Below are 53,412 nucleotides of genomic sequence, written 5' to 3'. Positions count from 1 at the left end.
AAAGTATGAGCCGTAAAGGCGAGTGCTGGGACAATGCCCCGATGGAGCGTTTCTTTGGTAGTTTGAAGTCCGAGTGGGTGCCTGAAACGGGCTACAAACTGGAGCATGAGGCCCGGGCAGATGTGCAGCGCTATGTCTCGCGCTACAACATCAGTAGGCCTCACAGCTATAACGACTACAGATCGCCGGTCGTGAAGGAAAGGTTGGCGGCGTGAACCGTAATCAGTGTCCAAGATTACTTGACCAGTTCAGCTTGCTCCCGATAGCGGGGCATCAGTCACAAATAAGCTGACTGACAGGCCGCCATCGGGAGCAAGCCCCCTCCCACAAAGTTGTGTGCAGGCAAGCCAACCCTCATTCCACTTGTGCCGCATGAGTGACCTGCATTATCAAGCGCTGGCGCCCTGCACATCGCATAACCCTGTGGGAGGGGGCTCGCTCCCGATAGCGGGGCATCAGTCACAAATAAGCTGACTGACAGGCCGCCATCGGGAGCAAGCACCACAAGTCTGGACGTTCTGTTATAAACACCCCCTCAAATCACGGACGACGACCATGCAGATACGCGAGATGACTCACGATGACTTACCCGGCGCCAGCGCCCTGTGCCTGGAGGCGTTCATGCTCGCGGTTGCGCCCTCGCTGTCGGCGCAGGGCGTGGAAACCTTCGTCAAGGTGGCCGCACAGCAGGCGTTTGCCGAACGAATGGTGGGTGACAACCTGATGCTGGTTTGTGTCGCAGAGGGACGCTTGACCGGGCTGATCGAGCTCAAGGAAGGGCGACATGTGACGATGCTGTTCGTTACACCGGGCTTGCAGCGCCGTGGCGTTGGCAGGCGCCTCGTGAACGCGGCGCTGGAGCAGGCCAGGACCAATGTGGTGACGGTGAGGGCGTCGTTGTCCTCGGTGGCCGCTTATGAACGTTACGGTTTTACGTTGGCGGGGGACGTAGGCGAGTTTGCCGGGCTGGTCTATCAGCCGATGGAAAAGCAGCTGACTGCTTGAGAGCCTGCTTTCAGTACCAGTAGCTGCCGCTCACTACCCAAAAAGGGACGGATTTATTTTCCGCCTCAGCGTTGCGAAGCCTTGGCTCGACGACGCCAATGCCGCACTACCGCCGTGAGGGCGACGAGTGCCAACACCCCGAGAAAGATCGGCAGGCGATACGGTTTCAGATCACCCAGCAAATGCTGTAACGCCTCACCGGCCCAATATCCGGCGCCAACGAACAGGGTTGCCCAGATCGCCGCACTCAGCACATTGATCAGCGCGAAGCGCCAGGGGGCCAGACCGCTTGCGCCTATCACCATGGGGCCTACTAGGCGCATTCCGTAGAGAAAGCGTACGGCGAATACAGACGTCATGGGGTGGCGGTGGATCAGGCCCTCGACCCGTTCGATTGCAGAGCGATGTCGCTTGAGTTTCGGCAGCAAGCGCTCACCGGAATAACGCCCGGTCCAGAACAGCAACTGATCACCCAATAGGCCGCCCAGCGTGGCCCAACCGATCACATGCAGCGTTTGCAAGGTGCCCTGATGGGCAGCCATTCCACCGAGGATCAGAACGGTTTCGCCTTCCAGCAGGCAGCCGATAAAAATGACCCAGTAGCCGTAGACGGCTATCAGCGCATTGAGGTCTAGATGTTCGAGCATGCGATCTCTCTTGCGGAATGCGAGCACGTCCGGTTGTTCATGAATATCCAGCTACGTTAGTTCGGTGGCAATCACAGCAAGTTCCGTTACCTGCAGTTGAAACGATTTCTGCATCGCGCGCGCCCCAGGGATCTGGCTGGTGGTGCGCGCCGACGCCAGTCCCCGCTCCTGAGTAGGTTCGTATGAGGTTCGATGAGACTTCAGATTTGCGACAAACCACCGTCGACCATCAACTCCACGCCGTTCACGTATCTGGCGTCGTCGGAGGCCAAAAACAGTGCCGCACTGGCGATTTCTTCAGGTTGCGCCATGTAGCCCAATGGTGTGATTTGTTCGACGTACTGGCGCAGTGCAGCGATGTCGATGTCGCTCATTTTCAGTCCGTTGTCCATCAGCGGTGTACGGGTAAAGCCGGGGCTCAACACATTCGCACGGATTTTGCGGTGCTTGAGTTCATTGGCCCATGTGCGTGCAAACGATCGCACCGCGGCCTTGGAAGCGTTGTACAGGCTCAGCCCTTCCATGCCGTTGCTGGAACAGATCGAAGCGGTCAAGACGATGGACGAAGCGTCTTTCATTAACGGAAGAAGCGTTTGAACACTGAAAAAAACGCCTTTGACGTTCACGTCGAACAGTGCGTAGTAAGCGGCCTCACTGGTCTCTCCGAGCGGATTTTTCTCACAGATCCCGGCATTTGCGAACACGGCGTCCAGCCGGTCATCCCGTGTTTCAATTGTCGTCTTGAGTGCATCCAGATCCGGCTGGCGCGAGACGTCGGAAACCACCGCGACAGCTTTGTCGCCGAGTCTGGCAACCGCCGCCTCCAGCGTGTCCGCTGTCCGTCCAGTGATGTAAACGCGCTTGGCGCCCTCGGCGATCAAGGCTTGCGCAATGGAAAATCCGATCCCCGTGGACCCGCCGGTCACGACGGCAACCTGCTCTCTGAATTTACCTGACATGTCTGACTCCTGCGTCATTGATAACGAAGTCGCGTGAAACGACCTTGTCTATGGTGAGGCTCGTCGCAGCAAAGCGGCACTGACACGAATGAACAATGGCCGTGCAGTTTTGTAAGGCGAAAGCCCCAGAGTGATCGCCTAAATTGGCATCCATCGGCTCGGCGCGAGCGGGCGAGAAACCTGCGCGCACCGAGCCCGGCGTTTTACTCATCGTCAAACCTGAGTTTCCACACAGGATGCCTGTCATGTCCCCAATCGAAATCCAAGTGCCCGAGCCGCGGCGCTGGTTGATGTTCGCTATCTTGCTCGTCGGTGCGTTTTTGCCACCGCTGGATTTTTTTATCGTTAACGTCGCACTGCCCTCGATACAGGAGGACCTGGGTACAGGGTCTTCCGCCGAGCAACTGGTGATCTCTTCCTATGCGACGCTCTATGCCGTGACGCTGATTACCGGCGGGCGGCTCGGCGACTTGTACGGTCGCGGGCGGATGTTCTTCCTCGGCCTGCTGGGCTTCGCCGCCGCGTCGCTGATGTGCGGCCTGGCAGCTTCGCCCTGGCTCCTGATCCTTGGGCGAGCCTTGCAGGGCGTGACCGCTGCCGTGATGGCGCCTCAGGCGCTCGCATCGGTGCAGGCGATTTTCCCGGCGTCACAAAGACCCTTGGCATTGAGTCTGTATGGGGCCGTGTTCGGTCTGGCGTCGGTCATCGGTCAGGCGCTGGGCGGCGTCTTGATTGCGGTCGACCTGTGGGGCATGGGGTGGCGTGCGATATTCCTGGTCAACCTGCCGATCGCGTTGCTGGTCATTGCATTCGGCATGCCGGTGCTCAAAGAAACCCGAGCGCTGCACGCGAGCAAGCTGGACCTGGTAGGCACGGCGTTGTCGATGCTGACCCTGACCGCCCTGGTCGTGCCCTTGATTGAAGGCCGCGAAGCGGGATGGCCGTTGTGGGCCTGGCTGTCGCTCGTCGCTTGCGCAGTGCTGGCGGTGTTGTTCTGGCGATACGAGACCCGCTTGCACCTCGCTGGCGGGAACCCCATCCTCGCGCCCGCCGCACTCAAGGCGCCGGGCCTGGGCCGCGCCTTACTGGTCGCGTTGTGCTTCTACTCAATCGGTGTATTTTTCCTGATGTTTTCGATGTACCTGCAAGGCGCATTGCAAATGAGCGCACTGCATGCCGGCCTGATCTTCCTGCCGTTCGGCGCAGGCTTCCTGCTCGGCCCCCTGTCGGTGCCGCTACTCAGGCGCGTACTCGGCGACTATGTGAACCCCGTAGGCATGGGCCTGGAAGTATTCGGACTACTATGGCTGGGCTGGCTCATGTCAGTGACGCCGATCACCCTCGCCCCGCCCTTCACGTCCCTGGCGGCCATCCTGTTCTTGATCGGCCTGGGCCAAGGGCTGGCCCTGCCGACGTTGATGCGCATGGTCACCGGCCGGGTCGCGCCGGTGTATGCCGGGATGATTGCCGGCATCACCAGTGCCACGTTGCAAATCAGTACATCGCTGAGCGTCGCCCTGATCGGCGGCATTTTTTATACCTTGCTGGGGGAACCGGCAACGGCGGCCAGCATCACCCACGCCTTCACGGTCTCGGTGCTGTGCATCGCCGCCTGCCTGGCCGTGGGGGCTGCGCTGAGCCTGACGTTGGCACGCCAGCCAGCGCAGAGCCCGCAGGCGTCGGCTGTTGGTTCGAGCTGAGACGCTTCGGCGCTAGCCCGCGCCGATCATGCTGGACGCCAGGTCGGCCAGCGCGCGTAGCCGGTCCATCTGGCGCATGTCCTGGTGATACCCCATCCAGATGTCCCGCCCCGGCGGTGGCTGGTCTTCGTCCAGCAGGCGCAGCCCCGGCACCGAATCGCCGAGCACGCGGGGCAATACGGCAACGCCAAGCCCGCTGGCGCACATCTGCGCCTGAACCGTGCGGCTGCTGCTGGTGAACACGGTGTGAGCCAGCGGATAGCGTTGCTGCAGCCATTGCACGTCCGGGTAATGGGCCTGGGCGACGTTCATAAGGATCAGGCCCAGGCCCTCGCCGTCCGGATGCGGCGCCGGGGCCTGCAAGGCGGCATAAAGCCCGTACGGCAAGGTTGTCAGCTTGCGATGGACGATGTCGGGTTCGGTGAAGGGCACGATCCGGAAGGCAATGTCGGCATCCCGGCGGGCAAGGTCGAACAGCCGATGCCCGGCGATCACTTCGGGAACGATCAACGGATACCGCTGCACCAGTTCGCTCAGGACCGGCGACAACACATGGCAGGCGAACCAGTCGGCGGAGGATATGCGCAACAAGCCTTCCGGTTGATCGCCCTGCCCCGCCAGCCGACGCTCGATCGCCAGGGCGCTGTGCTCCATGTCCTGGGCCAGACTGAGGATCTTCTCGCCACTGTCCGTCAGCACCAGCCCTTGGGCCGTGCGCAGGAAAAGCGCTTGCCCACAAGTTTGCTCAAGCACCTGCAAGCGCCGCCCGACCGTCGGGTGACTGACCCCCAACTGCCTGGCGGCGCCACCCAGCGAGCCGCTGCGGGCAATCGCCAGGAAGATCCGCAGGTCACTCCAGTCCATGTCTCACCCCCACACTAAAATGAACGATGAGGTTGCAACAATGGCTATCTCGCGGCAATCCCCCGGGCCTCAAACCTTGAAGCCATTAACCGCAGCAGGGGCTTGAACATGCACCTCGGTTTTTTCAATCCTATGCAGAGGGCCTGCGCTAACGCTCCAGCGCAATGGCATCAGCTCCAGCAGCAATGCGCATCGGTGAGGTGGGGTCGTTCGCTGCACGCCATATCGCTTCGGCGACGTCTTGGGCCTCAGTGACGACAGTGGATTGCGACCACTCGGTAAACACCCGCTGCGCCAGATCGGAGTAAGCCTCTGGGATGCTTCCTTGCATTCGTGGTTGCGCATTTTTACCGAAGTCTGTCGTAGGAGCCCGCCCCGGCAGCACCAGGCTCATCCGAACATTGAACGGTTCAAGCTCCAGCGCGAGAGACTCGGTGAAGGCATTCACCGCAGCCTTGCTGGCGGTATACACGCTTAGCAGGGGTAACGACTTCATCGTGACGCTTGAGGTGACATTGACCACAACCCCGGACTTACGCTGGCGAAACTGCGGTAGCACTGCTTGAGTCATCGCCATGGTGCCAAAGGTGTTGGTTTCAAAAATGCCACGAATCGCTTGCATCGAGATGCCTTCAAGGGCCCCGAGCAAACCGATGCCGGCATTGTTGACCAGCACATCGATGGGGCCGGCAGCCTCTACGACCTGTTGAATGCTGTCGGGGTCTGTGACGTCCAGGGGCAGCACGCGCAAATGCTCGGAGGCCTTCAAGAGTTTTTCGTTCGGGTTGCGCATCGTCGCAATGACCTTCCAGTCACGCTCGAGAAAATATTGCGCGGTGGCCAGACCAAAGCCGGAGGAGCAGCCGGTAATCAGCACAGTCTTCATGGAAGTTTCCATTCGTTGATTGACAGGACTGCAACGATAGGCTGTCGTGGTCGGACTTAATATCATCGCCAGTCCGCGAATCTTTCGCAGGAGTCCGAGATGTTCGACCCGCTCACCGAAGTCGTCACCCTGCTGCAACCCGGTGCCTCGCTATCCAAGGTCGTCACCGGTGCCGGCGCCTGGCGCGTTCGACGCTCGGTGTACGGGCAACCCTTTTACTGCGCGATTCTCGAAGGGGGTTGCAGGCTTTCAGTGGCCGGGAATCCGCCCCTGAGTTTGCAAGCCGGTGACTTTGTGCTGATCCCGGCCGCCTACGACTTCACGATGATGAGTGTCGAGCCGCTGGCCGCCGAAGACGCCGATACCGTGCCTGTAGAGTTGCGGCCGCGGCACATCCTGGTGGGTACACCCGATATTGCGGCCGACGTTCAATTACTGGTAGGCCACTGCACCTTCGGCTCGCCGGACGCTGAGTTACTGATAACCCTGCTGCCCCAACTGATCCATGTTCGCGGCGAACGCCGACTGACCGTGCTGGTGGAACTGCTCACCGAGGAAGCGCGTGGGCAGCGCCCGGGGCGGGATGCCATCCTGGCACACCTGCTTGAAGTGCTGTTCATCGAAGCCCTGCGCTCTACCGCCACCGAAACCGCACCCGCCGGCCTGTTGCGCGGGCTCGCAGACGAACGTCTGGCGGTGGCAATACGCCAAATTCATGAGCGCCCGAACCAGCCATGGACAGTGGTGCAACTGGCCCGAGAAGCGGCCCTCTCCCGCTCCACCTTCTTCGAGCGCTTCAAACAAGCGATGGGCATGGCCCCCATGACCTATCTGCTGACATGGCGAATGGCCCTGGCCAAAAACCTGCTGCGTACACGAGACGACAGCATTGCCGAAATCGCGCAACGGGTCGGCTACAGCTCCGTGAGCGCCTTCAGTGTTGCCTTTACACGCTATACGGGCATTACGCCTGGACGCTATTGGCAAGCAGTCATCGCTGAATGATCCCCGGAAACAATAGTGGCCTGGCAGCTGTTTCTCGTCACGCTAAGGACAAGGGGGATCGGCTTACGCAATTTCGGACTTTCACAAAAATTTTGCTCAACTACGCTATGTTCATCTGAATCCGTTTTTCCCATGGATGGCCTCAATATGCACCTTGATAGGCCGATAGGATTGGTATCACTCAAGAGGCGGTTTCCCATGTTCAACAACAAGTTCAAGAAGCAGCTTGAAGCGCAGGCAAGCGAGCTGTCGGAGCTGCGCCAACTGCGCGATGGTTTGAACCGTGAAATGCTGAGGCTAAGTATCGATTCCACCTTCAAAATTACGGCCTGCAACGAAAATTTTGCCAATGCGTTGGGCTATACCCCGGACCGGCTGACAGGCCGCCCCATGGCCGAGATCGTGCCGCAGTACGTTTCCAAGCTGCCATGCTTTCATAACTTTCGCGCGGCAGTGGCCGCAGGCAAGTCCATCACCGATGAGTACCGGTACCTGCATGCCGATGGCTCGTTAGTGTGGATTCATGCCCATTGGCAGCCCATCACGGATGAGAGCGGCCAGTTGAGCCACATCACGTGCTACGCCACGAACATTACCTCCCGCGTAGAAAAAGCCTCGGAAAACGCCTCTTTCATTGAGGCATTGCTTCGCTCGACGGCGGTGATCGAGTTCGATCTTTCCGGGCATGTGCTGACGGCCAATGAGCGGTTTCTACAGGCGATGGGCTACAGCCTGGCACAAGCAAAAGGCAGCCATCATCGTATTTTCTGTAAACCAGAGGAAACTTCGTCCCAGGCCTACAAGGATTTCTGGTCAACGTTGAACCGGGGTGAATTTGTGGCCGGCCGGTTTGAACGTTTAGACAGTCACGGCCAAACCGTATGGTTGGAAGCCACCTACAACCCGGTTTACGACACCGAAGGCAACCTTTGCAAAGTGGTGAAATTTGCCACGGTGGTGACCGATCAGGTTGCCCGTGAAGAGGAAGTCAGTGGAGCGGCCCAGACTGCATTTGAAATATCTCAGCAAACGGATGTCAGCGCTCAACGCGGCGCCGTCGTGGTCAACGACACGATGCACACCATGCGTAAAATCGCCGTTGATATGCAGGCTGCGTCCGGGGGAGTCGAAGCGCTTGGCAAACAGTCACTGTTGATCAGCTCGATTATCCAGACGATCAGCAGCATCGCCCAGCAAACCAATCTTCTGGCGTTGAATGCTGCGATTGAAGCGGCTCGCGCAGGTGAGCAAGGGCGAGGTTTTGCGGTAGTGGCAGATGAAGTTCGCCAACTGGCTGGACGCACCAGCACGGCCACGGAAGAAATCGCCTCGGTCGTCTTGCAAAACCAGAAGCTGGTGGATGAGACCGTCGCGGAGATGGCAAACAGCAAGAACCAGGCTGAGCAAGGTCTTGAACTGGCCACACAGGCAGGCCAGGTGATTGTTGAAATTCAGGACGGAGCCAAGCAAGTGGTCGATGCGGTGGGCCGGTTTGCGACGCAGTTGGCTTAGCGAGCGAGGTGGGCCGCAGGCGACCTCGCTCAGGCAGGGACGGCCCTTGGCCCACGAGGCCGGGTCGCCTCAGTCGAACTTGAGCAAGTCCTTGAAAATCAGCTGGCCCCAGCTATTTCCAAGCGCCTGCACGAGTAGCCCACCTTCCGATAGCCCGCCAAGCTTGATCGGCGAGAAACCAAGGTTTTGCGCAAGCGCGGCGACTTCGGCCAAACCCTGCTCATCGTCGCTCGCCAGGAACACGACGCGCCTGCCGCCCTGTATGGCCGGGTCTTGACCTAGGACGCCGGCAGCCAAATGGTTGAAGCCCTTGACCAGTCTGGCTCCGGTGAAGGCTTGAGCGACAACTTTGGAAGAAGGCTGCCCTCCCAGCTCTTCGGGTGGTACGCCGTAGGCGTTGGTCACATCGATGACGGTCTTGCCTTGCCAGCTCGGCAGTGCCTTCGCGACCCCCGGGTGAGACTCAAAACGCACGGCCAAAAAGACCCAGTCCGCCTGGAGGGCTTGCGCCAACGTCGCAGGAATGCCCCCTGGCCCGATCGCGGCCGCCAGTGTCAGCCTGGCTGAGGCGATTGTGCCGCTGTGCACTTGGGGAACTGAGAATGCGGCGCAAATGGCGCGTATTTTTGCCAAGCGTGATGCGGTGGTTTAGCGGGCGCGGGAGAGACACTCAATTGAAAGAACAAATACCTACGCGATGATCGAGAACGTTAACAAGACGGTGCCAAGGAGGGCATATGCGTAATCTTTCAACTTCGAAGCTTGTGCAGGAAATTGCTGGCGATGCTTTTTATCGGAGGTGGATGGTTTGGCTTCCATTATTGTTCACGTCTGTAATAGTTTTTGGAGGGTACAGTGAGGACATTTTGGGGGTTCAATGGGTAGCGGAGTTCGCCGCGCTCGCCGGAGCCAATATCTCATCGATAAACGTTTGGGCCGAAAAATCGTCATTCCCTCAGGCGACACAATTAATATTTTTACTGGCTTGGATATTTAGTTTTTATTACGCCTTTCTTATCGCACGATGGAAACCCTATAGGAAAATGTATGTCGACTCGCTTACCGGGTGGCGGCGGAACCTGAAAGCATTACCGGGATTGGTGATGATTTGCGTTGGACTATTTTTCTTTAATATTACGTTTCCGGCAGAGCCGAATTGCACGAAACTCTGCATCTATGAGTCAAAACTCATTCAAGTGATCTATTCCTCCGGGATGTCTATGCTTTTGGGTTATGGGCTTGCGCTGACTTACTGGTGCCTGGCTAATTTCTCAAGAGCTTATTTCTGTAGGGAAAAAAGTTAGTACACAGGAAATTATCCTCCAGCCGGGCACCTTGTATTGTGGACCCAGATTTTCTTAGACCACAAATAATGGTGCTCTGCCCCCCGTTTATACTGACGCAACCCTGGCCGTCGGCGCAGGGTGACGCGACGTCATCAAGCCGATAAAAGAAATCGCCAGGGCCAAGCCAATGGTGGTGGTGACTTCGGTACGGTGCTCCGGGGTGAACATCATCACCGCCAGCGCTGCGCAGATGAATACAATGACCAGCCACGTCAGCCATGGAAACAGCCACATGCGGAACGTCAGCTCGACATTGCGCTGACGTAATAGACGGCGCATACGCAACTGCGAGACCGCAATCGCCAGGTATACCAGCAAGGCAATCGCGCCGGAACTGGCCAGCAGGAACTCGAACAGTCCGGCAGGCATGAAGTAGCTCCACACGGTGATCGACGCACCGAGCACGGTGCTGGCAATCACCGCTGCACGCGGCACGCCTGCCGCAGAAGTCGCCTTCAGGACCTTGGGCGCATCACCGCGACGCCCCAGCGAGTACAACATGCGCGAGGCGATGTAGATCGAGGAGTTCATGCAACTGGCCACGGCAATCAGCACGACGACGTCGACTATGAACTTGGCATGGGGGATGTTCATGATTTCCAGGGCGCGCTGATAAGAACCTACCGAGTCCAGCAGCGGGTCATTCCAGGGCACTACGGAGATGACCACAAAGATCGAGAGCAGGTAAAACACGCCGATACGCCAGATCACCGAGCGCGTGGCCTTGGCGATATTCTGCGCCGGGTTATTCGATTCGGCTGCCGCGATGGTCACCGCTTCTGTGCCGATAAAGCTGAACATGATGGTGATGAAAGCGCCGACCACCGCCGACAGGCCATTGGGCGCGAACCCGCCGTGCTCGGCCATCAGGCCGCTCAGCCCACTGACCTCATGATCGGGCACCCAGCCCATCAACACCGCAAAACCGACACCGATAAACCCGATGATCGCCACCACCTTGGCCATGGCGAACCAGAACTCGAACTCACCATACTTGGACACGCTGAACAGGTTGGTCACCACCAGCGCTATGATCGACCCCAACGCGAACAGCCAGGCATCGACCTGCGCAAACCATTGGTTCAACACATGCCCGGCCGCCAACGCTTCGATAGGAATCACCAGAACCCAGAACCACCAGTAAAGCCAGCCAATGGTGAAACCGGCCCAGCGCCCGATGGCTTGGTCGGCATAGGTCGAAAACGAGCCGGTGTCCGGATTGGCCACCGCCATTTCGCCGAGCATGCGCATGACCAGCACCACGAGCAGCCCCGAGAAGAGATAAGCCAGCAGCACCGCCGGGCCCGCCGCCGCAATAGCATGGCCGGAGCCCACGAACAAACCGGCGCCGATGATTCCGGCGATGGACAACATGGTGACATGACGAGGCTTGAAGCCCTGCGCCAATTGGCTACTCGAATCCATTGAGTTCGGGCTGATCATTGGTTTTTTTATTCTCTGCTGATCGACATTTGGCGAGTGGAGTCAGTTAACGATGACTATCGCTGCCTGGTGAGCTTCCCGAAAGAGGCCCGTACAACCGCCGCAGTTCTTATCAGACCCATCGTCATGATGTGGTCGTTTGGGTGGAAAGACACTTCACAGTACTTGGCCCGTGCGCTGACTGAGTAGCCTGATTGCGTCGTGGTCATGTCTGATATCGACACGTCAGGAGGGTGTTCACGGTTGGAACCATTGGGTCACAAGAGGACTGAGGATAATTATCGTGGTTTGTTGAGTGTTCTTTTAATGAGGCTGTTCACTGAGAATGCGCTATTTAGCGATTTCAGCTTCGTAATGGCTGGGAAGGGTTGGTCAAAAGCGTAGGCTCATGAACGGCCACTTCCGGCCAAAAGCAGTCACTTGCTGCTGGCAGAGTAAGCCCTGGGACTCCTCGCCAGCATTAATATCATGCGTGCACCCGGTTAGTTAATTTATTGAAATGGGCAATAATTTTTCCTAAAGATCCAGCTGCATGCCGTCCTTATTTACTAGCTCGTAGGTATTGAGAAAGTTTTAGGCTTGTGATCTTCAGATTGAAGCCAGCGGCGTCTTTCTGGATCAAAAAAATACTTTGCTACAGTTACTACCGTAAGGTTATTGTCAGGCTGCTGCCTGACACTTAAGCGATTGTATTGCAGAGGTTGTGAGGCTCGCTCGCTGTTTACCACACCTGTGCTTCCACAACCGACTATGAGCAATTTATTGCCGCCATCACCATTTTGATCAATCAGTTCTTCGTGGGCGAAGTGCCTATGCCCGTGCAGGGCAATGCTGAACCCATTTTCAATTAGCGAGTGCTTTATATAGGCTGCATCCCTGAGTACTTCGTCAGGTTTCTTAAGGTTCGTTTCAAGCGAACTAACGGGTAATAAATGGTGATGTAGCAAGGCGATTTTTAATGGCTTTCTTTCGGAGCAAAGTGCGTTAATTTCTTGCATTGCATTTTTAAATTGCGTTTCCCCAATGTAACCTCTGTGATCATCTGGCCCCTCTAGGACTGCCGAGTTAAAGCCCACGATCACGATGTTCCATTTTTCAATCAGGTCATGTATTTCGTACAGCCGTTCTGGCTCTACTTGATTGTCAATATGCAAGCCGAAGCTGCTACGAAATCGAATGTAAGGTGAAAACCCTAAGTATCGGGCTTTAGGGTCGGCCTGTTGGATGCTCCAGTTGACATCGTGATTTCCCGGGATTATTGCTATGTTTTTTCCTGAATGACGAACCCCATCGTTTAGTGCATTCCCAATTGCGGTTATGCATTTTGCAGCTGATTCAAACTCATCAGTGAGTGCCATTTGTGTTACGTCACCAGTAACGGCAAGAAAGTCTCCGCGATTTGAGGTGGCGCTTAGCGATTCAATAAAGTATTTTTCCAAGCTAGGCCTGTCTGACATTGGAATGTTGTCATTGGCAATAGGGATGCTAGAGAAGTAATGCTTCGATCCGAAGTGGATATCGGAAATTTGAATTAGCATGAAATTTTTCTCATGCTCTTCTTTTGTGGCGTTAAGTCCGATTGCAGTGTTGGCTAGACGAGGGGGGGTCGCAGATACGTAGGCTCTAAATAATGGGTCTTGAATCCTGTAGTATTGCTCAGCAACTTTAACCAACTCAAATCCTGAAGACTCTTTTTGCAGATCCGCTACCCAGTATGATGGATTGGATATACCCTGCGTTTCTGCAAGAGGATAAGCAATGGTTGTATGCACAACATCTTCACCTACAGAGGCAAAAATACGCAATACCGTCTCTCGTTGGTGTGAATTACCTATCGCTTTTAAATACCTATCTTCTAGAGATCTGTCGGCTCGGCTGCTAGCTATATGCTGGAGAGCCTCCTCTAGAGTACCTTTGTCAATAAGATTTTTTTTGTTTTTAAAAGCCAGGGACAGCGCATGCTTCCCAACAAGGTGTAACAGGTAGGGGTGACCATTTACAATCTGAACCAAATGATCTACAGCTGTTTTTTCAAACACAATCTCGCTGGAGATATATTCTTGCGCCTTAGCTACAATTAGCCGAAGTTCATCCTCGCTCATGTTGGGGACTTCTAGCTTTCCTGTGTCTAGCTGACGCTCTATTGACTTATGGTCTCTTACGAGCTCTTTTTCCGTTTGACCGATTCCGGTGACAATAAACACACAATTTCCGGGGTTTGCCTTGATCAATGAGGCAAAGCCAGCGTGGTTATCTATTAGCTCAAATTCATCTATAAATACAGCAACGCCATTACTAGAAAGAGTCGCGCATTTCGCAACTCGCCCCCAGAAGTCAGAAACAAGCTTCGGGTTCAAAGTATCTCCCAAGTCATATGTCCCGACTTCCCTAAGATCAAGCAATTCATTCCACTGTGCCAGCGCATTTTCATCAATCAGCAATCTGTATAATAATTGATTGATGTTCGTGATTGACGAGTCTCTGGTTAAAAAACAGATAACATAATCGAAGTTCTCATCTGCCAGCTCTGAACCTATCGATCGAAGTAACTCATTATTCCCGGAGGCTATTAAGGAAAGCTGGCGCGCCAATGAGGACTTTCCAATACCTCTGTTGCCATGAATAAATATATTGTCATTAGATAGTAAAAGTTCCGCTCCTTTCTCAACTTGGCTTTTTCGGCCAGAAAATCGATTTGGGTCAGATATTTCTTTTGCTGGCTGAAAGGCCTCGAGAATATTTTTATATAGAATTGCCACAGTTAGCCAAATCCTTTATTAAAATTATATAACCTCTACTTGAATTTAATCAGGAGGAGATATTGCGAACTGCTCCAGTGCCAAGGAGCCTCATTTTTGCATAATACACGAATGATGGCATGTTGATGTCATTTCTATGCGTGATTTGGTGATAGAGGGCGATATTTTTAGGGATAAGCGGGGGTAATAGGGTTGGTCGCATCTCTCAAATAATTTTGGTTTCCAGAGAAGGTTCGAATTAGTGTTTCATCCCAGATCGTGCGGGGATGGGCGAGGGACGTCCAGTTCCCAATGGCCTTTTTTGGCCGAAAACGGCCTATCGAAACCTGCTACTGCAACCTCAGCAGCCCTCATGTCGCGCAGCGCTCGAATGATCCATGCCAAGCAGCAAATATTAGTGCTGACCACGTTTGCAGGCAAACTGCCATCAAAAGATATGCATAATGAAGCCATTGCCTAGTCCCTCGGATCAGTCGGTGCCCGATGATTGCCCTGTTCGTCCTGCTCGCCGCCCTACCCTCCCTGACCCTACTGCGGGCACTGCACCGCCAACGCCAGGAACACTGCACGCTGCTGGCGGATTTGGACGTGGGCGTAGTGCAACTGGCCCGCAATGGCCGAGTGCGTTGGCATAACCCGGCCGCCGCCGAATTGCTCGGTTGTGCCCGTACTCCGCTGCTGGGCCTGCGCCTACGAGAACGCTTGCCTCCGTTGACCGCGCCCGCCGGCACGCTGCAGGTCACGGGTGACGATGGTCAACCACGCGCGTTGCACATCAGCCAGCAAAGCACGACCCATGCAACGCAATGGCTGTTGATCCGTCCGGTGCTGGTCGAGGCCGAACGCTTTCAGCGCAGCCAGTATTTCGCCTGTATCGGCACCTGGGACTGGGACATCGACACCAACCGCCTGTACTGGTCCGACGCCATTTTCGGCATGTTCGGCTATTCGGTCGATGAAGTGACGCCCAGCTACGAGTTGTTCTGCAACGCGGTTCACCCGGACGATCGGGCCGGTGTGCGCGCCGGCGAATTGCGCTGCATCGAAACCGGCGAGAACCACGACGAGGAGTATCGGGTGGTCTGGCCGGACGGTACGCTGCGCTGGCTGCGCGAGACCGGAAACGTGATCAAGGATGCACTTGGCACGCCCATCAAGATGATGGGCGTGGTGCGTGATATCACCGAGGAGAAAGCATGGGCCCATCAATTGCACCGGCTAGCCCACCATGACCCGCTGACCGGCCTGCCCAACCGTTTAGCGTTCGAGGAACGCCTGGAAAGTGCCCTGGCTTTGGCCCGGCACAACCACAACCGGGTTGCACTGGTGTTCATCGACCTCAACGGGTTCAAGGCGATCAACGACAACCTTGGCCACGCGGCCGGCGATCAGGTCTTGAAGACCACCGCGACCCGCCTGCACGAAACGCTGCGCAACTCGGACAGTGTGGCGCGGCTGGGCGGCGACGAGTTTGTCACCGTGTTCGAAGGTCTATCGGCCGAACGTTCCCCCGAAGACGAGGCCGGGATGATCGCGCAGAGGTTGCTGGCCTCGCTGGACGCTCCCATCAGTCTGGGTAATACGCAGCAGTTGGTCGGAGTCAGCCTGGGCATCGCCCTCTTCCCCGATCACGCGCAGACGCGCGACCAACTGATTCATGTCGCCGATCTGGCGATGTACGAGGCCAAGCGCAGCGGCGACAACCAGTACCGCCTGGGCCAGGCGCAGACTCAGGTGCTGCGCGCCCGCAACGGCTGACTCAGATACCCACGCAAAGCGCAGAGACTTGTAGTCGAATTACCCCCTCGCAACGACCGGTGCATGCTCGGCCATCAACTCTATGACCCAGTCGATAAACACCCGCACCTTGGTGCTGACATGACGGTTGGGCGGGAATGCCAGATACATCGGCATCGGTTCCATCTGCCATTCCTCGAACAGCGGCAGCAGCTCGCCGCTGGCAAGGTGCGGTTTGGCCATGTACTGCGGTAGCCAAAGCACGCCCAGGCCCGCCAGCCCTGCGGCAAGGTAGGCATTGCCATCGTCGGTGATCAACAACGGGCGGCCTTGGACCTCGATGATCTCTTCGCCGCGCTGCAGGGTGTAGGGCAAGGCTTTGCCGGTACGCGACCACAGAAAGCCGACCGTACTGTGCCGGCCATCCTCCAGCTCACGTGGATGCGCCGGCTTGCCGAAACGCTGCAGGTAGTCTGGCGTGGCATAGATGCCGAGCTTGAGGTCCCCCACATGCCGTGCCACCAGGGATTGATCGGTGATCTCGCCGCCACGCACTACGCAGTCGATGTTCTCGCCAATGATGTCGATGATGCGGTCGCTCACGCCCATGGTCAGCTGGATTTCCGGGTAGCGTGCATAGAAGCCTGGCAAGGCGGGGATCAGTACCATGCGCGCCAGCGGGCTGGGCACGTCCACCCGCAATCGGCCGCGGGGTGCGGTCGATGCGCTGGACAAGCTGGTCTCGGCATCGTCCATATCGGCCAGCAGCCGGATCACGCGTTCATAGTAGGCCGCGCCATCGGCGGTGATGTTGACCTTGCGTGTGGTGCGGTTGAGCAGACGCACGCGCAGCCTCGCCTCCAGTTGCTGGACGAGTTGCGTCACGCTGGTCTTGCTCATGTGCAGGGTGGCTGCCGCCTTGGTGAAACTGCCGGTTTCCACCACTCGGACGAAGGCCTGCATCGCATCGAAACGGTCCATTTCACGCCTCAATAGGTCGGGATAGTTTGGATTCTACAAACAATCATGACCAGAGTTGCTGGTTTATCCAGGCCGGTGGCCTTTTTACAGTGGCTCCCTCTTGAACAGCGGGCCGCGATGGCCCTGAAGGAGCTAGGCCATGACCCCTAAACGTGATGCCGTTTTCCCGCCTGACCGCCATGCACTCTACGAACTGCACCGCTATTCGCCGGCGATTCGTTCCAATGGCTTTCTGTTCGTATCCGGCCAGGTCGGCAGCCGCAAGGATGGTTCGGCCGAACCGGACCTCGCGGCACAGGTGCGCCTGGCCTTCACCAACCTCAACGCGATCCTGGCAGAGGCCGGCAGTAGCTTCGACGATGTGGTCGACACGACCATCTTCATGCTCGACCCCGACTCGAAGTTCGAAACGATCTGGGAAGTAGCGGCTGAGTACTGGGGCGAAGCGCCCTACTCCACAGCGACCGCCATCGGCGTGACCTGGCTGGCCGGCTTCGACTTCGAGATCAAGGTGATCGCCAAACTACCGGAGGTCCGCTAGCACGAGCGTTTCCATCAGCAAGAGGGCGTCAGCAAGAGGCTCTGGGCTCGGTTGCAAAATGCCCACTTGATCATGAGCGCGACTAATACTTTATTGAAATCAATTCGTTTTTGTTCATACAGCACCCCCCATAAAATACCGGCAGCTCTTCACTGAGGCGCCCTGAAGGCTGCCACGGGAGAAAACAGACTATTGGCCAGAACTGAAAGGCAATCAGCCCATTCAGTTCTGGCAGGTAAAAACGGGGTGCAAGGCACGATGAACGAAGAACTCACATTTTCTATCAAAAGCGTTTGCTTTGATGAGCATTACACGCCTTCAGACAACACCCGAATCACGACCAACTTCGCCAATCTGGCCAGGGGTGAGAGCCGTGAAGAGAATTTGCGCAACACCTTGAAGATGATTGATAACCGCTTCAATGCGCTGGCGCACTGGGATAACCCCACGGGTGATCGTTACAAGGTCGAGCTGGAGATCATCTCCGCCGCAATGAGTATCGACGCGCAAAGCCGAGACAATGCGGTCCCGTTGATTGAAGTGTTGAAAACTACGATTGTCGATCGACAAACCGGTGAGCGCATCAACGGCATCGTGGGTAACAACTTCTCCTCTTACGTACGCGACTATGATTTCAGTGTGCGGTTGTTGGAGCACAACAAAAACCAGTCCGGTTTCAGTACGCCAGAAGACTTTGGCGATTTGCATGGCAAGCTGTTCAAGTGCTTCGTCAATTCAACGACGTACAAGCAGCACTTTGACAAACCGCCGGTTATTTGCCTGAGCATTTCCAGCGCCAGAACCTACCATCGAACCGAGAATCAGCACCCAGTGCTGGGCTTTGAGTACGTGCAGGATGAGTACTCATTGACGGATGAATATTTCAAGAAGATGGGCTTGAAGGTTCGCTATTTCATGCCGCCGAACAGCGCTGCGCCGCTGGCGTTTTATTTCTCGGGCGATCTGCTGGGCGATTACACCAACCTTGAGTTGATTGGCACCATCAGCACGATGGATACCTTCCAGAAGATCTATCGGCCGGAGATCTATAACGCTAACTCAGCGGCCGGAAAATCCTATCAGCCGAGCCTGAAGAACCAGGACTACTCCTTGACTCGGATCGTGTACGACCGAGAAGAACGCAGTCGGCTGGCGATCGAGCAAGGAAAGTTTGCCCAAGAACAATTTATCAAGCCCTATCAAGCCGTACTTGAGCAGTGGTCTGTCAGTTGCGCTCTTTGATTAATTGAAAGCCAAGGTCATTTTTCATGAAAAAACTGTTACCCACTTCTACCGCAGGCAGCTTGCCCAAGCCTTCCTGGCTTGCTCAACCCGAGACGCTCTGGTCACCGTGGAAATTACAAGGTGATGAACTGGTTGAGGGCAAGCAAGATGCGCTGCGCCTGTCGCTGCATGAACAACAGTTGGCCGGAATCGATATCGTCAGCGACGGTGAGCAGACTCGTCAGCATTTCGTAACGACCTTCATCGAGCACCTCGACGGCGTTGATTTCGAAAACCGCGAGACGGTCAGGATTCGTGATCGTTACGATGCGAGCGTGCCGACCGTCGTGGGCGCCGTCGCTCGGAAAAAGCCGGTCTTTGTTGAAGACGCCAAGTTCTTGCGCCAGCAAACCGGGCAGCCTATCAAGTGGGCCCTGCCAGGCCCGATGACGATGATCGATACCCTCTACGATGCTCATTACAAGAGCCGTGAAAAGCTGGCCTGGGAATTCGCCAAGATTCTCAACCAGGAGGCCAAGGAGCTGGAAGCTGCCGGGGTCGACATCATTCAATTCGACGAGCCGGCATTCAACGTGTTTTTCGATGAAGTCAACGACTGGGGTGTCGCCACGCTGGAAAGGGCGATTGAAGGGCTTAAATGCGAAACCGCCGTGCATATCTGCTACGGCTATGGCATCAAAGCCAACACCGATTGGAAGAAGACACTGGGCTCGGAGTGGCGACAGTACGAGGAAGCCTTTCCCAAGCTGCAAAAATCCAGCATCGATATCGTTTCGCTGGAGTGTCACAACTCCCATGTCCCCATGGAGCTGATCGAACTCATTCGAGGCAAGAAGGTGATGGTCGGCGCCATTGACGTGGCCAACCATGCCATTGAAACGCCCGAGGAAGTGGCCAATACCCTGCGCAAAGCACTTCAATTCGTCGATGCCGACAAGCTCTACCCCTGCACCAACTGTGGTATGGCGCCCCTGCCGCGTCGCGTCGCCAGGGGCAAATTGAACGCGTTGAGTGCTGGCGCAGAGATCGTTCGCAGAGAGCTTCTGAACGCACGCTGAGCACGGTCATCTCGTCACACGTCGATGGCGAACCGATTGGTTTCACCTGCCAGTCGTTTTATAGCGTATCGATGAGCCCGCCACTGGTGTCGCGCGGCATCAACATTCATCTGCAAACCCGTCTATATTTCGACGACGAACCTGAGGCCAATGCACTGGACCCGGTACTGAACCTGATCGAGCAGCCCCATCGTCGCGCCCCCTTGATCGCCAAGCGCTGTACCGTGGATGGCCAGTTGGCCTACTGCTTCGATATTCATGTCCAAGGCGCAGCAGAAACCGTGCTTTTCGATTTCTGACGCCCAAGCAACACCTTGGTGCCTGAACCGTTCAACCGAGCACAGGCATACAAGACCTCGGGTCCGGTTTCACACGATAGTGCGCTGAGCCACTTGCCCCCATCCGAGGAGTTTTACATGAGTACATTCGTAGCCAAAGACGGTACACAGATCTATTTCAAAGATTGGGGCAGCGGTAAGCCCGTGTTGTTCAGCCACGGCTGGCCGCTGGATGCCGACATGTGGGAATACCAGATGGAATACCTGAGCAGCCGCGGTTTTCGCACCATCGCGTTTGACCGCCGGGGTTTCGGCCGCTCGGATCAACCGTGGACCGGTAACGATTACGACACCTTCGCCGATGATATTGCCCAGTTGATCAACCACCTGGACCTCAAGGAGGTGACCCTGGTGGGCTTCTCCATGGGCGGCGGCGATGTATCCCGCTACATCGCACGCCATGGCACCGCCCGCGTAGCCGGCCTGGTGCTGCTGGGGGCGGTGACACCGCTGTTCGGCCAGAAACCGGATTACCCGCAGGGCGTGCCGACCGAGGTGTTCGATGGCATCAAAGTCGGTCTGCTCAAGGATCGTGCGCAGTTCATCGCCGACTTCAATGCGCCGTTCTTCGGCCTCAACAAGGGCCAGAAAGTCTCGGACGGCGTCCTCACCCAGACCCTGCAGATCGCCCTGCAAGCTTCGCTCAAGTCCACCGTGGATTGCGTCACCGCCTTCTCGCAGACCGACTTCCGCCCGGACATGGCCAAGATCGACGTACCAACCCTGGTGATCCACGGCGACGGTGACCAGATCGTACCGTTCGAGACCACTGGCAAGGTCGCCGCCCAGATGATCAAAGGGGCCGAGCTCAAGGTGTACAAGGACGCACCCCACGGGTTCGCCGTGACGCATGCCCAGGCATTGAATGAAGATCTGCTGGCGTTCCTGAACCGCTGAAACACCGTCTCCTCATTTGGTCGGGCTTGCCCAGATGCCACGGACGATGAATAACTTGTGGGAGGGGGCTTGCTCCCGATGAGGGTGTGTCAGTCAGCAGTTTATCGACTGACTCACCGCTATCGGGAGCAAGCCCCCTCCCACAGTGACAGCGTTAAGCCTTAACTGACTGGCATTAGGGTTATGCACGCCCAGGCATTGAATGAAGATCTGCTGGCGTTCCTGAACCGTTGAAACACCGTCTCCTTATTTGGCCGGGCTTACCCTGATACCAGTCAGTCAAGCGATAGAACGGACGATGAATAACTTGTGGGAGGGGGCTTGCTCCCGATGAGGGTGTGCCAGTCAGCAATTTATCGACTGACTCACCGCTATCGGGAGCAAGCCCCCTCCCACAGTGACAGCGTTAAGCCTTGACTGACTGGCATTAGGGCTTGCTCGGCCCTTTTTTATTCAGGACCTTTTTATTCAGGCCCAATGCCGGCCCAATGCCAAAGGGCCCGGCCCACTGATCAGCACGCTGGTGAAGATGATCAGCAGCAACCAGCCGAACTGCCCTTCGAACAGCGTCCACTCAGGATGCACCACCAACATCGCAATCAGCAGCACAGCCAGGATCGGCAAGCACGCCAGGCGGGTCAGCACCCCGGCGATGATCAGCAACGGGCACAGCACCTCGGCGAAGATCGCCAACAGCAAGGTGAGATTGGCGCCCAAGTGAAAAGGATCCTCGATCAATTTCAGCTGCGCGCTGTAGTCCAGCAACTTCGGCAAACCATGGACCCACAGCAGGAACAACGCCCCGCTGACGCGCAAAAACAGCAGCCCGATATCCTGATGTCTTGATTCGTTCATACGCACCTCGTGTCTAGGGAAACCAAGACGATTGTCTTGCAGCCACCGCCCATTGGCTTGCAGCCATGTGCTCACATGAAAGGGTTCCGATTGAATCAACGGCCGCGTAAGGTAGTCCCACTTCATAGGTCCACGACTACAGGAATCGCACGATGTCCCTGCCTCAAGACATGACGTTGATTGAAATCACCAGCCCTGGCGCCCCCGAGGTGCTCAAGCCACGTTCGGCACCGGTGCCCGCCCCGGCCGCCGGCGAAATCCTGATCCGCGTGCATGCCGCCGGGGTCAACCGCCCCGACGCCCTGCAACGCGCCGGCAAGTACCCGATGAAACCTGGCATGAGCCCGATTCCTGGGCTTGAAGTGGCGGGTGAAGTGGTGGCGCTGGGCGACGGCGTGACGACCTACGCCCTGGGCGACAAGGTGTGCGCGCTGACCAATGGCGGCGGCTACGCACAATATTGCAGCGTGCCTGCCAGCCAGGCGTTGCCGGTTCCCGACAGCATGGATTGGATTCATGCCGCCGCCATCCCGGAAACCTTCTTCACGGTGTGGGCCAACCTGTTCGGCTTGGGCGGTGCGCACAAGGGCCAGCGCGCCTTGATCCACGGCGGCACCAGTGGCATCGGCACCACCGCGTTGATGCTGTGTCGCGAATTCGGCATCCAGGCCTTTGCCACCGCCGGCAGCGACGACAAATGCGCCGCCATCACCCAGTTGGGGGCCGAGGCGATCAATTATCGCGAGCAGGATTTCGCTCAGGTCATCGCCGAAAAAACCGGCGGCCAAGGGGTGAATGTGGTGCTCGACATCATGGGCGCCTCTTACCTCAACAACAACCTCAAGGCCCTGGCGATGGACGGCCGCCTGGTGATGCTGGGCTTCCTCGGCGGCGGCAAGGCCAATGACGTCGACCTGCTAACCATCCTGGCTAAGCGCGCCAACATCACCGGTTCACTGCTGCGCCCGCGCACCCGCGAAGAGAAAGCCGCGATTGCCGAGCAGTTGCGCGAACACGTCTGGCCGGCGCTGTCAGCGGGACGTTGCGTGCCGATGATCGACCAGGTGTTCGATTACACCGAGGCCGCCCAAGCCCATGCGCGGATGGAAGGTGGCGACCATATTGGCAAGATCGTGTTGCGGGTCGCCTGACTATTCGGCGTAGGCCGGGTAATCGGTGTACCCCGCCTGCGTCCCGCCATACAAGCCTTCAGCCCGCAGCGGATTCAGCGGCCAGCCGTTGAAGAGCCGCTGCGGCAGGTCCGGGTTGGCAATGAACGGACGTCCGAACGCGATCAGGTCCGCCAGGCCCGCTTCGACCAGCCGTGCACCGCGTCCAGCGGTGTAGCGGCCGGCGTAAATGATGCGGCCGCTGAAGGCGCTGCGCACCGCTTCACGGAAGGTGTCGGGCAGGTCCGGCGCGTTGTCCCAGTCCGCCTCGGCGATCGACACATAGGCAACCCCCGACGCCTCCAGCACCTTGATCGCTTCGATGTAGGTGTGATGCGGATCGTCTTCCACCAGGCCGATATACACCCGCTCCTGCTGCGTGCCACTGAACAGCGGCGAGAAACGCACACCGAGGCGCTGCGGCCCGACCACGGCACTCACGGCCTCGACGATTTCCCGCAGGAAACGCAAGCGATTGTGCAGCGAGCCACCGTACTCGTCGTCACGCTGGTTGGCATGCGCGGAGATAAACTGATTGACCAGGTAACCATTGGCGGCGTGGATTTCCACACCGTCGAAGCCCGCATCCAGGGCATTGCGGGCGGCTTGGGCGTAATGCCCCACCAGTTCTTCGATTTCCAACACGCTCAACGCGCGCGGTACCGGCGGTTGCACCAGCTCACCCGTGCCCGGCCCGGTGGCAATAAAGGCTTTCGCTTGTTGGGCAGCAATGGCAGACGGCGCAACCGGAGCGGCGCCATCCGGTTGCAGCGCGTTATGCGAGACACGGCCGACGTGCCACAACTGCGCAAAGATCACCGCGCCTTCGGCATGGACCGCGTCGGTGACGGTGCGCCAGCCGTCGATCTGCGCCGGGGTGTAGATACCCGGCGTCCACGCGTAGCCCTGGCCTCGGGGCTCGATCTGCGTGCCCTCGCTGATCATGAAACCGGCGCTGGCGCGCTGGCGGTAATACTCGGCCATCAGCGCGGTGGCGATGTCGCCGGGTTGTGCGCTGCGTTGGCGCGTCAAGGGTGGCAGCACGATGCGGTTGTTCAAGGTGTGGTTGCCCAACTTGATCGGGGCATTTAAAACACTGTGGATCATCAGCAAGATTCCAGATTCAGCACGAACGAAAGCCTTGGCGACCCTTGAGGGTCGCCAATTCAATAGAGAGGTTGAGTGAGTTAAGCGGTGAGTTTCAGCAGGGCCTTGGCCGCATCACTGGAGCTGGCCGGGTTCTGCCCGGTGACCAGCAAACCGTCCTGGAGCACGAAAGACTGCCAGTCGGCGCCTTTTTCATAGTGGCCGCCGAGGGCCTTGAAATCATCTTCAACCAGAAACGGCACCACGTCGGTCAGGCCCACGGCCGCCTCTTCCGAATTGGAGAAGCCGGTCACTCGGCGGCCCTTGACCAGCGGCTCGCCGTTCACCGCCTTGACGTGGCGCAGCGCGCCCGGCGCGTGGCAGACAAAACCGATGGGCTTGCCGGCGCGTTCGAACGACTCGATCAGTGCGATGGACGTCGGCGACTCAGCCAGATCCCACAGCGGGCCATGGCCGCCGGGGTAGAACACCGTGTCGAAGTCTGCGGCCTTGACCGTGTCCAGGCGTAGGGTGCTGGCCAGGGCTTGTTGCGCTGCCGGGTCCGCCGCAAAACGTCGCGTCTGCTCGGTTTGCGCATCCGGTTGATCGCTCACCGGGTCCAGCGGCGGCTGGCCACCGGCCGGGGATGCCAGTACCACCTCGGCACCGGCGTCTTTGAATACGTAATAGGGTGCAGCAAACTCTTCAAGCCAGAAGCCGGTTTTCTTGCCGGTATCGCCAAGCTGGTCGTGAGAGGTCAGTACCATCAATACTTTCATCGTTCAGTGCCTCGGGATGTCTGTGGGTTGAAGCTTATGAGCCGGGTGGTTGCCGCACAACGTCATATCCGCAAGGTTTTCGGACATGCCACAGTGGCAGTTGCCGTTTGCCCGCCATCCACCGACAATCCCTCGCCCCTGCCCCTGGAGAAACACGATGCATAGCGTCGCGCTGCTGGTTTACCCGAACTTCCAATCCCTGAGCCTCAGCCTGGCCTCGGTGTTCGAGTGTGCAAACCTGCTCCAGGGCGAGCCGGTCTATGAGTTCCACCTGGTGTCGGAGCATGGCGGTGCCGTGATGACGTCCCAGGGCTTTTCGGTCAATACCACGCCGATGCGGCCTGAGGGCTATGACACGTTGATCGTCAGCGGTTACCTGGAGTTCCAATTACCCGAGGCCAACTTGCCGGCCCTGGTCAAGAGCGCCTCCACGCAGTCGCGACGGATCGCTTCGCTGTGCATGGGCATCTTCGTGCTGGCCGAAGCCGGGCTGCTCGACGACAAGCGCGCCGCCACCCATTGGATTCACGCCCCGGCCTTCCGCAAGCGCTACCCCCACATCCACCTGGAAGAAGACAAGCTGTTTGTCGTCGATGGTCAAGTGTGGACCGGCGCCGGCATGAGTGCCGGCGTGGACCTGGCGCTGGCCATGGTCGAAAACGACCTGGGCAGCGACCTGGCCCGGCGTATCGCACGCAAACTGGTGATCGCCCAGCGCCGTGGCAGCGAGCAGTCGCAATTGTCGGCACTGCTGGAACTGGACCCCAAGTCCGACCGCGTGCAACTGGCCCTGGCCTATGCCCGCGAGAACCTGACCCATGACTTGTCCGTGGAAGCCCTGGCCGACGTGGCGCGGCTCAGCCCACGCCAGTTCAGCCGGGTGTTTCGTGAAGAAACCGGGCAAACCCCGGCCAAGGCCATCGAGTCCCTGCGGGTGGAGGCGGCCCGGGCCTTGATGGAAACCAGCCGTCATCCGGTCGAAGTGGTGGCCCGCGAAACCGGCTTCGGGGATCGCGAGCGCATGCGCCAGGCGTTCCTGCGCGCGTTCGGGCAACCGCCGCAGGCGATGCAGCAGCTGCTGTTCGCGACACACTCGGGCAGCACCCGCGCCTGATCGCCGGGCATCTCGACGCTCAACCCTGCTGTCAGTGCAGCGCTGCCCGTGTGATCAGGTAACTCACCAACTGCGGTTCATCGTCCAGCTCGAGGGTTTGCACCGGGCGCGGCAGGTTATCCAGCACATTGCGCCAAAACGCCTGCGCCACTTCGTCCTGGTCATAGAAACGCAACAGCCAATTGGCCTCGCCGCTGCACAGCACCTGGGTGGCGATGGCGCGGCCGATGCCTTTGCGGCGATAGCGCTTGAGGATGAACAGGTCGGCCAGTTCCAGCGCGTCGATGCCCGGCAACTCGCTGCCTTCGATCAGCAGGAAGCCGGCGATGTAGCCATCGACCAACAACAGGTTGGCGCTCCACTGCGGGTCTTGCCAGTAACGGGCCAGGTGTTCGTCGTGGATGTAGAAACGGCCGTCCGCTTCGACATCTTCCTGCTCCCAGTCCGAGGACTCGTAGGCGTAGTACTGGTAGAGATTGCGGATCAGCTCGGCTTCGTCGGGGCCGGTCTGGATCAGTTCGACGGTGGTTTCAGGCATGGGGCTCTCAGTGAAAAAACACAGGGCGCCATTGTTCACAAAACCCGCAGGCAGGCCAATACATTGTCCAACCTTTCTGTTGGCTGAACCGATTGCGTATTTATCCAGCCCCGGCCAAAATCCTGAAACATTTAGAATAAACTTTGCCAATTACCCCGCCCTTTATTCAAGGACACCTATCTTGACAAACGTTTGTACCGCTGGCCTTGACGTAGGTTTTGCCTCCCTGGACTACCTGCAGATCTTCATCCTGGGCGTGATCCAGGGCATTACCGAACTCTTGCCGGTGTCGTCCACCGCCCACATGCGTGTAGTGCCGGCACTGCTCGGCTGGCAAGACCCCGGCTCGGCGTTTTCCGCTGCGATGCAGTTGGCGGCCCTGGCGGCGGTGGTCAGTTACTTCTGGCGCGATGTACGCCAGGTCACCACCGGCAGCATCAGCGCGGTGCGCCGGGGTGACTACAACGACCGCTGGTTCAAGTTGGCCGTGGCGATTGTGCTGGCAACCATCCCTATCGGCATCGCCGGCCTGGCGCTGTCTTCCACCCTGAACGCCTGCAACTCGCCGTTGCGTGGCTTGATGGTGATCGGCATTTCCTGCGTGGTCATGGCCGTGTTGCTGGCGGTGGCCGAGGTGCGGGCTCGCCATACCCGGGAAGTGAGCGAAATGCGCCTGCGTGACGCCTTGATCGTGGGTATTGCGCAGATCGGCGCATTGATCCCAGGCGTATCGCGTTCGGGCTCGACCCTGACCGCCGCGCTGTTTCTCAACTTCAAGCGTGAAGAAGCCGCACGCTTTTCCTTCCTGCTGGGCCTGCCGGCCATTGCGTTGGCCGGTTTGAAGGAACTGTGGGTGCTGCTGCACGCCGAGATGCCGGCCCATGCCTGGTCGCACTTGCTCTTCGGGCTGGTGGTTGCCAGCGTATCGGCGTTCTTTGCGATCTGGGGCCTGATGAAGTTCCTGGAGCGGTTCTCCACCTGGCCGTTCGTGATCTACCGCGCGCTGTTGGGGGTTTTCCTGATTGTGGCGGTCAGCACGGGGTTGTTGGGCTAAGACCGGGTTCGCGGTCGGCCAGCTCCTCGAGCAGGTCGGCCGACGGCACAAAAAACAGGCTCCCGGTGACCGCCGTGCTGAAGTCCAGCAAGCGGTCATAGTTGCCGACCGGACGGCCGACGAACATGTTTTCCAGCATCTGCTCCAGCGGCTGCGGCGAACGCGCATAGCCGATGAAGTAGGTGCCGAACTCCCCGGCGCCGGGGCGGCCGAAAGGCATGTTGTCGCGCAGGATTTTCACTTCTTCGCCGTTTTCGTCGGTGATCACCGTCAACGCGCTGTGGGAGTTGGTCGGCTTGGTCTCGTCATCCAACTCAATGTCCGCCAACTTGGTGCGCCCGATCACCTTTTCCTGGGCTTCCACCGTCAGGCCGTTCCAGGCCGTCATATTGTGCAGGTATTTCTGCACCAGCACGTAGCTGCCACCGCTGAAACCCGGGTCTTCGTCGCCGACGAGGGCGAACGCCTCGGCTTTGCGCCCCACCGGGTTCTCGGTGCCGTCGACAAACCCGATGATGCTGCGCATATCGAAGTAACGGAACCCCTGGACCTCATCCACGACTTTCACGCTGTCGCCCAAGGCCGCCATCAACTGGGTGGCCAGCTCGAAGCACAGGTCCATCTGATCGGCGCGGATGTGCAGGAGAATATCCCCTGGCGTGGCCACCGCCTTGCGCCCTTCTACACCGAACTCGCGAAACGGATGCAATGCCGCCGGGCGCGGCGCGCCGAACAGTCGGTCCCACGCCTGGGAGCCAAACCCGCACACACAGGTGAGATTGCCCGACGGTACGCGCTTGCCCACCGAACGCACCAGGCCGGCGATATCGGCGCACCAGGCGCGCACGCTGTCGACGTTACCGGGTGCGAGGGTGGCGACCATGAAAATCGCGCTGCTGGTGATCGGGTGGCAAACAGACTGCGGCTCCAGGGGCGGCCGTACCGGACAGGTTTTCATGATGAGGTTCCACAGGCTAAAGGAGGTTTGAATTCGCGCAGATTAGCAGTTCATATCCGACAGATCAGTCAAGATCACTCGCCGCATGCCGTTCAAGCACACCCTCATCGGCCGAAGTCCGATTCACCCGCCGCCCGCGCTGCACCGCCGGCCGTGCCTCGATCGCCTCGGCCCAGCGCAGCACATGCTTGTACTCATGCACCGACAAAAACTGCGCCGCGCCATATAGACGCCCTTTCACCAACCCGCCGTACCAGGGCCAGATCGCAATATCGGCAATGGTGTACTCATCCCCGGCAATGTATTGGCTCACCGCCAAACGCTGGTCCAATACATCGAGCTGGCGCTTGGTCTCCATGGCAAAGCGGTTAATGGGGTATTCCATCTTGCTCGGCGCATACGCATAAAAATGCCCAAAACCACCGCCCAGATAGGGTGCGCTGCCCATCTGCCAGAACAACCACGACAAACACTCGGCATGCGCGGCCGGCTCGGTCGGCAAGAACGCGCCAAACTTCTGCGCCAGGTACTGCAGGATCGCCCCCGACTCAAACACCCGAATCGGCGTATCGCCGCTGTGGTCCATCAAGGCCGGGATCTTGGAGTTCGGGTTGACCGCCACAAAGCCGCTGCCGAACTGATCGCCGTCGCCGATCTTGATCAGCCAGGCATCGTATTCCGCGCCCTTGTGCCCCAGGGCCAACAGCTCTTCGAGCAGGATGGTGACCTTCTGCCCGTTCGGCGTGGCCAGGGAATATAGCTGCAACGGGTGCTTGCCGACCGGCAGCGCTTTCTCGTGAGTCGCGCCGGCAATCGGCCGGTTGATACTGGCGAAGGTGCCACCACTTTCGCTGTCCCAGGTCCATACTTCAGGCGGTACGTAATCGGTCATGCTGAGTGCTCCAGAGGCGCTTTCGATCAACGAAGCGCTCCAGACTAAACCAAAGGTTGATGGTTGGTCACGCAGTGGATGCCACCCCCGCCCGCCGCGATCGCGTCGATATTGAGCTGCACCACGGTGCGCTTCGGATACAGCCGCGACAACAGCTCCAAGGCCCTGCGATCCGCTACCGGGTCGCCAAATTCAGGCGCGATCACCGCGCCATTGATCACGAAATAATTGATGTAGCCGGCGGCGAAGTCGGCGTTGCCTCGGCTGAATTTGCTTTTGCGCGGGTTCAGCGGCGGCGACACGGTGTGTACCTGCAACGGGCGGCCATCGGCGTCGGTGGCGCTGTTGAGAATTGCCAGGTGCGCCAGGGTGACCTTGTGATCGTAGGACTCAGGGTCGGTGTCGAGGTTGGCGAGCACCACGCCGGGCGAAACGAAACGTGCATAGAAGTCGACGTGAGCGTCGGTGATGTCCTTGCCCTTGATGCCCGGCAACCAGATGATCTTGCGCAGGCCCAGGCGCTCCTTGAGTTCGGCTTCGACGTCAGCCTTGCTCCAATCGGGGTTACGGTTACGGTTGATCCAACTGCTCTCGGTCATGATTGCAGTGCCCAGGCCATCCACCTCGATCCCACCACCCTCACCCACCAGCTCGCTGCGGATATGGCGGGCAGCGGTGACTTCGGCAACCTGCCCGGCCAGCATGGCGTCTTCGGCGTGCTGTTGCTTGTTGCCCCACCCGTTGAAGTTGAAGTCCACCGCGCCCTGGCCACCCGCACCGTCGACGACGAAATTGGCACCGGTGTCGCGCATCCAGATATCGTCCAACTCGGTTTCTACAAAGGTGATGTTGCGCGTACCACAGTGCTGCTCGGCCAGCCCGCGCTCGTCTTCACGGCAAAATACCGTGACCGGCTCGTACACGGCAATCGCCCGGGCAATACGGCCCAGCGCCGCTTGCACGTCGGCGGTGAAGTCTTCCCAGATCGCATCCTGGGCGCCAAAGGCGATAAACGCCTGGCGATGCGTTTCACCCTCGTCGGGCATATAGAACTGGCCCTTTACGGCGGCGCGTACATAAGGGGTGAGCAACGTCATGGCGCAGACCACACTGGCTTGTTTGAGGAAGGTTCGACGGGTTGGCATATCAGTCTCTGAGTACGGCGTTGAATTAACGGGGCTTTGTAGTGAGCGGGCTTGCCCCGCGCTGGGGGGCGAAGCCGCCCCAATATCAAGGACGCCACGGTGTTTCAGAAAGACCGAGGTGCCTGGTTTCAGGGCGGCTGCGCCACCCAGCGCGGGGCAAGCCCGCTCACTACAAGGGGGTTGTTTTGAATTTAGTCCATATGCGCATGCGGGCGCGCATGTCGGCCTGGGGGATGTCCTTGCCGGCAATCAGCCGTTCAAAGGTGGGCGCATCCGGGTAGAGGTCGGGGTTGTCGCGCATACGCGCCTCCACCGCCGGCCGCGCCTTGGCGTTGGCCGTGGGGTAGCCGGTGAAGTTGCTGATGGCGGCCATGTTCTCGGGGCGCATCACGAAATTGATGAACGCGTAGGCATATTCCGGGTGTTTCGCGTCGACGGGAATAGCCATCGTGTCCATCCACACCGTGGTGCCCTCGCGGGGGATGTGATAACCGAAAGTCACCGGTTTGCCGGCGGCATCGGCGGCACGCTGGGCCTGGGTCATGTCGCCGCTGTAGCCGAGGGACAGGCACAGGTCGCCGTTGACCAGGTCGGTCACCGGCTGCGACTGGAACTTGCGGATGTACGGCCGCAGCTTCAGCAGCAGCGCGCTGGCGGCGGCCAGGTCCTCGCGCTTGGCGCTGCGCGGGTCGCGGCCGAGGTAGTTGAGCACCACGGCCAGCACTTCGTCCGGCGAGTCGATCAGCGAAATGCCGCAGTCGGCGAATTTGGCCGCCAGTTCCGGCTTGAACAGCAGGTCAAGGCTGTTAACCGGCGCATTCGCCAAACGCTGTTCGATCTTCTGCGCGTTATAGGTCAGGCCGATGGTGCCCCAGGTGTAGGGCACCGTGGCTTTGTTCGAGGCGACGTAGCGGCTGCGCAGCTGTTGCAGGCCCGGCTCGATATCGTTCAGCGCAGTGAGCCTGGCGGGGTCCAGCGGCTGCAGGCTGCCGGCGCGCATCAGGCGCTCGGCCACCGTGTCGCCCGGGAAGATCAGGTCGTAGCCGCTGCCGCCGGCCATCAACTTGGCTTCCAGGGTCTCGCTGCCGTCCATGACGTCGTAGATCACCTGGATACCGGTTTCAGCGGTGAATCGGGACAAGGTGTCGGCCGCGAAGTAATCGGCCCAGTTGTACAGCTTAAGGGTTTTGTCGTCGGCCGAGGCGCAGGCGGCGCTGAGCATCAGTGTACCTATCAGCAGTCGTTTCATGATGGGCGACCGTCCAGCGTCAGCAGTGCGCCATACATGTCCGGACGGCGATCACGGAAGATGCCCCATGTCAGGCGCTCTTCGCGCATCGCCGCAAGGTCCAGGCTGTGGACCCATACACCTGTCGAGTCGCGGTCAGCCTCGGCCAACAATGCGCCTTTATGGTCACAGATAAACGAGGAACCGTAGAAGTCCATTTGCAGCGCGCTATCGGTGGTTGCGACTTCGCGGCCGACACGGTTGGCCGCCACCACCGGCAGCAGGTTCGCCGCCGCGTGGCCGCGCATGGTCATCTGCCAATGGTCGCGGGAGTCGAGCGTCGCGCAGCCGGGTTCCGAGCCAATGGCAGTGGGAAACAGCAGCACTTCGGCGCCCTGCAAAGCCAGGCAGCGTGCAGTTTCAGGGAACCACTGATCCCAGCAGATACCGATACCCAGGCGCCCGAACGCTGTGTCCCAGACGCGAAAGCCTGTGTCGCCGGGGCTGAAATACTCCTTCTCCTGATAGCCGATGGCGTTGGGGATATGGGTCTTGCGGTACACCCCCAGCAGTTGCCCATCGGCGTCGGCCACGCTCAGGGAGTTGAAGAAGGCATTGCCGGCTTTTTCAAACCAGCTCAGCGGCAGCACCACCCCCAACTCCCTGGCCAAGGCGGCGAAGCGTTTGAGCACCTGGCTGTGCGAGTACTCCTCGGCCAGCGCCAAGTGCCTGGGGTGCTGCTCGATGCAGAAGTAAGGCGTGGCGAACAGTTCCTGCAACAAAATCACCTGGGCGCCCTGGGCTGCGGCAGCGCGCACCCACTGCTCGGCGCGATCAAGGTTACCGGGCAAATCCCAGGTGCACGGCATTTGCGTCGTCGCGATCATCAGCAGGCTCATCGCATGGCTCCTGCAGGCTGTTGCTGGGTGATGCAATGCACGCCGCCGCCGCCATGGGCCAGCTGGTTGATCTGCACCGGGACGATTTCCCGACCAGGGAACGCCTGGGCCAGCACCTCTGCGGCAGCCTGGTCGGCGGCAATGCCATAGGCCGGCATGATGATCGCGCCATTGGCGATATAGAAGTTGGTGTAGGAGGCACAGAACACCTCGGCCTCGCTATCGACGGCCTCGCTCGCTTCGTACAACTCAAGCATTTCAAAGCGGCGCCCGTTGGCGTCCGTGGCCAACGCCAGGGCGCGACGATTTTCGCGCACCACCTCGGCGTAGACCGAACCTTGGTCGTGGGTCGCATCCACCAACAGCACACCGGGGCGCGCGAAGGCACACACGCCGTCGACGTGGCCATCGGTCATGTCGCCGGTGACGTAATCCGGATCACCGGGCAACCAGAGGGTTTTACGAATGCCCAACAGGCGCTCGAAGATGTCCTCGATATCGGCCTTGGTCATGCCGGGGTTGCGGTTGGGGTTGAGCAGTACCGACTCGGTGGTGATCAAGGTGCCCTCGCCGTCGACATGGATTGCCCCGCCCTCATTGCTCAAAGGCGTGCCGAAGCACTCCAGGCCCAGGTGATTGAGCACCCGTCGCGCCAGGCTTTCGTCCAAGTCATGCGCCGACTTGCCGCCCCAGGCATTGAAGCGCCAACTCACCCCGGCCAAGCCCTGTTGCGGGTGGCAGATGAAGGTCGGGCCGGAGTCGCGACACCAACTGTCGTTGACCGCCTGCGCAATCAGCTCGACCCCTGGCCCGCACAGCGCTCGCGCACGGGCCAGGGCCGATGGATCCACGATCATCTTCACCGGTTCGAACCGTGCGATGGCATTGGCCACCCTGGCGAAGTCCTCCTGCACCCCGGGCAAGGTGACGCCCCAGGTGGTTTCCCAGAGCGATTGGTTATGGGGCCAGACCATCCAGGTCGCCGCATGTCGGGTCCACTCCGCGGGCATCCACCACCCCCTGCTTGAATGTTCATTGCGCTGCATGACAAGTACCTTTGAGTTAAGTCATTGTGTTCAGTGAAAACTGCCCACGGAGTGCTGGCATGCATGCTACGTTGGCGCTATTGACCAAACAAACGATGGATTTTGTAGGAAACTGATTAGAGGAACTTATCAGCATGCTCAATCACTGGCCGCCCCTCGGCACCCTGCGCGGCTTTGAAGCCGCCGCCCGGCTGGGCAGCTTTCACAAGGCCGCCGAGGAACTGCACCTGACCCAATCGGCGATCAGCCAACAGATCCGCAGCCTGGAGGCGTACCTGGAACAGCCGCTGTTCTTTCGCAGCGGTCGCAGCGTAAGCCTGACCGACGCCGGCCACGACTTCCTCAGCACCACCCAGGCGTTGTTGCAGCAACTGGCGGTGGGCGTGCGCCGGCTGGGGCAGTACCGCAAACCGAATCAACTGGTGCTCAACACCACGCCGACCTTTGCCCGGCATTGGCTGCTACCGCGCCTTGCGGATTTCCGCCTTCAGCACCCGCAGGTCGACCTGTGGATCTTCAGCACCGACGAAGTCCCCGACATGGCCAGCCAGACCATCGACCTGGCGGTGCGCGACGACATCAGTTCCCAGGCCGAATGCAGCTTCAAGGTCTTGCACGCCGACCGACTGTTTCCGGCGTGCCACCCCAAGGTATTGCAACTGCCCATCGACCAGCGCACCACCTTGCACGGCGAACGGGAAATGGACTGGAGCCATTGGGCGGTGGAAGCCGGGATCGACGTGGGGCAGCAAGCTCAGGGGCTGAATTTTTCCGACCCTGGCCTGTTGCTGGACGCGGTGTGTACCGGATTGGGCATTGGCCTGGTCAGCCAGTTGCTCAGTCGCAAGGCGCGGGCGGACGGTTTGCTGTCGCCCCTGGTGGAAGCCACGATCCGCGGCCCCAGTTGGGCGCTGCTGACCCATCGTGACAGCGAGCACGACCCCATGGCGCGTCATTTCACCGCGTGGCTGCTGACCCATTTGCAGGTAGACCCGACATGAACGAGCGGCTTGAAGACATCCTCGCCGAGCACCTGAGCGTGGTGTTCTGCGGTATCAACCCCGGCAAGGGCTCCGCCGCCATCGGCCAGCACTTTGCCAATCGCAGCAACCGCTTCTGGCGCACGCTGCACCTGGCGGGTTTTACGCCCCATGAGATTCACCCCGAGGACGGCCCCACGTTGTTGCAATACCACTGCGGCCTGACCACGCTGGTGGAGCGGCCCACCGCCAGCGCGGGGGAATTGGCCCGGCATGAATTCCAGCAGGCGGCGACAGCGTTCGAACAGAAAATCCGCCGCTGTCGGCCGCGCTACCTGGCGTTTCTCGGCAAGGCAGGTTATAGCGCACTGTCAGGCCAGCGCACCCTCGCCTGGGGGTTGCAGCCACAACCCTTCGCCGAGGCCTCGGTGTGGGTACTGCCCAACCCCAGTGGGCGCAACCTGGCATTCAGCCTGGAACAATTGGTGCAGGCCTACCAGCCGCTGCGTGAAGCGATTGCGCGCGCCGAGCCGATGCCCTTACTCTCTTGAGCCCGATACCCGCAAGCAATGGAGGCTTCATGAAACTGATCGGCATGCTGGACTCGCCCTACGTACGCCGCGTGGCCATATCCCTGGACCTGTACGGGGTGGACTTCACCCATGAAGCGCTCTCGGTGTTCAGCACTTACACCGAATTCGCCCAGATCAACCCGGTGGTCAAGGCGCCCACCCTGGTGCTGGACGATGGCACGGTACTCATGGATTCGAGCCTGATCCTGGACTATCTGGAAACCCTGGCCCCGGCTGACAAAAAGCTGCTGCCCCCTTCGCCCGCCGCACGTGCGCGCGATCTGCAACTGCTCGGGCTGGCGCTGGCCGCCTGCGAGAAAAGCGTGCAGATCGTGTATGAGCACAACCTGCGGCCCGCCGAGAAGCAACACGCCCCCTGGCTCGACCGGGTCAGCGGGCAATTGCTGGCCGCCTTTGGCTTGCTCGACAAACACCTGGGCCAGGCCGCCGGTAACGCGATCTCCCAGGCGTCGCTGACGGCGGCAGTGGCCTGGTCCTTCAGCCAATTCACCGTGCCCTCAGTGGTGAAAGCCGATGCCTTTGCCAACCTGCAACGCCACGCCGAGCAGTTGGAACAGCATCCAGCCTTCAAACGCTACCCGATCGAGTAAATTCACAGCGTCGTCGCACCACACGGTGCGGCGACCAGCTCGCCCTCCAGATAAACGCGATCCTTGCCATTACGCTTGGCGCTGTACAAATTCCTGTCGGCACTCTTGAGCACCACCGACAGCTCCGCCCCCGCTGAAAACCGCGCCATGCCCGCACTGCAGGTGTAGTTGTGCGGCGCGGCGACACTGCGCCGGATCGCCTGCAACAGGTCCAGGGCAAAGTCGCAGGCCAGCGCCGAGTCATCGCCCAACCAGAGCACGCCGAACTCTTCGCCGCCGATCCGGCCGAAACTGTGGCTGCCCTGGGCATTTCTCAGGCAGGTGGCCATGGCACACAGGATCTTGTCGCCGACATCGTGGCCGTAAAGGTCATTCTTGGATTTGAAACTGTCGATATCCAGCATCAGGAAGTAGCCGCTTTGCCCCTCGGCGATCAGGTTGTCGAAGCATTGCATGAACGCGCGGCGGTTGAGGATGGAGGTCAGATAGTCGGTCTCCGCCATCACGCGGAACTCACTTTCCACCAGCAGTACCGAACGCAAGGTCTTCAAATAGGAAAAGCTCAAGACAAAGCCGATCGACACCGACGACAGGCAAAACATCCACAGGTAGGTCTGCGTTTGAGCGTAGTTATCGGTCTGCATCAACGGCCACAGGATCAGCCACACCAATGCCGTGCAGACCAGATAGTCGCGAACACTGATAAACAGGATGGCGCTGCTGATGACCAGTGTGACCGCCAGCGGCAGCACAAAAATACGCAACGCGTCCTGAGCCTCGATGACATAGGCAAAACCTGCCGACAGCACCACCACATAGACAATGCCCAGCGCCCGCCACAGGTGAAAGTTCTCGACCACATAATGAAGCCGGCACACCACCAGCAGGCAGATACTGATCAACAAGGTGATACCGTCGAACTCAATGCCCGGATGAATCAGCAACTGGCCCACCCAGGCCACAATCCCTATCCCTTCGGCCCAGGTGACCGCCGGCGAGAGCAACCGGCGCATTCTGGGTCTCAACTTCAAGTGAGCAGGCATCTTTTAGGCTCCCATCTCAACGGCATGCACGCTCACCGCAAATGAAAACGCCATAAACCGCCGGACCAGGCTGGCAAATCGCGGCAGCACTTCCAATCGGGTCTTGGAGTGGACTTTGAAGTAGCCCTTTTCGACCCCCTCCTGAACCACTCGGATGACGTGGGTTTTCGATACTGAAAGTTGTTTGGCCAGTGCCAGGTAGGAAGACGAACGAAAGCGTGCCCGTTGATTGTCCGGCGCAAACGCATCGTTGTAGATGGCGAGCATCAACATATGCCCGGCATCTCGCTTGACCAGCCAGTAACACTCGGGCAGCAACACATCGACGGTCAGGTCGGCGGCCAGGATGACACCAAAGCCTTTGAAATAGGTCGCCAGGAACTGCTGGTCATCCAGCGCATGCATGCGCTGCAAGGTGGCGCGATCCGGGCACATCCGGGTCAATGAGTGGGTAATCGACGCCAGCATCAGACGCACTTCGCGACAGGCTTCCTCCGACGGTGAATACACCCGGAAACGGCTGTCTTCCGGGTGTGGCGCGACTTCCATGAAACCCAGGGCGCGGAGTAACGAAAAGATCGACTCCAGGCTGTTTCGCGAGCAGTACCCGCGCGCCACACAAAAGGTTTTGACCTCGGACAGTAACGGCGTCGGCTTGCGGAAGTATTCACTCAACAACGCAAACGACACCATCAAACGGCTGTATTTGAGTGCGCTCTTGTAGAAAAACGGCCGTCTTGAATAGGGGCCCAACTGCACCGTGTAGTGGGCCCGGATGGAACGTTCAAAATCCACATGGCGTTCGAGCTCCTGCGCCGTGTGACATATAGCCAACTTCAACGAACTGACGTGCATGAATGAGCCCTGACCAACCAACTGTCTTCCACTGATCTCGGCCACAGAAGTTTCCGTGACCCGGTCCCACAACAAATCACGTCGCAAAACTTCAGGTAATGGCGCTTTGCCTGATGGCGCAATGTACAGCGATTGGCCGACCACACATCATCAATACCAAAGTTGTTCCAAGGCGCTGATTGCGCACAATCCAGAGAACTCTTGTGACACTTCCCCCGTATTTACGCCTTGCACTTATTGAATAACTCCATTCACGCATTGATCAGCGAACCTTTCCCAGACTGCGCACGTCCGAATCAGAGCACTGTTACCAACCGTTCCCTGCGAGGTCTTGATTTGAAAGCCGCGATCCTCAAGAAATACCGTCTGATCATCAAAACCATGGGTTATGTGGGCTGGTCGCTGTTCTGGCTGCTGTTGTGGGATATCGCCGTCACGGTGGATTTCATGCTGTTTCTCAATGCCAAGATCAACCTGCCGCTGATGCCCCTGACTCTGCTGGGTTCGGCCCTGGTGGTATTGATCAGCTTTCGTAACAGCAGCGCCTATAACCGTTGGTGGGAAGCGCGCACGCTGTGGGGGGCGATGGTCAACAACTCGCGCAGCTACGCCCGCCAGGTGTTGACCTTGCTCGATGATGTCCAGGGCGAGGTGAACCCGATCAAATCGACTTTGTTGCGTCGCCACGTCGCCTATGTGAACTGCCTGGCGGCGCACCTCAGGGGTCGCCCTTGCCCTGATGAGGTGCGTGCGTTTATTCCCGCAGACGAGTTCGCACGCAACGGCGCCACCAATAACTTTGCCAATGACCTGCTCACCGGTTCGGCGACCTTGCTGGCCCGGGAATACCAGGCCGGGCGCCTGGACAGCATTCGCCTGGCGCGGCTGGAGTCGACGCTGGTGGATTTATCCAACAGCCAGGGCGGCATGGAGCGGATTGCAAATACGCCGCTGCCCTACCCTTACGTGTATTTCCCCCGGTTGTTCATTTCGCTGTTTTGCCTGATCGTGCCGGTGGGCCTGGTGGAGTCCCTGGGCTGGTTCACCCCGCTGGCCTCAACGGTGGTGGGCTTCATGCTGCTGGCGATCGAACGCATCGGCACCGACCTGCAAAGCCCGTTTCGCTCCAGCGAACACCAGATACAGATGGAAAACATCTGCGAGACCATCGAGAAGAACCTGCAATCCATGCAGCGTGATGCCCTGGCTTGACGCCGGGCATCATCGCCGAGCCGGTAACAGACTATTACCGAGCATAATGTACTAACTGGTTACTTATATTGCTAAAATCGCGCCTCTGCCTCTCACCTTCGAGCATTTATCGATATGAAACGAGCATCGCGCGCCACCGGCGCCTCTAGATTTCTCCTGCTGGGCCTGGGCATCATCATCGCCCTGCTCGGCGTGGCGCTGGCCGTGGGCGGCGCCAAACTGGTGAGCCTTGGCGGCTCCTGGTACTTCCTGATCGGCGGCCTGGCGATGGCGGTGTCGGGGCTGTTGATTGCCCAGCGCAAACCGGCGGGCGCCTGGTTGTTCGCGACGTTCCTGGTAGGGACCGCCGTGTGGGCGATTGCGGATGTGGGCCTGGTGTTCTGGCCGATGTTCTCGCGACTGTTCATGTTCGCGGTGATCGGCGTGGTCGTGGCGCTGGTGTACCCGCTGCTGGTCAACCGGCCGGCACGGGGCGCCTATGCGATTGCCGCCGTGTTGGCGGTGGGCGTGGCGGTTGCGGCAGGCAATATGTTTGTCGCCCACCCAAGCGTAGCGTCGACCGGTCAAGGCCCTGGCATCACGCCGGTCGCTGCGGCCGACGCGCAAAAAGACTGGGCTCACTACGGCAATACCGAAGGCGGCAGCCGCTTTGCCGCACTGGACCAGATCAACCGCGACACCATCAATAAGCTCAAGGTGGCCTGGACCTACCACACCGGCGACGTGGCGATCAGCGACGGCAACGGTGCCGAAGACCAACTGACACCGTTGCAGATCGGCAATAAGGTGTTTATCTGCACCCCCCACAACAACCTGATTGCGCTGGATGCCGACACCGGCAAAGAGCTGTGGAAGAACGAGATCAACGCCAAGTCGGCGGTGTGGCAGCGCTGCCGTGGCATGGCGTATTTCGACGCCACCGCGCCGATTGCCCAACCGACGCAGCCCAACAGCTCGCCGATCCTCGCCGCCAGCGTACCGGCCGGTGCGCAATGCCAGCGTCGCCTGCTGACCAACACCATTGATGCACGCCTGATCGCCGTGGATGCCGATACCGGTAAATTCTGCGAAGACTTCGGCACCCATGGCCAGGTGGACTTGAAAGCCGGCCTGGGCGATGTACCGGACAGCTACTACCAATTGTCCTCGGCACCCTTGATGGCCGGCACCACCGTGGTGGTCGGCGGGCGCGTGGCGGATAACGTGCAGACCGACATGCCCGGCGGCGTGATCCGGGGTTTCGACGTAATCAGCGGCAAAATGCGCTGGGCCTTCGACCCGGGCAACCCCGAAGACAAGCAAGCCCCCGCAGCCGGCAGCACGTATGTGCGCAGTACGCCGAACAGCTGGGCACCGATGTCCTATGACCCGTTGATGAACACCGTGTTCTTGCCGATGGGCAGTTCCTCCACCGATATCTATGGCGTGGAACGCACCCAGCTCAACCATAAATACGGCGCCTCGGTGTTGGCGCTGGATGCCTCCACCGGCAGCGAAAAATGGGTCTACCAGACCGTCCACAACGACCTGTGGGACTTCGACCTGCCGATGCAGCCGAGCCTGATCGACTTCACCCCACCGGGTAGCGACAAAGCCGTGCCCGCCGTGGTGATCGGCACCAAGGCCGGGCAGATCTATGTGCTCGACCGTGCCACCGGCAAGCCGCTGACCGACGTCAAGGAAGTGCCCGTCAAGGCGGCGAACATCCCCAACGAGCCTTACTCGCTGACCCAGCCCAAATCGCTGGGTATGCCGCAGATCGGCGCGCAAACCCTGACCGAGGCGGACATGTGGGGTGCCACGCCGTACGACCAGTTGCTGTGCCGCATCGACTTCAAGGGCATGCGCTACGACGGCCTGTACACCGCGCCGGGCACCGATAAATCGCTGAGCTTCCCAGGTTCCCTGGGCGGCATGAACTGGGGCAGTATTTCCACCGACCCGGTGCACGGCTTTATCTTCGTCAACGACATGCGCCTGGGCCTGTGGATCCAGATGATCCCGTCGCAGAACCGCGCCCAGGCCTCGTCCGGCGGTGAAGCACTCAACACCGGCATGGGCGCGGTACCGCTCAAGGGCACGCCGTATGCGGTGAACAAAAACCGCTTCCTGTCGGTGGCCGGTATTCCATGCCAGGCGCCGCCGTTCGGCACCCTGACCGCGATCGACATGAAGACCCAGAAAGTCGCCTGGCAAGTGCCGGTCGGCACCGTGGAAGACACCGGCCCGCTGGGTATCCGCATGCACCTGCCGATCAAGATCGGCCTGCCGACCCTTGGCGGTACGCTGTCGACCCAGGGCGGCCTGATCTTTATCGCCGGTACCCAAGACTTCTACCTGCGCGCCTTCAACAGCGGCAACGGTGAAGAAATCTGGAAAGCCCGCCTGCCCGTCGGCAGCCAGGGTGGCCCGATGACCTACGTCTCGCCGAAAACCGGCAAGCAGTACGTGGTCATCACCGCAGGTGGCGCACGCCAGTCCACCGACCGTGGCGACTACGTGATCGCCTACGCCCTGCCATAAAAACCCTGTGTTTGCGCGGTGCTTCGGCACCGCGCCGTCTATTTGGAAGAACCTGCATGTTCCCCGTTTCTCCTACGTCCATTGGGCGCCTGTTGCTGGGCCTGGCCTTTGGCGCCGCGCTGCCCGCACAAGCCGACGACACCACCTTGACCGGCGACTGGGGCGGCCTGCGCCGTGAACTCGACGAGCAAGGCATTCGCTTCACCGGCGACTACAGCGGCGAGACCGCCTACAACGCCGACGGCGGCCAACACCGTGCGGCACGCTACTCGCAGAACCTCAAGCTCGGCGTGCAGTTCGACCTGGGCAAGCTCTACGGCTTCAACCATGGCGACCGCATCCAGGTCACGATCAATGACCGTCGCGGCAACAGCGCTTCCGAGGATCTGGTGGGTAACCGCCTGCCGATCCAGGAAAACTACGGCGGCCTCTACACCCGCCTCACCGAACTGAGCTACGAGCGCACGCTGTTCACCCCAGCGCTTAATGTCAAGCTGGGCTACATGGCCATGGGCAATGACCTCGGCGGCCTGGACAGCGGCATCCTCTGCAACTTCATGAACGCCGGTTTCTGCGGGCATCCGCTGAACATGTCCGGCGGCAGCGGCTGGACCAACTACCCGAATGCGCGCCTGGGTGCCCGCGTGAAATACGATTTCTCACCGTCCTGGCAACTGCGCGTCGCAGCCTTCAACGTCGACCCCGAGAGCAACGGTAACTCCAGCCGCGCCTGGCGCCTGGACCCGAAACACACCACCGGCACCGTGGTGCCGATCGAACTGGTGTACAAACACGCAGGCCCGCTGCCCGGTGAGTACAAGCTGGGTTATTACTACGACAGCTCCAACGTCAAACGCATCGGCAGCAATAAAGAGGTCAACGGGCGTGGCGGCCATTACCTGCTGATCGACCAGGCGGTGTGGGCCTCCGAGGCCTCCGCCGGGCGCACGCTGCATGCTTTCGGTCAGTACTCGGCAGCCAGTGAAGCAGCGTCGCCGTTCAGCAAGTGGTACGGCGCAGGATTGGTGCTGTACAAGCCCTTCGAAGGTCGGCCACGCGATACCCTCGCCCTGGGTTACGGCCGTGCGGTGCCGAACCCTCGCAGCCGTGACGTACAGGAACTGGCGGCCTTCAAGGCGGGGACCGAGTATCCCGACCTGAACAATGCCGAGCAGTTGATCGAACTCAGCTATGGCTACCAGGCCACGCCCTGGCTGACCCTGCGCCCGGATGTGCAATACATCATCGAGCCGGGCGCGTTTTCGGGTGAGAACATCGATAACGCGCTGGTCGTGGGGTTGCAGGTCAAAGCCGTGTTCTAGGCCGCGCCCTGCTGATATTCGCGTGGCGTGCAGCCGAACTCCCGGCGAAACACCGTGTGCAGGTACTGCGCCGATTTGAAGCCGCAGCGCGCGGCAACCTCGGCAATCGCCACGCGGTGGTTCTCCAGGCCCTTGGCGGCGGCCGCCAGTTTGAAGCGCAGGATCTCGTCGTGCACGCTGCAGCCACGTTCCTTGCGAAAGTGCGACTCCAGGGATGAGCGTGATACGCCCACATAGGCCGCCACCTGGGCGGTCTTGATACCCTGGCATGCGTATTGGCGGATAAACAGCAACGCCTGCATCACGTAGGGGTTGCCCAAGGGTTGGTGCAGGCTGGAGGCTTGCACGTTGATCGCCTCCGGCGGCACCAGGATCTGCGTACCGGCGCAAGGTTTGCCGTGCAGCATCTGGTGCAACAGGGCGGCGGCGGTACGGCCCATGGTCTCGGTGCCCTGGATCACCGAACTCAGCGGCACCCGCGTGAGGGTGCGGGTCAGCGGGTCGTTGTCGATACCGATCAACGCCACTTCTTCCGGCACGGCGATCCCGGCCGTCAGGCAGGCTTGCAGCAGTTGCCGGGCACGGGCGTCGGTGACGGCGATGATGCCGATGGGTTTGGGCAGGCTCTCCAGCCAGGCGATCTGCTGCTCCACCGCGCTGTCCCACAGCGGTGCGCTGGTGCCCAGGCCGCGATAGATCTCCACCGGCACACCATCACGCGTCAACAGGCTGCGAAAGGCCTTTTCGCGCTCCTGCGCCCAGCGGTTGGCCTGGGCCGGCGGCAAGCTGAAACAGGCAAACCGGGTCAACCCCGCCTCGATCAGATGTTCATACGCCAGCTTCATCAGGCCATGATTGTCGGTGGCCACATAAGGAATGCCCTTGGGGTAGGCACGCACGTCCTCGTAGGAGCCGCCCACCGCCACCACCGGCAAGCGGCTCCCGGCCAGCGCTTCGCCGATCAGCGGGTCGTCGAAGTCCGCAATGATGCCGTCGCCCTGCCAATGCTCGATGCCTTTGAGGCGGCACAGGAAGTCTTCCTCCAGGAACAGATCCCACGAGGCACGGGTACTGCTCAGGTAGTTGCCGATGCCCGCGATGATGCCGCGATCGTAGATTTTGCTGCCGTTGAACAACAGGGCGATACGGTGAACGGGCGGTAGGGTTTTCATTGTTTTTGTCCTGAGGCCAGTCGCCACAGACTAAACCCCGCCACTCAAAATCGCACCCTCCCTTGGTGATTTTCATAATCGGCGGGCCCAACGCCGTTGCTAGTATCCAGACACCGCCAAGAACAATAAGGAAAACGCCATGCAGTATTTCCCTGGTGTCGAGAAGGTCCGCTTCGAAGGCCCCGACAGCGACGCGCCCCTCGCCTTCCGCCACTATGACGCCAACAAACTGATCCTCGGAAAACCCATGCGCGAGCACTTGCGCATGGCCGTTTGTTATTGGCACACCTTTGTGTGGCCGGGCTCGGACGTGTTCGGCCAGGGCACCTTCAAGCGGCCCTGGCAGCGCAACGGCGAGCCGATGGAGCTGGCGATCGGCAAGGCGCAGGCCGCCTTTGAGTTCTTCTCCAAACTGGGCATCGATTACTACAGCTTTCACGACACGGACGTCGCCCCCGAAGGCAGCTCGCTCAAGGAATATCGCCATAACTTTGCGCAGATGGTCGATCACCTGGAGCGTCATCAGGAACAGTCCGGCATCCAGCTGTTATGGGGCACCGCCAACTGCTTCAGCAACCCGCGTTTTGCCGCCGGCGCCGCCAGCAACCCGGACCCGGAGGTGTTTGCCTATGCGGCCGCCCAGGTGTGCAGTGCAATGAACGCCACCTTGCGGCTCAAGGGCTCCAACTACGTGCTGTGGGGCGGTCGCGAGGGCTATGAAACCCTGCTCAATACCGACCTCAAGCGCGAACGCGAGCAGCTCGGCCGGTTTATGCGCATGGTGGTGGAGCACAAGTACAAGATCGGCTTCAAGGGCGACCTGCTGATCGAGCCCAAGCCCCAGGAGCCGACCAAGCACCAGTACGATTACGACAGCGCCACGGTGTTCGGCTTCCTGCATGAGTACGGCCTGGAACAGGAGATCAAGGTGAACATCGAGGCCAACCACGCGACCCTGGCCGGGCACAGTTTTCAGCATGAGATTGCCACCGCCGTGTCCCTTGGCATTTTCGGCAGCATTGATGCCAACCGTGGCGACCCGCAGAACGGCTGGGACACCGACCAGTTCCCCAACAGCGTCGAGGAAATGACCCTCGCCACTTATGAAATCCTCAAGGCCGGTGGTTTCAAGAATGGCGGCTACAATTTCGACTCCAAGGTCCGTCGCCAAAGCCTGGACGAAGTCGATCTGTTCCACGGGCACGTGGCCGCCATGGATGTCTTGGCCCTGGCGTTGGAACGCGCAGCCGCCATGGTGCAGAACGACCGCTTGCAACAATTCAAGGACCAGCGTTATGCCGGTTGGCGACAGCCGCTGGGCCAGGCCGTACTGGCCGGCGAGTACAGCCTGGAGTCCCTGGCCGAGCATGCGTTTGCCCATGAGCTGAACCCGCAGGCTGTGAGCGGGCGACAGGAAATGCTCGAAGGTGTCGTGAACCGCTTTATCTACAGCTGATTGTAGTGAGCGGGCTCGCCCCGCGCTGGGTGGCGCAGCCGCCCCAGACAGGGACGCTACGCTATGTCAGGAAGACCGCGGTGCCTGGTTTTGGGGCGGCTGCGCCACCCAGCGCGGGGCGAGCCCGCTCACTACAGAGTCTTACTACAACAATAAAAGGACGCACCACTATGAAGTCATTCAAACGCACTCTTCTTGCCTCTGCCCTGGCCTTGCTCGCCCTGCCGGCGATGGCTGATTCCGCTCACCCGAAAATCGGCTTTTCCATCGACGACCTGCGTCTGGAACGCTGGTCCCGCGACCGCGACTACTTTGTGGCGGCAGCCGAAAAGCTCGATGCCAAAGTGTTTGTACAGTCGGCCGACGCCAACGAGCAGAAGCAGATTTCCCAGATCGAAAACCTGATCTCCCGTGGTGTCGATGTGATCGTCATCGTGCCGTTCAACGCGACCGTACTCACCAACGCCGTCGCCGAAGCCAAGAAGGCCGGGATCAAGGTGGTGTCCTATGATCGCCTGATCCTCAATGCCGATATCGACGCGTACATCTCCTTCGATAACGAAAAAGTCGGCGAGATGCAGGCCAGCGGTGTGCTGCAAGCGGCGCCCAAGGGCAATTACTTCCTGCTCGGCGGCGCCCCCACCGACAACAACGCCAAGGTCCTGCGCGAAGGCCAGATGAAGGTGCTGCAACCGGCCATCGACAAGGGCGACATCAAGATTGTCGGCCAGCAGTGGGTCAAGGAATGGAACCCTACCGAGGCCCTCAGCATCGTCGAAAACGCCCTGACCCGTAACGACAACAAGATCGACGCCATCGTCGCTTCCAACGACGCCACCGCCGGCGGTGCGATTCAGGCCCTGGCCGCACAGAAGCTGGCCGGCAAGGTGCCGATCTCGGGGCAGGATGCTGACCTGGCCGCCGTGAAGCGCGTGCTCGACGGCACCCAGACCATGACCGTGTACAAGCCGCTCAAGCTGATCGCCACCGAGGCGGCCAAGCTCTCGGTACAACTGGCGCGCAATGAAAAACCTAGCTACAGCTCGCAATACGACAACGGCAGCAAAAAGGTCGACACCATCCTGCTCACGCCCACCCCGCTGACCAAGGCCAACATCGACCTGTTGGAGAAGGACGGGTTCTATACCAAGGCACAGATTGCCGGACAATGATGGTCATGTCCGACTACCTGTTGCAAATGCGCGGCATCGTCAAGACCTTTGGCGGTGTGCCCGCCCTGAACGGTATCGATATCAACGTGCGGCCGGGGGAATGTGTCGGCCTGTGCGGTGAGAACGGCGCCGGTAAATCCACCTTGATGAAGGTGCTGTCGGCGGTCTATCCGCACGGCACCTGGGACGGTGAAATCCTCTGGGATGGGCAACCGCTCAAGGCCCAGTCCATCAGCGAAACCGAGGCCGCCGGCATCGTCATCATTCACCAGGAACTGACCCTGGTGCCTGACCTGTCGGTGGCCGAAAACATCTTCATGGGCCACGAGCTGACCTTGCCCGGCGGGCGCATGAACTACCCGGCCATGCTCCACCGCGCCGAAGCCTTGATGCGCGAACTCAAGGTGCCGGACATGAACGTGGCGCTGCCGGTGTCGCAGTACGGCGGCGGTTACCAGCAACTGGTGGAAATCGCCAAGGCCCTGAACAAACAGGCACGCCTGTTGATCCTCGATGAGCCCTCCTCGGCCCTGACCCGGTCGGAAATCGAGGTGCTGCTGGATATCATCCGAGACCTCAAGGCCAAGGGCGTGGCCTGCGTGTACATCTCCCACAAGCTCGATGAAGTGGCGGCGGTGTGCGACACCATTGCCGTGATCCGCGACGGCAAACACATCGCGACCACCGCCATGGCCGACATGGATATCCCGCAGATCATCACCCAGATGGTCGGCCGCGAGATGAACAACCTCTACCCCACCGAACCCCACGCGGTGGGCGAAGTGATTTTCGAAGCACGCAACGTCACCTGTTATGACGTCGACAACCCCAAGCGCAAACGCGTTGACGATATTTCCTTTGTGCTCAGGCGCGGGGAAATCCTCGGCATCGCCGGGCTGGTGGGCGCCGGACGCACGGAACTGGTATCGGCGCTGTTCGGCGCCTACCCCGGCCGCCACAGCGGCGAAGTGTGGCTGGACGGCGTGCCGGTCGACACGCGCACGCCGCTCAAGTCGATCCGCGCGGGGCTGTGCATGGTGCCCGAAGACCGTAAGCGCCAAGGCATCATTCCGGATTTCGGGGTGGGCCAGAACATCACCCTGACCGTGCTGGAAACCTACTCATACCTGACGCGCATCGATGCCGAAGCCGAGTTGGGCAGCATCGAGCAACAGATCGCCCGCCTGCACCTCAAGACGGCCAGCCCGTCGCTGTCGATCACCAGCCTGTCCGGTGGCAATCAGCAAAAAGCCGTGCTGGCGAAGATGTTGATGGCCAAGCCCAAGGTGCTGATCCTCGATGAACCCACCCGCGGCGTGGACGTGGGCGCCAAGTACGAGATCTACAAGCTGATGAGCGCACTGGCGGCCGAAGGCGTGTCGATCATCATGGTTTCCTCGGAACTGGCCGAAGTGCTGGGCGTGTCCAACCGCGTGCTGGTGATCGGCGACGGGCAACTGCGTGGCGACTTTATCAATGAAGACCTCACCCAGGAACAGGTGCTCGCCGCCGCGCTCAGCCAAAACCATCATGATCGGAAGACCGCGTAGATGAATCAGGTCAAACACCTTTTTACCCGCTACAAAATGCTGGCCCTGGTCATCGCCGTGGCGTTTATCTGGCTGTTTTTCAGCTGGCAGACCGAGGGCGGCTTCGTGACGCCGCGCAACCTGTCCAACCTGCTGCGGCAGATGTCGATCACCGGAATCCTGGCCTGCGGCATGGTGCTGGTGATCATCAGCGGCGAGATCGATTTATCGGTGGGCTCGTTGCTCGGGCTGCTGGGCGGGCTCGCGGCGATCCTGGACGTGGTGTACCACATTCCGCTGCTGGCCAACCTGAGTCTGGTGGCGTTGTGCGGGCTGATGATCGGCTTGGCCAACGGCTACATGACGGCTTACCTGCGTATCCCGTCGTTTATCGTAGGTTTGGGCGGGATGCTGGCGTTTCGCGGGATTCTGCTGGGGATTACCGGCGGTACCACCATCGCACCGGTATCGCCGTCACTGGTGTACGTGGGCCAGGGCTATTTACCGCATACGGTAGGAGTCGGCCTGGGCGTGCTGCTGTTTGCGCTGACCGTGTTCCTCACCTGGAAGCAGCGGCGCAACCGCGCCTTGCATGGCCTGGCGGCGCACTCGCGGGTGCGTGATGGGTTGCGCGTGGGGGTGATCGGCGTGGTGTTGGCCGGGTTCGTCACCACCCTCAACAGCTACGACGGCATCCCGGTGCCGGTGTTGTTATTGCTGGTGCTGCTCGGCGTGTTCAGCTACGTCACCAGCCAGACCGTGTTCGGTCGTCGCGTCTACGCGGTGGGCAGCAACATGGAAGCCACGCGCCTGTCGGGTATCAACGTACAGGCGGTGAAGCTATGGATCTTCGGCATCATGGGCGTGATGTGCGCCCTCGCCGGCCTGGTCAACACCGCCCGCCTCGCGGCCGGTTCGCCGTCGGCGGGCAACATGGGTGAACTCGACGCCATTGCTGCGTGCTTTATCGGTGGCACGTCCATGCGCGGCGGTTCGGGCACGGTGTATGGCGCGTTGCTCGGGGCGTTGGTGATTACCAGCCTGGACAACGGTATGTCGATGCTGGATGTGGACAGTTACTGGCAGATGATTGTGAAGGGCAGCATTCTGGTGCTGGCGGTGTGGGTGGATGTGAGTACGCGGGCTGGGCGGCGCTGAACCCGCCATGATCATTCCCACGGGATGTGGGAATGATCAGGGCTATGCGTCCGTGCCGAAAGCCTATGACGTCAATAAATCTGGGCGCCATTGTAGATATTGTAGAGATGGTCAGGGACCTCGGAAGGCGACGAAAAATAGACGAACAACTTTCCACCGTGTTCCTGGACAGCCAATACTTTGACGGGTTGGCCCGCGCCGATCGCGACATGATCCTTCAAGAAACTGGTTGATACGTTCTTCTTCGGTATGGACTCATCAAAGACATAGACGACCTGCTGAGTCCCCTGCCCTTTACCTTTTGCCAGGCCTTTCGCCCAGCCTTCCCACTCCACTGAATTGTGCACGGTCGCCGAGGCGGACTGTACGCCAGGATCCTGGAAGACTTTGCCTACGCCATTTTTAAGCCGGCTTGCACCCTCTGGGGTGACGAACGCCGAACGATACGCCTTGCCCTCATAGGGCTTTAATTGATCAAACTCACGCAAAAACGCTTCAAGTTCCGGCGTACGCCGATTCGCACGCAGGGGCTGATTGACGAAGTCTGAGCCTGCGCGAGTGTAAGTACCCACATGCTCAAAATCATCAGCATTACTTTCTCCGACAAGTTTAGTGAGGGTCTTGGTGAATTCGTCCTTCTGCTGCTCGGAGAGCGCGCCCCCTGACTGCTTGTGTTTTTCCACAACGCCAGCCAGTTCCTTACGGGCATTTCTATATTTTTGCGAAAAAGCCTCTGATATTTTCCCGCCGCCCTCTACGCCTCTTCTTCTCCATACACCGGCGTTATCAGGCTTGGCAATTTTTCCGCTACTGACCAACTTCGTTGGGTCACCCGGTTTGGCGATGCGTAACACATAGTGGACGCCATCGCCGGCATCAGGCTTTTCGGAAACAAAATACTTCACACCGTTAAGCTCAATCTGTCTGACACCCGGTTGGCTGCGGGGCAACGGCACGGCGGCAGCCTTGAACTGCTCAATGCCCTGAGTTGCTTTTTTGGAAGCATTGGGTGCCCACTTCAAACCCTGTACGCCGCCTTCCCATTTAACCCCGGCAACCCCAGGCTTTAAGCTGTAACTCGCAAAATTTACCGACGGCTTCAAGAACTTCGGGAGGATGGGTTTGACCCATCGGACAACCCCCCTCGTCAAGCCAGCGGCGGCTTGTTCAACAGGCGTAAACAGTGAAAGCAGATCTATCCATATTTGCGCGATGCCTTCGAGTGGGCGGCCGGCAACTATTGCCTCGACACCGTGCCAAAAAGGCACGAAACCTTTAAGGATTTCACGACGTTTCTCCCTGTCGGCCTTGAATGCCTGATAGTTTTCTCTGTCCTCTTTCTCGGCTTCAGTCACGCGCTCCGGATCCTCTTTTGCCCTCTCCAGCAAATCCAGATCCTTCATAAAAAACAGTTTTTCGGACACCGTCGTGCCGATCTGGCCGGTTCGCTCCACGAACTTTGCCTGATAGGTTGGCTTTCCGGCGCTGCCTTGCGCAGAGGCCGGAAAGGTCGCCAGCGATTCCAGCGTATAAAGCTGGGCGGAAAACGGCGTATTGTCCGATCGGGCGCCCACTGGCCGATCAGCTTTCGCCTCATAGCGCTGCCCTTGAATGCTGGGTTTTGGCCACACGGTGAATGTGTTCGCATAACTGCCGTCGGGTAAACGTTGTTTTCCGATGACACTGTGGCCCTGAAATACCCCGACGTAATCGTCCCGCTTAACCACGGTCCCCCGTTCAGGGTTGACTTCATAGACCGTCGTCTTTCCTTCGTGAACCGCTTTAATCAAGAACGTAGTGCGCTCGGGCTCGCCGCCCTCTCCGGGTGACTTCATCGCATACACACCGACGTCACCGTGCGCTATGGCGATCTGATCCGCCGGGGGCAGCGTTGAGAGAGCGCATTGGATTATCGTGCCGTAGGCGGCTTTCTTGTTCGCCAGATCGGCTTTGAAGTCTTCGCCGAATTTTTGGTCATCGTAGATAGCCACCGGGTATTTTTTATTATCCGGATCGACATGGCCTTTGATGGGCGATACCTGTTGCGTCCCAAGGAAATAATCCTTCCTCATTGGCATGGGGCTAGAGAGGCTCGCGATGGCACCCGCCATCTTTTCAAGATGCTGATCCAATGCGGCAAGGGCTTTTTGAATATCCGCCTGCGAAAATTCGGTTTTATCTTCAAGAATGCCGTTGGCAACGGCCCACTCCAGCGCGGGGCCAATGCGCGTCGACGCAATCAACAGCTCTTGTTCGGGCGTCACCGCCATAGCACTCATTTTGCCGGGCAAGGCGATCAGTTCATCCTGGGTCATCCGCTTCGAAGAGCCCGGCTCGATGGCTTCGGCCAGGTTGACACCGTGCTGATAACTCACCCAACTCACAGAGCTTTTGCTGAGTTCCGATGGCGCATTATTTTTGCCCGCATGGACCGATGAGCCGCCAGTGACCTGAGGCGGGCTGGCGGCTGAGGGGCCTGATGCGGATTTGGGCGCCTCACTGTTGCCCGCTGCGTCAGAACCCGAAGATCGCTTGGTACGACTGCTCGCTGTTTCCGCGCCCCCTTCAAGGTTTCTGGCCCAATGGCGATCGGTAGGAAATGCAAGAATATTGGTGGTCATTATTCATCATCATGCGAGTGGAATGTTCTCTCGACCACGGTAGGAAACACGGCGGTAGATTTGTCCACCCTGTGTGGTACTGAGGTAAGAAATTGTTCCATTGCACGATGGATGCCTGAATGCGACCAAACTTGTGGGAGGGGGCTTGCTCCCGATAGGCCGCGCAGCGGCCTCAAAAATGGGCCTGCTACGCAGTCCATCGGGGGCAAGCCCCCTCCCACAGTTTCCCGGCGGTGTTCTTCAGGTCGTTACTTGGACACCGGCATGGCGAATTCGGCGCCTTGTTCGATGCTCTCCGACCAGCGCTGCATGATCGACTTCTGCTTGGTGTAGAAGCGCACACCCTCGGTGCCGTAGGCATGCATGTCGCCAAACAGGCTCTTCTTCCAGCCGCCAAACCCGTGCCAGGCCATGGGCACGGGGATCGGTACGTTGATGCCGACCATGCCGACTTCGATACGCCGGGCAAACTCGCGGGCAATGTGGCCGTCGCGGGTAAAGCAGCTGACGCCGTTGCCGAACTCGTGGTCGTTGACCAGTTTGATCGCTTCGGCGAAGTCGTTGACGCGCACGCAGGCCAGTACCGGGCCGAAGATTTCTTCGCGGTAGATGCTCATGTCCCGGGTCACATGGTCGAACAGCGTGGCGCCGAGCCAGAAGCCGTGTTCCAGGCCGGCCTCGGACGGCACGTAACCCCGCCCGTCGAGCAGCAATTGCGCACCGGCTTGCACGCCCTGTTCGATGTAGCCACTGATGCGCTCCAGCGCGGCACGGGACACGATCGGGCCCATTTCGGCTTTCAAGTCCCGGCCATCGGTGATGCGCAGTTGCTTGGCCCGTTCGGTCAAGGCGGCGATGACCTTGTCACCCACATCGCCTACCAGCACGGCGACGGAGATGGCCATGCAGCGCTCGCCGGCACTGCCGTAGGCGGCGCCCATCAGTGCGTCGACGGTTTTTTCGATATCCGCGTCGGGCATCACCACCATGTGGTTTTTCGCGCCGCCCAGCCCTTGCACACGCTTGCCGTGACGGGCACCGCTTTCGTAGATGTACTGGGCAATCGGCGTGGAGCCGACGAAACTCACGGCCTTGACGTCCGGGTGTTCGATCAGCGCATCCACTGCTTCCTTGTCGCCCTGCACCACGTTGAACACGCCTTTGGGCAGGCCGGCTTCGCGCAGCAGTTCGGCCATGAACAGCGAGGCGCTCGGGTCGGTCGGGCTCGGCTTGAGGATGAAGGTGTTGCCCGCCGCAATGGCGATCGGGTACATCCACATCGGCACCATCACCGGGAAATTGAACGGCGTCACGCCCGCCACCACGCCCAGGGGCTGGCGCATCGTCCAGTTGTCCATGCCACGGGACACCTGGTCGGAATGCTCGCCCTTGAGCAGGTTGGGAATACCGCAAGCGAACTCAAGAATGTCGATACCACGGTCGACTTCACCCTGGGCATCGGTGAAGACCTTGCCATGTTCGGCGACGATGATGCGCGCC

At 59.5% G+C, this 53,412-nt stretch carries 47 protein-coding genes and 2 pseudogenes (1 of these 49 cut by a window edge); 26 read left to right on the top strand and 23 right to left on the bottom strand.

The window, feature by feature from the left end:
* A partial coding sequence (locus tag C9383_RS04685) for an integrase core domain-containing protein (RefSeq protein WP_146164703.1) occupies positions 1–215 on the top strand: 215 nt, incomplete at its 5' end.
* A 340-nt stretch (positions 216–555) separates the two neighbouring features.
* The gene (locus tag C9383_RS04680) at positions 556–1,005 is read left to right on the top strand and encodes a GNAT family N-acetyltransferase (protein WP_090371795.1); all 450 of its coding nucleotides are present in this window, start codon (positions 556–558) and stop codon (positions 1,003–1,005) included.
* Positions 1,006–1,070: 65 nt separating this feature from the next.
* Here C9383_RS04680 and C9383_RS04675 read toward each other — a convergent pair whose 3' ends face one another.
* Together C9383_RS04675 and C9383_RS04670 are read right to left on the bottom strand one after the other, a co-directional pair.
* Positions 1,071–1,652: a DedA family protein gene (locus C9383_RS04675; protein ID WP_060755381.1), complete on the bottom strand. Its 582-nt coding sequence runs from the start codon at positions 1,650–1,652 to the stop codon at positions 1,071–1,073.
* Positions 1,653–1,852: 200 nt separating this feature from the next.
* Positions 1,853–2,611, bottom strand: coding sequence for an SDR family NAD(P)-dependent oxidoreductase (locus tag C9383_RS04670; RefSeq protein ID WP_090371797.1), 759 nt, complete (start codon positions 2,609–2,611; stop codon positions 1,853–1,855).
* A gap of 245 nt (positions 2,612–2,856) precedes the next feature.
* Here C9383_RS04670 and C9383_RS04665 point away from each other — a divergent pair, with 245 nt between their 5' ends.
* On the top strand, positions 2,857–4,311 hold the full coding sequence (locus C9383_RS04665; RefSeq protein ID WP_090371799.1) for an MFS transporter: 1,455 nt from the start codon (positions 2,857–2,859) through the stop codon (positions 4,309–4,311).
* Positions 4,312–4,323: 12 nt separating this feature from the next.
* Here C9383_RS04665 and C9383_RS04660 read toward each other — a convergent pair whose 3' ends face one another.
* Both C9383_RS04660 and C9383_RS04655 read right to left on the bottom strand, forming a co-directional pair.
* A complete protein-coding gene (locus tag C9383_RS04660; RefSeq protein ID WP_090371802.1) occupies positions 4,324–5,175 on the bottom strand; it encodes a LysR family transcriptional regulator in 852 nt (283 codons plus the stop codon).
* A gap of 148 nt (positions 5,176–5,323) precedes the next feature.
* Positions 5,324–6,061, bottom strand: coding sequence for an SDR family oxidoreductase (locus C9383_RS04655; RefSeq protein WP_090371804.1), 738 nt, complete (start codon positions 6,059–6,061; stop codon positions 5,324–5,326).
* A gap of 99 nt (positions 6,062–6,160) precedes the next feature.
* On the opposite strand from C9383_RS04655, the gene C9383_RS04650 reads away from it, so the two are divergent.
* The 3 genes and pseudogenes from C9383_RS04650 (at position 6,161) to C9383_RS28585 (ending at position 8,578) form a co-directional block, all read left to right on the top strand.
* A complete protein-coding gene (locus tag C9383_RS04650; protein ID WP_090371806.1) occupies positions 6,161–7,066 on the top strand; it encodes an AraC family transcriptional regulator in 906 nt (301 codons plus the stop codon).
* A 132-nt stretch (positions 7,067–7,198) separates the two neighbouring features.
* Positions 7,199–8,041: pseudogene (locus C9383_RS28590) on the top strand (PAS domain-containing protein); the annotation flags it as partial.
* A gap of 99 nt (positions 8,042–8,140) precedes the next feature.
* The gene (locus C9383_RS28585; protein WP_240202621.1) at positions 8,141–8,578 is read left to right on the top strand and encodes a methyl-accepting chemotaxis protein; all 438 of its coding nucleotides are present in this window, start codon (positions 8,141–8,143) and stop codon (positions 8,576–8,578) included.
* 69 nt (positions 8,579–8,647) lie between these two features.
* Here the strand turns inward: C9383_RS28585 and C9383_RS04640 are convergent, their stop codons facing one another.
* Positions 8,648–9,211, bottom strand: a complete 564-nt coding sequence (locus tag C9383_RS04640) for an NADPH-dependent F420 reductase (RefSeq protein ID WP_090371809.1) — start codon at positions 9,209–9,211, stop codon at positions 8,648–8,650.
* Between the two features lie 104 nt (positions 9,212–9,315).
* Here C9383_RS04640 and C9383_RS04635 point away from each other — a divergent pair, with 104 nt between their 5' ends.
* Positions 9,316–9,882, top strand: coding sequence for a hypothetical protein (locus tag C9383_RS04635; RefSeq protein ID WP_090371811.1), 567 nt, complete (start codon positions 9,316–9,318; stop codon positions 9,880–9,882).
* An 87-nt stretch (positions 9,883–9,969) separates the two neighbouring features.
* On the opposite strand, the gene gabP is transcribed toward C9383_RS04635, so the two are convergent.
* Both gabP and C9383_RS04625 read right to left on the bottom strand, forming a co-directional pair.
* Positions 9,970–11,367 (bottom strand): GABA permease, encoded by a 1,398-nt coding sequence (gabP, locus tag C9383_RS04630; protein WP_090371813.1) that lies wholly within the window; start codon positions 11,365–11,367, stop codon positions 9,970–9,972.
* A 548-nt stretch (positions 11,368–11,915) separates the two neighbouring features.
* Positions 11,916–14,126, bottom strand: a complete 2,211-nt coding sequence (locus C9383_RS04625) for an nSTAND1 domain-containing NTPase (protein ID WP_143038218.1) — start codon at positions 14,124–14,126, stop codon at positions 11,916–11,918.
* A 483-nt stretch (positions 14,127–14,609) separates the two neighbouring features.
* Between C9383_RS04625 and C9383_RS04620 the strand changes: the two genes are divergently transcribed.
* Positions 14,610–15,884: a diguanylate cyclase domain-containing protein gene (locus tag C9383_RS04620; RefSeq protein ID WP_090371817.1), complete on the top strand. Its 1,275-nt coding sequence runs from the start codon at positions 14,610–14,612 to the stop codon at positions 15,882–15,884.
* Positions 15,885–15,923: 39 nt separating this feature from the next.
* On the opposite strand, the gene C9383_RS04615 is transcribed toward C9383_RS04620, so the two are convergent.
* Positions 15,924–16,844, bottom strand: coding sequence for a LysR family transcriptional regulator (locus C9383_RS04615; protein WP_090371819.1), 921 nt, complete (start codon positions 16,842–16,844; stop codon positions 15,924–15,926).
* 139 nt (positions 16,845–16,983) lie between these two features.
* On the opposite strand from C9383_RS04615, the gene C9383_RS04610 reads away from it, so the two are divergent.
* The 5 genes and pseudogenes from C9383_RS04610 (at position 16,984) to C9383_RS04590 (ending at position 20,923) form a co-directional block, all read left to right on the top strand.
* Positions 16,984–17,385, top strand: a complete 402-nt coding sequence (locus C9383_RS04610) for a RidA family protein (protein WP_090371821.1) — start codon at positions 16,984–16,986, stop codon at positions 17,383–17,385.
* 258 nt (positions 17,386–17,643) lie between these two features.
* A complete protein-coding gene (locus tag C9383_RS04605; RefSeq protein WP_090372446.1) occupies positions 17,644–18,627 on the top strand; it encodes a DUF1852 domain-containing protein in 984 nt (327 codons plus the stop codon).
* A 26-nt stretch (positions 18,628–18,653) separates the two neighbouring features.
* Entirely contained in the window at positions 18,654–19,688 is a 1,035-nt protein-coding gene (locus C9383_RS04600) for a methionine synthase (RefSeq protein WP_090371824.1), read from the top strand.
* Positions 19,689–19,771: 83 nt separating this feature from the next.
* A pseudogene (locus C9383_RS04595) lies at positions 19,772–19,987 on the top strand (peptidase associated/transthyretin-like domain-containing protein); the annotation flags it as partial.
* A gap of 117 nt (positions 19,988–20,104) precedes the next feature.
* The gene (locus tag C9383_RS04590; protein ID WP_090371827.1) at positions 20,105–20,923 is read left to right on the top strand and encodes an alpha/beta fold hydrolase; all 819 of its coding nucleotides are present in this window, start codon (positions 20,105–20,107) and stop codon (positions 20,921–20,923) included.
* A gap of 468 nt (positions 20,924–21,391) precedes the next feature.
* On the opposite strand, the gene C9383_RS04585 is transcribed toward C9383_RS04590, so the two are convergent.
* Positions 21,392–21,778 carry a DoxX family protein gene (locus tag C9383_RS04585; RefSeq protein WP_060755397.1) on the bottom strand — a complete coding sequence of 129 codons (387 nt, stop codon included), beginning with the start codon at positions 21,776–21,778 and terminating at the stop codon, positions 21,392–21,394.
* A gap of 152 nt (positions 21,779–21,930) precedes the next feature.
* On the opposite strand from C9383_RS04585, the gene C9383_RS04580 reads away from it, so the two are divergent.
* Positions 21,931–22,929, top strand: coding sequence for an NAD(P)H-quinone oxidoreductase (locus C9383_RS04580; protein WP_090371829.1), 999 nt, complete (start codon positions 21,931–21,933; stop codon positions 22,927–22,929).
* Here the strand turns inward: C9383_RS04580 and C9383_RS04575 are convergent, their stop codons facing one another.
* The gene (locus C9383_RS04575; protein ID WP_090371831.1) at positions 22,930–24,054 is read right to left on the bottom strand and encodes an alkene reductase; all 1,125 of its coding nucleotides are present in this window, start codon (positions 24,052–24,054) and stop codon (positions 22,930–22,932) included.
* Positions 24,055–24,134: 80 nt separating this feature from the next.
* Positions 24,135–24,812 carry a type 1 glutamine amidotransferase domain-containing protein gene (locus C9383_RS04570; protein ID WP_090371834.1) on the bottom strand — a complete coding sequence of 226 codons (678 nt, stop codon included), beginning with the start codon at positions 24,810–24,812 and terminating at the stop codon, positions 24,135–24,137.
* A gap of 157 nt (positions 24,813–24,969) precedes the next feature.
* Here C9383_RS04570 and C9383_RS04565 point away from each other — a divergent pair, with 157 nt between their 5' ends.
* The gene (locus C9383_RS04565) at positions 24,970–25,926 is read left to right on the top strand and encodes a GlxA family transcriptional regulator (protein ID WP_090371836.1); all 957 of its coding nucleotides are present in this window, start codon (positions 24,970–24,972) and stop codon (positions 25,924–25,926) included.
* A gap of 31 nt (positions 25,927–25,957) precedes the next feature.
* Here C9383_RS04565 and C9383_RS04560 read toward each other — a convergent pair whose 3' ends face one another.
* On the bottom strand, positions 25,958–26,464 hold the full coding sequence (locus C9383_RS04560) for a GNAT family N-acetyltransferase (protein WP_060755402.1): 507 nt from the start codon (positions 26,462–26,464) through the stop codon (positions 25,958–25,960).
* Positions 26,465–26,645: 181 nt separating this feature from the next.
* Here C9383_RS04560 and C9383_RS04555 point away from each other — a divergent pair, with 181 nt between their 5' ends.
* Positions 26,646–27,518 (top strand): undecaprenyl-diphosphate phosphatase, encoded by an 873-nt coding sequence (locus tag C9383_RS04555; protein WP_090371838.1) that lies wholly within the window; start codon positions 26,646–26,648, stop codon positions 27,516–27,518.
* Here C9383_RS04555 and C9383_RS04550 read toward each other — a convergent pair.
* The 6 genes from C9383_RS04550 to C9383_RS04520 form a co-directional block, all read right to left on the bottom strand.
* Positions 27,496–28,476: a Dyp-type peroxidase gene (locus C9383_RS04550; protein ID WP_060755404.1), complete on the bottom strand. Its 981-nt coding sequence runs from the start codon at positions 28,474–28,476 to the stop codon at positions 27,496–27,498. The genes C9383_RS04555 and C9383_RS04550 overlap by 23 nt on opposite strands.
* 64 nt (positions 28,477–28,540) lie before the next feature.
* Entirely contained in the window at positions 28,541–29,368 is an 828-nt protein-coding gene (yghU, locus tag C9383_RS04545) for a glutathione-dependent disulfide-bond oxidoreductase (protein WP_060755405.1), read from the bottom strand.
* A 44-nt stretch (positions 29,369–29,412) separates the two neighbouring features.
* The gene (locus C9383_RS04540; protein WP_090371840.1) at positions 29,413–30,513 is read right to left on the bottom strand and encodes an agmatine deiminase family protein; all 1,101 of its coding nucleotides are present in this window, start codon (positions 30,511–30,513) and stop codon (positions 29,413–29,415) included.
* 169 nt (positions 30,514–30,682) lie between these two features.
* Positions 30,683–31,762: an extracellular solute-binding protein gene (locus tag C9383_RS04530; protein WP_090371842.1), complete on the bottom strand. Its 1,080-nt coding sequence runs from the start codon at positions 31,760–31,762 to the stop codon at positions 30,683–30,685.
* Positions 31,759–32,640 (bottom strand): N-carbamoylputrescine amidase, encoded by an 882-nt coding sequence (gene aguB, locus C9383_RS04525; protein WP_090371845.1) that lies wholly within the window; start codon positions 32,638–32,640, stop codon positions 31,759–31,761. Before aguB ends, C9383_RS04530 begins: the two co-directional genes overlap by 4 nt.
* Complete coding sequence (locus C9383_RS04520) at positions 32,637–33,686, bottom strand: agmatine deiminase family protein (protein ID WP_090371847.1); 1,050 nt, start codon at positions 33,684–33,686, stop codon at positions 32,637–32,639. Before C9383_RS04520 ends, aguB begins: the two co-directional genes overlap by 4 nt.
* 134 nt (positions 33,687–33,820) lie before the next feature.
* Between C9383_RS04520 and C9383_RS04515 the strand changes: the two genes are divergently transcribed.
* Genes C9383_RS04515 through C9383_RS04505 form a run of 3 tightly spaced genes read left to right on the top strand, consistent with a single transcriptional unit; the run spans position 33,821 to position 35,849 of the window.
* Positions 33,821–34,687: a LysR substrate-binding domain-containing protein gene (locus C9383_RS04515; RefSeq protein WP_090371850.1), complete on the top strand. Its 867-nt coding sequence runs from the start codon at positions 33,821–33,823 to the stop codon at positions 34,685–34,687.
* Positions 34,684–35,217, top strand: coding sequence for a G/U mismatch-specific DNA glycosylase (gene mug / locus C9383_RS04510; protein ID WP_090371853.1), 534 nt, complete (start codon positions 34,684–34,686; stop codon positions 35,215–35,217). The genes C9383_RS04515 and mug overlap by 4 nt, the downstream gene beginning before the upstream one ends.
* A gap of 29 nt (positions 35,218–35,246) precedes the next feature.
* Entirely contained in the window at positions 35,247–35,849 is a 603-nt protein-coding gene (locus C9383_RS04505; protein WP_090371855.1) for a glutathione S-transferase family protein, read from the top strand.
* Positions 35,850–35,851: 2 nt separating this feature from the next.
* On the opposite strand, the gene C9383_RS04500 is transcribed toward C9383_RS04505, so the two are convergent.
* Positions 35,852–36,892, bottom strand: a complete 1,041-nt coding sequence (locus C9383_RS04500) for a GGDEF domain-containing protein (protein ID WP_090371857.1) — start codon at positions 36,890–36,892, stop codon at positions 35,852–35,854.
* A gap of 3 nt (positions 36,893–36,895) precedes the next feature.
* Positions 36,896–37,747 carry a hypothetical protein gene (locus C9383_RS04495; RefSeq protein ID WP_174554040.1) on the bottom strand — a complete coding sequence of 284 codons (852 nt, stop codon included), beginning with the start codon at positions 37,745–37,747 and terminating at the stop codon, positions 36,896–36,898.
* 336 nt (positions 37,748–38,083) lie between these two features.
* On the opposite strand from C9383_RS04495, the gene C9383_RS04490 reads away from it, so the two are divergent.
* From C9383_RS04490 to C9383_RS04480, 3 genes are all read left to right on the top strand, one after another.
* The gene (locus C9383_RS04490) at positions 38,084–38,959 is read left to right on the top strand and encodes a bestrophin family protein (protein WP_090371861.1); all 876 of its coding nucleotides are present in this window, start codon (positions 38,084–38,086) and stop codon (positions 38,957–38,959) included.
* A 114-nt stretch (positions 38,960–39,073) separates the two neighbouring features.
* The gene (locus C9383_RS04485; protein WP_090371863.1) at positions 39,074–41,482 is read left to right on the top strand and encodes a glucose/quinate/shikimate family membrane-bound PQQ-dependent dehydrogenase; all 2,409 of its coding nucleotides are present in this window, start codon (positions 39,074–39,076) and stop codon (positions 41,480–41,482) included.
* Between the two features lie 56 nt (positions 41,483–41,538).
* Positions 41,539–42,804, top strand: a complete 1,266-nt coding sequence (locus C9383_RS04480) for a carbohydrate porin (protein ID WP_090371866.1) — start codon at positions 41,539–41,541, stop codon at positions 42,802–42,804.
* Here the strand turns inward: C9383_RS04480 and C9383_RS04475 are convergent.
* Positions 42,801–43,976 (bottom strand): XylR family transcriptional regulator, encoded by a 1,176-nt coding sequence (locus C9383_RS04475; RefSeq protein WP_060755418.1) that lies wholly within the window; start codon positions 43,974–43,976, stop codon positions 42,801–42,803. The genes C9383_RS04480 and C9383_RS04475 overlap by 4 nt on opposite strands.
* A gap of 139 nt (positions 43,977–44,115) precedes the next feature.
* On the opposite strand from C9383_RS04475, the gene xylA reads away from it, so the two are divergent.
* The 4 genes from xylA to C9383_RS04455 all read left to right on the top strand — a co-directional run bounded on the left by xylA (position 44,116) and on the right by C9383_RS04455 (position 49,291).
* The gene (gene xylA / locus C9383_RS04470; protein ID WP_060755419.1) at positions 44,116–45,432 is read left to right on the top strand and encodes a xylose isomerase; all 1,317 of its coding nucleotides are present in this window, start codon (positions 44,116–44,118) and stop codon (positions 45,430–45,432) included.
* Positions 45,433–45,602: 170 nt separating this feature from the next.
* A complete protein-coding gene (gene xylF / locus C9383_RS04465; RefSeq protein WP_090371868.1) occupies positions 45,603–46,604 on the top strand; it encodes a D-xylose ABC transporter substrate-binding protein in 1,002 nt (333 codons plus the stop codon).
* Positions 46,601–48,154, top strand: a complete 1,554-nt coding sequence (gene xylG, locus C9383_RS04460) for a D-xylose ABC transporter ATP-binding protein (protein ID WP_090371871.1) — start codon at positions 46,601–46,603, stop codon at positions 48,152–48,154. Before xylF ends, xylG begins: the two co-directional genes overlap by 4 nt.
* Positions 48,155–49,291 carry a sugar ABC transporter permease gene (locus C9383_RS04455; RefSeq protein ID WP_090371873.1) on the top strand — a complete coding sequence of 379 codons (1,137 nt, stop codon included), beginning with the start codon at positions 48,155–48,157 and terminating at the stop codon, positions 49,289–49,291.
* 71 nt (positions 49,292–49,362) lie between these two features.
* On the opposite strand, the gene C9383_RS28290 is transcribed toward C9383_RS04455, so the two are convergent.
* Entirely contained in the window at positions 49,363–51,912 is a 2,550-nt protein-coding gene (locus C9383_RS28290; RefSeq protein WP_174554041.1) for a hypothetical protein, read from the bottom strand.
* Positions 51,913–52,160: 248 nt separating this feature from the next.
* Positions 52,161–53,412 carry the 3' portion of a CoA-acylating methylmalonate-semialdehyde dehydrogenase gene (locus C9383_RS04445; protein ID WP_090371875.1) on the bottom strand. It continues 248 nt past the right edge of the window, so only the last 1,252 of its 1,500 coding nucleotides appear in the window; the start codon falls outside the window, past its right edge; its stop codon occupies positions 52,161–52,163.

Source organism: Pseudomonas palleroniana (genome assembly GCF_003031675.1).
Lineage (GTDB): Bacteria > Pseudomonadota > Gammaproteobacteria > Pseudomonadales > Pseudomonadaceae > Aquipseudomonas > Aquipseudomonas palleroniana.
Note: the sequence above shows the minus strand (reverse complement) of the source record. Positions and strands in the feature narration are given on the sequence as shown.

Coding starts and splice junctions, on each gene's coding strand:
- C9383_RS04680 (WP_090371795.1), top strand. CDS start 556: ATGCAGATACGCGAGATGACTCACGATGACTTACCCGGCGCCAGCGCC.
- C9383_RS04585 (WP_060755397.1), bottom strand. CDS start 21,778: ATGAACGAATCAAGACATCAGGATATCGGGCTGCTGTTTTTGCGCGTC.
- yghU (WP_060755405.1), bottom strand. CDS start 29,368: ATGACCGATTACGTACCGCCTGAAGTATGGACCTGGGACAGCGAAAGT.
- C9383_RS04570 (WP_090371834.1), bottom strand. CDS start 24,812: ATGAAAGTATTGATGGTACTGACCTCTCACGACCAGCTTGGCGATACC.
- C9383_RS04565 (WP_090371836.1), top strand. CDS start 24,970: ATGCATAGCGTCGCGCTGCTGGTTTACCCGAACTTCCAATCCCTGAGC.
- C9383_RS04580 (WP_090371829.1), top strand. CDS start 21,931: ATGTCCCTGCCTCAAGACATGACGTTGATTGAAATCACCAGCCCTGGC.
- gabP (WP_090371813.1), bottom strand. CDS start 11,367: ATGATCAGCCCGAACTCAATGGATTCGAGTAGCCAATTGGCGCAGGGC.
- C9383_RS04475 (WP_060755418.1), bottom strand. CDS start 43,976: ATGAAAACCCTACCGCCCGTTCACCGTATCGCCCTGTTGTTCAACGGC.
- C9383_RS04650 (WP_090371806.1), top strand. CDS start 6,161: ATGTTCGACCCGCTCACCGAAGTCGTCACCCTGCTGCAACCCGGTGCC.
- C9383_RS04505 (WP_090371855.1), top strand. CDS start 35,247: ATGAAACTGATCGGCATGCTGGACTCGCCCTACGTACGCCGCGTGGCC.
- C9383_RS04600 (WP_090371824.1), top strand. CDS start 18,654: ATGAAAAAACTGTTACCCACTTCTACCGCAGGCAGCTTGCCCAAGCCT.
- C9383_RS04520 (WP_090371847.1), bottom strand. CDS start 33,686: ATGCAGCGCAATGAACATTCAAGCAGGGGGTGGTGGATGCCCGCGGAG.
- C9383_RS04620 (WP_090371817.1), top strand. CDS start 14,610: ATGATTGCCCTGTTCGTCCTGCTCGCCGCCCTACCCTCCCTGACCCTA.
- C9383_RS04530 (WP_090371842.1), bottom strand. CDS start 31,762: ATGAAACGACTGCTGATAGGTACACTGATGCTCAGCGCCGCCTGCGCC.
- C9383_RS04635 (WP_090371811.1), top strand. CDS start 9,316: ATGCGTAATCTTTCAACTTCGAAGCTTGTGCAGGAAATTGCTGGCGAT.
- C9383_RS04575 (WP_090371831.1), bottom strand. CDS start 24,054: ATGATCCACAGTGTTTTAAATGCCCCGATCAAGTTGGGCAACCACACC.
- C9383_RS04610 (WP_090371821.1), top strand. CDS start 16,984: ATGACCCCTAAACGTGATGCCGTTTTCCCGCCTGACCGCCATGCACTC.
- C9383_RS04615 (WP_090371819.1), bottom strand. CDS start 16,844: ATGGACCGTTTCGATGCGATGCAGGCCTTCGTCCGAGTGGTGGAAACC.
- xylG (WP_090371871.1), top strand. CDS start 46,601: ATGATGGTCATGTCCGACTACCTGTTGCAAATGCGCGGCATCGTCAAG.
- C9383_RS28290 (WP_174554041.1), bottom strand. CDS start 51,912: ATGACCACCAATATTCTTGCATTTCCTACCGATCGCCATTGGGCCAGA.
- C9383_RS04605 (WP_090372446.1), top strand. CDS start 17,644: ATGAACGAAGAACTCACATTTTCTATCAAAAGCGTTTGCTTTGATGAG.
- C9383_RS04655 (WP_090371804.1), bottom strand. CDS start 6,061: ATGAAGACTGTGCTGATTACCGGCTGCTCCTCCGGCTTTGGTCTGGCC.
- C9383_RS04665 (WP_090371799.1), top strand. CDS start 2,857: ATGTCCCCAATCGAAATCCAAGTGCCCGAGCCGCGGCGCTGGTTGATG.
- C9383_RS04515 (WP_090371850.1), top strand. CDS start 33,821: ATGCTCAATCACTGGCCGCCCCTCGGCACCCTGCGCGGCTTTGAAGCC.
- C9383_RS04495 (WP_174554040.1), bottom strand. CDS start 37,747: ATGCACGTCAGTTCGTTGAAGTTGGCTATATGTCACACGGCGCAGGAG.
- mug (WP_090371853.1), top strand. CDS start 34,684: ATGAACGAGCGGCTTGAAGACATCCTCGCCGAGCACCTGAGCGTGGTG.
- xylA (WP_060755419.1), top strand. CDS start 44,116: ATGCAGTATTTCCCTGGTGTCGAGAAGGTCCGCTTCGAAGGCCCCGAC.
- C9383_RS04485 (WP_090371863.1), top strand. CDS start 39,074: ATGAAACGAGCATCGCGCGCCACCGGCGCCTCTAGATTTCTCCTGCTG.
- C9383_RS04480 (WP_090371866.1), top strand. CDS start 41,539: ATGTTCCCCGTTTCTCCTACGTCCATTGGGCGCCTGTTGCTGGGCCTG.
- C9383_RS04675 (WP_060755381.1), bottom strand. CDS start 1,652: ATGCTCGAACATCTAGACCTCAATGCGCTGATAGCCGTCTACGGCTAC.
- C9383_RS04455 (WP_090371873.1), top strand. CDS start 48,155: ATGAATCAGGTCAAACACCTTTTTACCCGCTACAAAATGCTGGCCCTG.
- C9383_RS04540 (WP_090371840.1), bottom strand. CDS start 30,513: ATGCCAACCCGTCGAACCTTCCTCAAACAAGCCAGTGTGGTCTGCGCC.
- C9383_RS28585 (WP_240202621.1), top strand. CDS start 8,141: ATGCACACCATGCGTAAAATCGCCGTTGATATGCAGGCTGCGTCCGGG.
- C9383_RS04500 (WP_090371857.1), bottom strand. CDS start 36,892: ATGCCTGCTCACTTGAAGTTGAGACCCAGAATGCGCCGGTTGCTCTCG.
- C9383_RS04560 (WP_060755402.1), bottom strand. CDS start 26,464: ATGCCTGAAACCACCGTCGAACTGATCCAGACCGGCCCCGACGAAGCC.
- C9383_RS04550 (WP_060755404.1), bottom strand. CDS start 28,476: ATGAAAACCTGTCCGGTACGGCCGCCCCTGGAGCCGCAGTCTGTTTGC.
- C9383_RS04590 (WP_090371827.1), top strand. CDS start 20,105: ATGAGTACATTCGTAGCCAAAGACGGTACACAGATCTATTTCAAAGAT.
- C9383_RS04660 (WP_090371802.1), bottom strand. CDS start 5,175: ATGGACTGGAGTGACCTGCGGATCTTCCTGGCGATTGCCCGCAGCGGC.
- C9383_RS04670 (WP_090371797.1), bottom strand. CDS start 2,611: ATGTCAGGTAAATTCAGAGAGCAGGTTGCCGTCGTGACCGGCGGGTCC.
- xylF (WP_090371868.1), top strand. CDS start 45,603: ATGAAGTCATTCAAACGCACTCTTCTTGCCTCTGCCCTGGCCTTGCTC.
- aguB (WP_090371845.1), bottom strand. CDS start 32,640: ATGAGCCTGCTGATGATCGCGACGACGCAAATGCCGTGCACCTGGGAT.